Below are 57,671 nucleotides of genomic sequence, written 5' to 3'. Positions count from 1 at the left end.
CATTTTTTCGTTTGGAACATCAATGCCAAGCCATGCAATGTTCTGCTCATCAATCTTTAGATTAAACGCTTTTTGCTCACTCATTATTCAACCTCCAGAATCATCGCAGCACCCAAACCACCAGCCGCACAAGCCGTGTTCAGCGCTAAACCACCGCCACGACGTTTCAACTCACGCAACGTTTGCGTCATCATGCGTGCGCCCGTTGCCGCAAAAGGGTGACCATAAGCAATGGAACCGCCGAGCACATTAAACTTGTCCATATCAATCTCACCCATCGCTTTTGAGCGGCCAAGATTCTCTTGAGCAAATTTATCTGAAGCAAACATTTTCACGTTCGCCAGTGCCTGCGCTGCAAACGCTTCATGCATGTCAATCAGAGTGAGATCAGAAAGCGCTAGACCTGTATTTTGTAGAACTTTCGACGTGGCGTAAGAGGGCCCCATCAACATATCGCTCTCAACGCCGATCGCTGAGAAAGCATAACCTCGGATGTAACCAAGGATCTCCATACCCAATTCTTTGGCACGGCCTTCACGCATCAATAACACCGCTGCAGCACCATCGGTTAGCGGTGTACTGTTTGCCGCGGTCACACTGCCATATTGACGGTCAAACGCTGGACGAAGTTTGGCATAGCCTTCTAAGGTAGAGTCATGACGAATATTATTGTCTTCCGCTATCCACTTCTTATACGGCTCTGGGAATGCCGTCATCACCTCACCGGCGATCTTTCCGTCACGCCACGCTTGCGACGCTAACGTGTGAGAACGATGCGCCAGCGCATCTTGCTCAGCACGCGTGATGCCATGCGTTTTTGCCATTTGCTCTGCGGTTTGGCCCATAGAGAGCCCTGTAGAATACTCCGCAACAGCAGGGGGTACCGGCATGAGATCTTTCAGTCCCAAACCAGAAAGCACTTTCAGTTTTTGGCCCAACGTCTTGGTTTTGCTTAACGCCAACAAACTCGCAGCAAGCTTTTTCGAGACACCGATAGGCAAGACAGAAGAAGAATCCGCACCACCGGCAATACCAATATCAATCGCTCCAGCCATAATACTTTCTGCCACGTTCACCGCCGATTGGAAACTGGTGGCACACGCTCTGGTGACACTGTAGGCATCCGTATGAATGTTCATGCCCGTCCCCAACACGATTTCACGAGCAATGTTTGGTGCTTCCGGCATTTGAACTACTTGGCCAAACACCACTTGCTCAATCAGCTTCGGATCAATATCAGTACGCGCTAACAAATCGCTAACAACCATTTTTCCTAGGTCGACAGCTGGCACCTGACTAAATTCTGTACTTTGACGAGCGAAGGGAGTTCTTAACCCCGCGACGATAGCAACACGCTCGCCCTGACGTGTTTTCACTTCCTGCTTGCCCATTGTTTCTCCTTAATAACAAGAGGTCTGACCTGATGCATTGTAATCAGTTTGTTAAATTTATCAAACATGCGTTTAAATAAACGTGAGGTTAGTAGATCTATTATTCTAATCTCTCTGCATGCTTATTTTTATTTCAATAACTTACAGACAATTATCAACCAGAATGTCAACGGCAGGTAGTTGAGAGGCAAAAAAAACCACACAGTACTGTGTGGTTGGAATTGGTATAAAACAATTAACTTACGCCAATTGAAAATAATCAGTTTCCTGATTAGGAGAAAGTAAAGTCAGCCTTCAAAAGGAAGTGTCATCTTGCTCAACACGCTAACCCAAAGGGTTAACTAGATGACAGGGTTTACTATAGCCAGTTTGTCGCTACAGATTTTGAATTAGATCAATTTTATGGTGATTTAGCGCTAACTGGTGCGTATACAAAGCGTTATTCCTGACTTTCCCTGATCTTTATCATCTAAATTGCACTTTATTTCTATTGTTCTTAGCTTACGAATTGGGTTACGAACGAGTGCTCGCAACACTTTTCGCCAGGTTTCGTCCCATTTAGGTGTAAAATTATCGATATGCTAAATAGAACTCTTCTCCAACAATAAGGTCCAATGGGACTCCGACGTTAAAGCGGAATCAAAATCTTGTTTGTTATACAACAGATAATTGTAATATTTCTTTTATCAATATTTACGTTAGACTAGGTGTCGGGCTCGCTTGATTGATAAAACAGATAGGAATCATACGATTAAAAATGCATTCCTATTCCCACACAGAGCAGGTATGGAGGCTTCTGTGGCAATATTTGAATTATTCCGAAAGAAAACGTCTGACGCTCCGGTCAATACGGAAATGGACAGACAAAGAAAATACGAAGCACTTGTACGAGCCTATCATCGAGATTTGTACCGTTACGCTTACTGGCTTTGCAAAGATCAATCCATTGCCGAAGATCTTGTGCAAGAGACCTGCCTTAGAGCGTGGAAATCTTTAGATAGCCTACAAGATGAAAAAGCCGCAAAATCTTGGCTCATTACGATTTTGAGACGAGAGAATGCACGTCGTTTTGAAAGAAAACAGTTCGATCTCGTGGATATTGATGACTATGGCAACGATGCTAAAGTCACTGATGATGAACACCACCAGCAAGAATGGTTGCAAGCGCAAATTATGAAGTTAGACGTGGAATATCGTGAGCCACTGTTTCTCCAAGTTGTGGGGGGATTTAGCGGTGAAGAGATTGGAGATATCCTTGATCTCAATAAAAATACGGTAATGACGCGTCTGTTTCGTGCAAGAAATCAGTTGAAAGAGCTGTTAGACTCAGACCAAACTCAAAGGGGGCAAAAAAATGGATGATTTAGAATTTCGTCGCCGTATTTTGTCGGACCCGAAAAGCCGTGACGAAGAAGTTTTGCAAGCGCTCAACAGCAGCGATTCCAATGCAAAATTTGCTGAAGATGTGCTGGATTTGGATGCACAAATCAAACAAGCAATGAAAGTGGATGTGCCTGAAGAGCTTGTTGACAAAATCTTGTTTAAACAAACTTCTTACGCGAGTGATGATAAAATTGTCAGGCCGAATTTCGTCCGTAAAGCAATGGCGCTAGCCGCTTCATTTGCCTTCACGGCAGGCTTATTGGTCGGTCAAATTAACTGGGGTAACCTCATTGTGACACCTGCGCAAGCGAGCTTAGCAGATACAGCGATGAAACACGTGATCGCAGAAAGTGGCTTTGTGCGACACATCGATGAGCAAGTGACCTCCGTACAGATCAACGCTAAGTTATCGCCACTGGATTACTACTTTGATGCAAACTTCCCATACCACGTTTATTACCTGAATCACTGTGGTTTTGGTCATGCCAATGCATTGCATATGATTTTCCAAGGAGATAAAGGCAAGATCACGCTGTTTATCGCGCCAATTAAGAGCCCAGCAGAAGCGGATTTCGCCAAAGACGGGATGAATGGCATTATCGTTCCTATTGGCGATACCAGCTTGATCTTGGTGGGAGAAAATGGCGAAGACACCAAAAAATTTGCTGAAAAGCTCGCACCTATGATTAAACCTCTTGTTTAGTCAGTATTTCGCCGACAAAAGCCGCAAGTTACTGCTAACTTGCGGCTTTTTGCATTATTAATCCACACGAAACCATTCACCAAACCCATATCGCTAGAGTTAAAACTCTATTTTGTGCGCTTTAGACGCCATTTCCTGCCAGATAACCGCCAGTTTTGCAATTTTCACCCATTTTAGGTCAATGGTCGGATTTGTATCTGCTACTCTTACGACTAGGATCAGCCACCACTGAGCAATTGCTCAAAAACAACGCCCATTTAGAGGCGGCAACAAAAAGGAATAATCAAATGACTCAGAACATGCGTCTGTTTAATAAGTCTCTCCTAGCAGTGACTGTTGCATTGGCTTCAGGCCAAACAATGGCAGCAGGTTTCCAAATTAACGCGCAATCTGCAACAGGTATCGGCCGCGCATTCGCCGGCGATGCAGTCATTGCAGATAACGCCGCCGTAATGGCACGCAACCCAGCCGCTATGGCGCTTTTTGATGAAAAAGCCCTATCGCTTGGTTTTGAAAGCATTACTTCAATGATTGAAGTGAAAGATGCAAGGTATCAAGGTTTAACCGCTCCAGCAGGTAAAGAATCGAACTATGATGATGCTGGCGATACCTCTATTGCGCCAAATATTCACTTTATCATGCCAGTAAACGATAAGTTTGCTTGGGGTATTAACGCCTATTCAAACTTTGGTACTAAAACAGAGTTTGATGACAGTTTTGTTGCTCGCGAGTATGGCGGCCTGACGGATGTGAAAAGCGCCAACTTTGGCTTAGCAGGCTCATATCGCCTTAACGAGCAATGGAGCTTCGGTGCTGGTTTAGACATCATCTACGGCCAAGGCACAATGAAACGTCAACATGCTCTAATCGGCACTTTAGTCGACGTAGACAAAGCAGACGGCTGGGCTGTGGGTTTCAATGTGGGTACTGTATTTGAACTAGATGAAAACAACCGTTTTGGTTTCTCTTACCGCTACAGCCCAGAAATGGAAGCGGAAGATGACAAAGGCCAAAAGATCACTCTACCACTACCAGATATGGCGGAGTTTTCGGGTTACCACAAAATTACCGACACCAAGTTTGCGGTTCACTACTCTATCCAATACATTGGCTGGGGCACGTTTGATAAAATTGAGTTCCGTAACTTAAAAGACAACTCACCTGCAATCGGTGCAAGTTACGACAAAGCTTATGAATGGCAAGACGGTTGGCACTACGCTATTGGTGGTACTTACTACCTAAACAACGACTGGACGCTACGTGCTGGTTACATGTATGACACCAGTGCACAAGATTCACTAACATCGGTTTCAGTGCCTGATTCAGATCGTCAATGGCTATCGACAGGCTTTACTTACCACATTGATACTAAATCTAACGTGGACTTTGGCTTTACCTACCTGATGGGTGATGATGTTAAGGTTAATGAATCTATCACCGGCGTGTCATCACTAACGGCCACAACTCACGCAGACGCCATCTTGTTCGGCTTACAATATAGCCGTACTTTCTAATAGAAAATTAGAGAAAACCTCTGTGCTAAAGGGCTGGTCCACCAGCCCTTTTTCTTTATTATCCCTTCTATATCTCACTACTTCAGAGCACAACTGTTTGCTGGATTGGCCATTTCATTACACGCGTGTACGCTCAAATTTCAAAACAAGCCGATAACAAATAGCATATTCAATCACCCAATCTCTCTTTTATAGGCAATTAGTCTGAATACACTGTTTTATTGGCATTTGGTTTTTAAAGCTTTTGCTCTAGATCTACAATTCGTCCCCACATATTCACTAATATCAGCGAACAACATAATGAAAACCAACAAGACTCTCCTATCAACAGCAGTGGCTTTTGGCCTACTTTCTAGTGCAAACCTTGCAAATGCAGCAGGCTTCCAGCTAGCAGAATACTCGGCAACAGGCCTTGGCCGCGCATACGCTGGTGAAGCAGCGATGGCAGACAACGCAAGCGCACAATGGCGCAACCCGGCGATGCTGACCTACCTAGAGGGTACACAAGTCTCTGTTGGCGCGATTTATGTCAATCCGAATATTGATGTGGAAGGCGAAGTTCGTCATCCGATGCTCGGTAATACTGCGGCAAGCTCTGAAGATTTTGCCCACGACGCAATTATTCCAAACCTTTACATCTCTCATCGTTACAATGACCAACTTGCGATTGGTTTTGCACTAGGCACCAACTACGGTATGGAAACTGACCTAGGTAAAGATTTCGCTGCCTCTCACTTTGGTAACGAAGCGAGCGTAATCAGTAAAGAAGCGAACTTAAACCTAGCTTACCAACTGAATGAGCAGTTCAGCATTGGTGGTGGTGTTCGCTACATTATTGCCGAAGGTAGCTTTGGCGCAACCGCACCAAAAACGAACATCCTCAACCTACCACAAGGCACCACGTTAAAATACATGGAAGGTGATGACACCGCTTGGGGTTGGCAAGTAGGTTCGGCATGGCAGATCAACGAGAATCACCGTGTTGGCTTTACGTATAAATCTGAAGTTGAACTGAAATTAGAAGGTCACGCAGAAGGCGTTGGTTTTGGGTTTGGTACGACTATCCCTAAATCACGTGACAACGGGTACATGTACCTTACTTTGCCAGCGACAGCAGAACTCGCAAGTTTCCACCAGTTGACAGAAAAACTCGCTATGCATGCAAGTTTCAACTGGACAGACTGGAGCTCTTTCGAGAAGTTGGAAGCTCATATGGAAACCGCGGGTACTCAAATGGTTAAAGAAGAGTACTGGGAAGACAACTACCGCTTTGCTGTTGGTGCGACATACCAATTACAGCCTAAGTTGGCACTAAGAACCGGTATTGCTTATGACACCTCAGCCGTGAGCGATAAAAACCGTACCATCACCATTCCAGAAACGGATCGTACTTGGTTGAGCGTTGGTGCAACTTACGATTGGACTCAGAACTTCACACTAGACGCAGGCTTCACCTACATCATTGCGAAAGATGCGCCAATTAAGGAATCACGTGGTTACGAATCGGATGACAAAGCACAAGCTATTGGCGGTCAGTTTGTCGGCGAAACCACGGGTAACGTGTGGCTAATTGGTGTTCAAGCGAACTACCGCTTCTAATCTCGTTCATACGCAGATCCAAAAGGGCTTAGTGTTGACTAAGCCCTTTTTCATTTTCGCTATCTGCGGATTTTTTAGTCGCGCATTGGGTTTGAGAGGACTAAGAACACCATCTTTAGTCGACGACTAATACTCGTCTAAATACTCATCAAGCAACGCTTCTTCCTCTTCATCCACTTCCTCTTTTTTGATCTCCGCTTTGAATGCTTGTCGCTGGAGATACACTTCACGAGTTAACGCGTAAGGATCCGGAGAGGCCTCTAACTGCCCTTCTTGATTCACGAGTAAGGCGCGTTTTTCCATTCCTTCTAGCGCCCATTTACCCAGCCCAGCCCAAAAATTGAGGTACACCAGAGGAACATACATACCATCAACGGTATCTGTCACTTCCCTTACGGTGTAAGGACCATAGCCAGGGATCATCAAATATGGACCATTACCAACGCCATAGTGGCCGACGGCGTCGCTAAACGCTTTTTCATCATGCTTGGTGATGCCAGCTGCAGAGGCAATGTCGATCAAACCGAGCAAGCCAAAGGTCGAGTTAATCCAGAAACGGTTAAAGTGGTCCACGGCTCGCTGCCCATTTCCCATAATGATGTTATTCACCATGCTGGAAGGCTCATCGAGGTTAGAGAGGAAATTGGCGACGCCGACTCTTACTGGCCCAGGCGTGTACTCAACGTAAGCTAAAGAGACAGGACGCACGATATAAGGGTCAAGATAATCGTAGTTGATGGTCCACATTGAGCGGTTAAACGACTCAAACGGATCGCCTTCATAGTGGTGTTGTGCTGATGCCTCATCGTTCTGCTCTTGTTGCTCGTCTGGCACACTTGAACATCCAGCCAAGCCGAACAAGAGTAGTAATAGTGTCGCGAGAGACTTCCCCTTGTAATGCATTTTTATTTCCATTTCGTTGGCAACTATTTTGCCGATAGATAAAAATCAAGGCCAGTATTCACTGACCTTGATGATTCTACTTGATAGCCAACAAGATTAATATTGATTATTAATACTGACTGTCACTGGTGTTCCTAACGCAACGGGTTCGCTTTCGCCATACCAGTCACCGTCACGAGTTGCCACGTTACCATCACTATCGATACGGGCACGAACCATCAGCTCACTTAAACTAGAAAGCTTTTGTCCTTGCATCATGCTATTGCCATCATCCAATACCACGGTACGAGGGAATGTCCCCAGTGGGTAACGAGCCGCAGCAACGGGCATTGGTGAGCCATCCGCATTATGTATAGAGACGATCAGCACTGAGTTCGGATCCGCCTGCACTTGCGGGCTAAGCTCGATGGTAACGGCAACGCTCTTACCTGTGGCGACATTCTCGCCCATACGCTGCTTGGCACTTTCAATACTGCGTGCCAACATTTCGTATCGGCTGTCTTCTGGACCAATCATTTGTTGCATGATGCTCCAGTACTTAATGGCTGCAGCAAAGTCTTGACGTTCAAATGCATCAAATGCCAGCAAAGAGAATACGCGTAAGTCAACATAGTCTTCGCGAACCAACTGGCTCAAAATCGAACGTGCCGTATTTTGGTCCATTTCGTCTTGTGACAGCATCAGTGCCTGTGCGTAACCCAGTTTGATGTCAGCATCTTCTGGTTGCAGATCAAACGCTTTTTGCATCGCATCAATCGCAGTGTTGACGTCACGATTCGCCAGAGCAATACGGCCTAGTAACAACCACCCTGTCGCATCATCAGGCTGATAATGCAAGCGTGTACGCAATGCTAAAGTCAGGTCTTCCATTTCATCGTCGCTTAAAGGCTCTGCGCTGGAAGACATCAATTTTTTCGAAAGCTCAGGCAAGTTCGCATTCACTTCTTGCCATTTCACCACATCTTGATAGGCACCAAACTTGATGTATAGACCATAGCTTAGCGCGACAGTCAAAATCACCGATGGGATCAAGACCGCCATGGGCGAAATTTTGCTTTCTGCTTGTTTCTTTTCTCCCGGTACATCATCGAGCAGCGATTGTTTCAGGTCAGCAATCAAATCTTGCTGATCTTCAACCAACCCTTCTGATGTTTCTTCCTCAAGTTCAGAGAGACGATCTTTATAGAAAGCTTTATTCAGCTCGTCGCGTAATATGTCGTCATTATTGGCTTTTTGCTTTAACAACGGCATTGCAATCAATGCGCACGCCACCAAAGTAAGCGCGACAGTGGATAACCAAAAAAGAGTCATTATTGTTTGTCTCCGTTGTTCTCTTCGTCTAATAACGCTTTAAGACGAGCTTCTTTTTCAGCATCCCATGCCTCATCCTCGGCTTGGTTGGCTGTTTTGCGCTTACGGCTTCTCAAAACAATCAAAGTAAAACCAATGACAATCACTCCAATGGGCCCTAGCCACAAAATGGATGTTGCTGGTGTCAGTGGTGGGTTGTAAGTCACGAAGTTTCCGTAGCGAGCAATCATGTAATCAACGATTTCTTGCTTAGACTTGCCTTCTTTGGTCATCTCATACACTTTCTGACGCAAATCTTGAGCCAACTCGGCATTGGAGTCAGAAATGGTGTTGTTCTGACACTTCGGACAGCGCAAGGTATGCCCTAACTCTTTGAACTGTTGTTCTTGCTGAAGATTATCAAACTCATACACCTCAATCGCTGCGTGTGCCGCGAGCGAGAAGGTAATAGCAGCCAAAAAGGCTAAAAGAAGCTTTTTCATTGTTTCGCCTCCTCGACCAATTTGTTGTAGAGCGGCTCCAGCGTTTCAGCCCAGTTACGCGGGTTGACATCCCCAACATGACGGTAACGAATCACGCCATTCGCATCGATAATGAAGGTCTCCGGTGCACCGTAAACACCAAGATCGAGACCAAGCATGCCATTGCCATCAAACAAACTAATGAGGTATGGATTGCCTAAGTCATTCAACCAACCCACCGCTTTGGTGCGATCATCTTTGTAGTTCATACCGATGATCTTGACGCCTTTGCCAGCAAGTTCGTTGAGGTATTGGTGCTCGGCGTAACACGTCGGGCACCAAGTCGCCCAAACATTCAGCAGCAGCGGTTCGCCTTTGAAAACCGACTGATCGTAGAGTTTTCCTGGCTCAGCCAGATCTTCTAGCTTAAAAGTTGGGACTGGCTTGCCCACCAAAACCGATTCCAACTTGGTTGGGTCATCGCCTTGTTGGTTTTTAACCAACTGAGTGGCAAAAACCACAGCCAGCGCCATAAAGGCAAACAACGGTATAAACAGAATTTTCTTGTTCATCTTATGCCTCTTGCTCATTTAGCTTGGTTTTCGTCTCGGCTTTGTTGCTTTTACGGAAACGGTAACGCCTGTCTGACATGGCCAACAAGCCGCCAAACGACATAATCAGAGAACCTGCCCAGATCCAACGCACAAACGGTTTGTAGTAAATACGAACAGCCCAAGAACGGTTGTCTTCCAAGCGCTCACCCATTGCAATATAGAGATCTCGCGTGATGCCACGGTCAATTGCTGCCTCGGTCATCATTGACTTCGCAGTGCGATAAAAACGCTTTTCCGCATGCAATGTATTGACGTACTGGCCGTTATGAGTGATTTCAAAATCTGCGATATAGCCGTCGTAGTTCGGACCATCTTTGTCACGAAGACCTGAGAAATAGAAATCGTAACCCTGAATTTGGAAATGCTCGCCAGGCGCCAAACGCACGTCGCGTTCAATACTGTAGTTTTGCACCATCGCAATACCAATCACCGTCACTGCGAGACCAACATGGCCGAGCATCATTGCCCAGTGACTGCGTTGTAGCTTACGTACGCCAGTCAAGAATGGATGACGATGCGTTGCACGTTCATAAAGCTCGAAGCCGTGCATTGCGATGATCCAGATGGCCATCACCCAGCCGATGTATGCCATCACATCGAAGAAATCCGCGAACAGATAAACGCACAGGTAGCCCAATGCAAACGCCAGCACACCAGAAATGGCCATTGGCTTAATCAGGTGTGAAAGTTGGTCACGCTTCCAACGAATCAGAGGGCCAATACCCAATAAGAACGCAAAAGGCATCATCAGCCATGCAAATAGCATGTCGAAGAACGGTGCTCCGATAGAAACCGAGCCTAAACCAATTTGCTTGTGCACTAATGGCAAAAGCGTACCCACCAGCACAACCACTAAGGCGGCAATCAACAGTACGTTGTTTGCCAGTAACGCATTCTCTCGAGAAACCAAGTCAAAATTACCACGCACGCGCACCGCAGCACCTTTAACCGCAAACAGCAGCAAGGAACCGCCAATCACAAAGACGAGGAAACCAAGAATAAACATGCCACGAGAAGGATCGGACGCAAACGCGTGTACCGAAACCAAGATGCCTGAACGGACTAAGAAAGTACCCAACAAGCTTAATGAGAACGCAGAGATCGCCAGTAGCACTGTCCACGCTTTAAAGGTGCCGCGTTTTTCGGTAACCGCAAGTGAGTGCATTAGCGCGGTACCCGCAAGCCAAGGCATGAAAGAGGCGTTTTCTACTGGATCCCAGAACCACCAACCACCCCAGCCAAGCTCGTAGTATGCCCACCAAGAGCCAAGTGCAATACCTAATGTTAGGAAAACCCATGCAGCGGTTGTCCACGGGCGAGACCAACGAGCCCACGCAGTGTCAAGACGACCAGTCATCAGCGAGGCAATCGCAAAAGAGAATGCCACAGAGAAGCCAACGTAACCCATGTAGAGCATAGGTGGGTGAACAATCAAACCCGGGTCTTGCAACAGTGGGTTTAGATCGCGACCATCGACTGGGAAGAATGGCAACGTACGCAAGAATGGGTTTGAGGTAACGATAATAAACAGTAGGAAGCCAACTGAAATCATCCCCATCACAGCAAGTACTCGCGCCACAGATTCTTGTGGCATACCGCGACTGAACGTGGCCACGGCGACCGTCCATGCGGCTTGGATAAGTACCCATAGCAACAATGAACCTTCATGCGCACCCCACACCGCGGTAAGGCGATAATACCAAGGTAACTGACTATTTGAGTTGCTTGCGACGTATTGTAACGTGAAGTCATTGGCATAGAAGCCGTAGCTCAGCACGATGAAAGAGATAAACAGCATGATGAACATTGCCCAAGAGAGCGGACGTGCACTGTTCATTAGCATGGTGTTGTTGTTTGAGGCTCCCCACAGGGGCAGCAAGCTCAATAATACCGCCATCGCCAGTGAGACGATGAGGGCAAAGTGACCGATTTCAGCAATCATTGGCCGCTTCCTTGTTTTTGTTCTTCAGAGTATTGAAGCGGTGCATGCGTTTTTTTCATCGCTTCTGCGATTTCTGGTGGCATGTACTCTTCATCATGTTTTGCTAAAACTTCAAACGCTTCAACCGTCGTGGCATCTTTTAATACACCTTGAGCAACGATACCTTGCCCTTCACGGAACAAATCGGGCAGGATGCCTTCGTACTCGATGGTCACTTTAGGACCCACATCCGCAAGATCAAAGCGTACTTTGAGAGATTCTGGAGCGCGTCTCACAGACCCCATCACCACCATTCCACCAATACGTAGGCGCTGACCAACTTCTGGCTTAGTGCCATCATCTTTGCCATTCACCAATTCGGTTGGGGTATAGAAAAGATCCATGTTTTGGTTCAAGGCGTAGATCATCAAACCGATAGTGGCACTGACACCGATTAAAATCGCTAAAATAATCCCCAGTCTCTTTTGACGTCTTGGATTCATAGGGTGTTCTCCATATTCTTCGCGGCATCGATACGTGCCTGACGATCTATCTTCGCTTTTACTTCTTTAAGAAGCGCATCGCTACGACGTAAGCTACTGATCAATAGAATCAGCATGGACAAAAAGGTAATACCAAAAGCGCCCCATACGTAAGAAGCGTACCCACCCATAGCAAAAAATTCGCTCAGAGATTCAAAATGCATGATCTAAAACCCTCACTGAGTCTTGCCAAGCGCCAGCTGGCGCACCCAAGGACGATGACTTTCTTTACTGATAATTTCGTTACGGAAACGCACCATCGTCACCGCAGCAAAGAAAAACGCAAAGCCCAAAATATTCGTTAGCAGCGGCCATAACATAGTTGAAGCAATGGAAGGCTTAGCAAATTTGGTAATGGTGGCGCCTTGGTGCAAGGTATTCCACCACTCTACGGAGAAGTGAATAATTGGCAGGTTAATCACACCAACAATAGCCAAAATGCCCGCCGCTTTTGCCGCTGTTTTCTGGTCATCAAATGCGTGATAAAGCGCAATCACACCCAAGTAAAGAAATAGAAGAATCAGTTCAGAGGTCAGGCGAGCATCCCATACCCACCAAGTGCCCCACATCGGCTTGCCCCATACGGCACCCGTTACCAACGCGATAAAGGTGTAAACAGCACCGATTGGCGCCATCGCCAACGCCGCCATTTCAGAAAGACGGACTTGCCAAACTAGGCCGATAAATGCGGCTATGGCCATCGACATGTACACACCCATCGACCAAATCGCCGAAGGTACATGAATGTAGATGATTCTAAAACTGTCACCTTGTTGATAGTCGGAGGGTGCGAATGCAAGTCCCCACACTGTACCTACCGTCAAAAAGATCAGGGCTAAAACGGAAAACCAAGGTAACAACTTACCACTAAGCTGGTAGGCTGTTTCTGGCTTTGCATAAGGATGGAGCCATTTCCACATGTTTAGTTCTCACTCTTACTTCACTCAGGCACAAACTTAGCGTGTTACACTAGCAGTGCTTTAATAATAATTCTTTGATCCGATCTTGTATCAACATCAGTTAATCATTCTCGGTATAGTTAGTTAACGCTAACTCTCAGGGCAGCGCTAATGGCAAATGGTGTCAGTGTCATACCGCCAATCAACATCGCTCCCAATATGGCTAACTGGCCGTTATACGTCATACCTAACGCTGCTGCATCAATCGCTGATGTCGCGAAAATCAAAATTGGGATATACAAAGGCAAGATTAACAGGCTGAGTAATACACCGCCTTTTTGTAATCCTACTGTTAACGCCACACCAATTGCACCGATAAAACTCAGCGTTGGTGTTCCAACAAGAAGCGTCAGAACCACCGAAAGCCACGTATTAAAATCCAATGAGAGCAAAATCGCCAACAACGGACTGATCAGTATCAATGGCAGTCCCGTTAATAACCAATGAGCTATGACCTTTGAAATCACCACAAGTTGCAACGGGATCGGCATCAACATCATTTGTTCAAGCGCACCATCTTGAAAATCATCGCGAAACAGACGTTCTAAAGATAATAGAGCAGATAGCAATGCCGCTACCCAAACAATGCCTGCTGCAATACGTGCTAACAAATTTGGCTCAGGACCAATACTGAGGGGAAACAACGTAATGACAATGATAAAGAACCACAGTGGGTTCAAAATGTCAGCTTGGCGGCGAAAGGCAATAAGCAGCTCACGGCGAATAATGGTTGTCATTGCAGCAATCATCTCAATCACCCAATTTAATTTTTCTGAGTTTCGGGCTATCTGCAAACATATCTTGGTGTGTCGTCAAGATTACGATGCCCCCATTATCGACATGGTTGGAAAACAGTGACTCAAGCACTTTGACACCCTGTTTGTCGATAGCAGTTAGCGGTTCATCAAGAATCCAAAGAATCTGATGACTTAACCAAAGGCGAGCCAACGCCACGCGTCTCTGCTGCCCAGCAGACAGTTGTGCAACGGGCACATCTTCTCGACCTGCCAATCCAACTTGAGTCAGGGCATGAAAAATCCGTTCTGAAGAGGAATCTGAATTATGAATCGATTGATAAAAGCGTAAATTTTCAAACGCAGTGAGCTCTCTTTTTACCCCGGTTTGATGGCCTAAAAAAAGCAAGTCTTGATGGAACTGGTCGCGGCTTTTTTCGATCGCCTCTCCTTTCCATTTGATGGAGCCTTCATCTCTATCGCCAAGCCCAGTCACGATTCGAAGTAGCGTTGTTTTACCCGTACCGTTTCGACCTTCAATCTGCACCAACTCACCGGGTTTGATTTCAAACTGAAGATTTTCAAAAAGGACGCGTTCATCGCGAATAGCAGTTAAATTGGATACTTCTAGCATAAGGCTTCATAGCGACACAAATTAGAGGGGTATATTAGCACACCTAATAAGTGACAAGACAGGATAACAAAGCCTCTATGTTTGTCAGTTGGTGAGAATTTGTTAACCTGTTATCACATTTATTTAAATTTACCTCTATAGAGTGATAAGTCTCTCAATATTATTGAGTTCCTTGAACTTTCCACCTCTATTCCTTCAGATGCATGAATCATTGAGAAATAGCCATTTTTGGCCAAATACAAAAAAAGAAGCCGAAGCTTCTTTTTATCTCTCTAACTCTTGAAATCACACTATCGACGACGCGTCGGTGCTTTTTTTGCCGCCGTTTCGTCTAAGTCCGACAATTGGCTGCTTAGCGGTGGAATTTTCTCTTTACCTGCAATTTTCTTTTGCAGAGAAAGCATCAACTCGGCTTCTGCTTTTGGCAGTTCGCACTCTTTAATCAGCTCGTTGACGTCTGCGCCAAGTTGAACCATTTTGCTGGCGCGAGTATACAAACGCCCATCGGTATCCGCTTGTTCAAGCTCAACCACGCGCTCTGTTAAGTGTTGAATGATCTCTTGCTGTTCGCTGACCCGTTGGCCTAAACCGATAACAACCGATCTCACTTCCAATAGCTGCTTGTTCGCTTTTTGTAACTCTTTCTCGCTGCTACGTAGCTTCTGCCCTTGGCTATCCAAACGGGTTTGCAACGTCGCTTTTATCCGTAGCTGAAGTACAACCAACAACAGTAAGACGAAAAGTCCAGCACCAACAAGCAACGCTGGACTATTAGAAAACATCTCAACCATTATAGATGAGCCATGTCATCCCATTCTTCATCCGTCAACAACTTGTTCAGGTCTACCAAGATCAGCAACTTACCATCGCGGTTGCTCACACCTTGGATAAACTTAGCACTCTCATCCGTACCAACAGATGGGGTTGAATCGATTTCTGAAGAACGTAGGTAAACCACTTCAGCAACACTGTCGACAAGAATACCAATCACTTGATGCTCAGATTCAATCACGATGATACGGGTGTTGTCTGTCACTTCACCTTCCATCAAACCAAAACGAGAACGTGTATCGATAACCGTTACGACGTTGCCACGTAGGTTGATGATACCTAAAACGTAATCTGGCGCGCCCGGAACTGGTGCAATTTCTGTATAACGAAGCACTTCACGAACTTGCATTACGTTAATGCCGTAAGTTTCTTCTTCCAGCTGGAACGTCACCCACTGAAGTACTTCATCATTTGTGTGATCTTTTTTAACTTCTACTTCGTTAGAATGAGACATGGCTAATCCTCGTTAATGTCGTTCCCGACTTCTCAAAATTCTGAATTTAATGATTTTACATCCAGTCCGGCATTTAGCATGGAAATTAATGCGTCTACATGAATTAAAGCACACATTTTCTCTTTCACCATGCCAGCAAGCCAAGGACGCTTACCCGATTGCTCGCGCCAACGCACTTTTTCTGGATAAAGAAGCTCAGTGCCCAGCAACTTATTGCTGGCTAAACCCCACATGCTATTACCTAGCATGACAATATATTGATAGTTCGACTTGTATTCTTCATCAGCCAGTTTGTCTGGCATGACCCAACGTGCCGTATCAACCACATCCAGTTGCTGATCCCGATTGGTTTGCAAACCAAGGTACCAACCCGGTCTGCCGATTAAGTGGTTCAACTGTGTCAGTTGATGGATGCCACCCAACTCATCCAACGGAACAGCAAAAGTGACGCTGTTGACATCAAAATAGAGCACTTGGAAAGCGATATCTCGTTGAGTCGAGGTCCAATCTTTCTTTTCACTAGCAGACGTTTGCGTTTCTAACTCAACCTGAACGTCTTCGGCGATTTGCTCTACTTTAGCTTCAATGGTTTCAATTTCAGGTTCGAGCTCGACGGGCGCAATTTCTGGCTCCTCGACATCGACTTGCCAATCCTGAATCTCTTCAACCACTTCGGTTTCTACTGTCCAATCTTGGATTTCCTCTTCCAAGATGGCGACGGGTTCTTCTTCGATGACAGCGACGTCTTCGACAACCTGATTGGTTTCTTGCTGAAGCTCAGCGATGGACGCGGTGTTTTGCGCCAAAATATCGTCGATGCCCAATTCGTCAACGACATTGGTTGACTCAAGTTGACTGAGTAGGCGTTCAACATCTTCCAGATTCGGTGCTTCAAACTCTTTTAGCTCTGTTTCGGCATAGCTATAAGACTCTGGCTCTGAATACTTGATTTGCAGTTCTGGTTCGTAAGGCACCCCAGACCAATCGGCAGCGTGCTCATCCTCTTCAACAATAAGCTCCAGCTCTTGCTCTTCGTCTAAAAGTGCGCTGAAGTAATCATCTAACGCTTTTTCACTGGATAACACCGCTTCTTTGCTACTCATCAATCGCTAACCTCTCTAAGTAAATCAGCAATTGTTTGTAGGCAAATACCCCGCGGCTTCCTTCTGCAAAATGCGAAGCGGGTAAACGTTTTAAGCTCGCGTCTCTGAACTTGGTGTCAATTGGCACCGCCGATGTCCAAACTTGATTTGGGTAATCTTTCTTAAGCTGCGTTAACGTTTGTAACGACGCCTTGGTGCGTTTGTCGTACATCGTTGGCACAATGGTGACCTTAAAGGGATCTCGACGCGATTTTTGCATAATCGCGAGCGTACGAATCATTCGCTCTAAGCCTTTCATGGCTAAGAATTCCGTTTGAACTGGAATTAAGATTCGGTCACTGGCCGCCAGAGCATTGACCATCATGACACCAAGAATTGGCGGACAATCAATCAGCACATAGTCATAATCTTTGGACAACGCGATTAACGCACGCTTTAAGATTAAGCCCATTCCACTACGGTTGCCCATCACTCGGTCTAAGGTCGCCAAAGACATATGCGCGGGTATGATATCGATCCCTTCTACATCTGTTTTCAACAACAACGGTTTAACCGCTTCACGCGTAAACTCTTTAAGTTGAAAAAGATCAAATAGACTGCTGGTGACCGCATCGGGGTCGAAGCCTAAATAGGTCGTTAGTGATGCATGCGGATCGGTGTCAACCAAAAGAACACGATGGCCTTTTTTGCTCAGTAGCCCAGCTAGAGTGACGGTGGTGGTGGTTTTACCAACACCACCTTTTTGGTTTGCAACACTCCAAACTATCATATCTGTCCTTATGCTAGTCCCACTTCAACTAGCATACGTTCGGCGATACGTTCCAAAGGCAGGTCTTCAGTTGACAATCCTGCTTTGGCCACAGCCTGTGGCATGCCATAAACAACACAGCTATCTTCATCCTGAGCCCAGATAGTCGCCCCTGCCGATTTCAGCATGCGCGCACCTTCACGGCCATCCGCACCCATCCCGGTCAAAACCATAGAGAGAACTTTGTCGGCGTAAATTTTTGCTGCAGATCCAAAAGTGACGTCCACGCAAGGCTTGTAGTTCATGCGTTCACCACCATCGATAATGCGCAATCTTGCTGCACCAGGGCGGCCATCTATCATCATCTGCTTGCCACCTGGCGCCAAATAAGCGACGCCCGCTTGTAGCACGTCGCCATCTTCCGCTTCTTTCACTTGAATCTTACACAGTGAGTTTAGGCGGCTAGCAAAAGCGGCTGTAAATGTCGCCGGCATGTGCTGGATAAGTACAATGGGATGAGGGTAATTTGCTGGTAGCTTGGTCAGAATTTTCTGCAATGCGACAGGCCCGCCGGTTGAGGTACCAATCGCGGTGAGCTGATATTTTTTTCCTGAAGCTCTGAATTTAGCCGCCACAGGCGCACGAGAAACAGGGGCTTGTGCAGGCGCCTCACGGCGTAACCCTGTCGTTGGGCGATTTAACGTACTTTGTGGTCTTTCTTGAACTGACGCAGAAGAGGCCACGGGACGACGCATAAATGCACGCTTTGAAGCAATCTGAATGACACGCTGTTGCAGTAGCGAAACGGCTTCATCTCGGTTACGAGCAATATCTTCAAATTTCTTCGGTAAGAAATCCAAAGCACCGGCATCCAGTGCATCTAGCGTTGCTTTTGCACCATCATGAGTAAGCGAAGAAAACATCAAAATAGGCGTCGGTACCGACGCCATGATTTCACGAACAGCTGAAATGCCGTCCATGACAGGCATTTCAATGTCCATAGTGATGACGTCCGGCTTGAGTCGTTTGGCTTTTTCAACCGCCTCTTTACCATTTACCGCCACATCAATCACTTCTAGGCGCGATTCTGCATTGATGATCTCACTCACCCGACGTCGGAAAAAACTGGAGTCATCAACTACTAATACTTTTATCGCCATTTGAATCCTTATTGTAATACTAAGCCCTGATTACAGACGCGATGCCGCTGCGTACTGTTTTAGCAAATCAGGAACATCCAGAATCAGAGCAATATGCCCATCACTGGTGATCGTTGCACCCGCCATACCCGGTGTACCTTGCAGTAAGTTGTCTAATGGCTTGATAACCACTTCTTCTTGACCAATCAAGGTATCCACAACAAAACCGACGCGTTGACTGCCGATTTGTACGATAACGACGTGACCATGTCCTTTACGCAGTTGCGCTTTACCAGACTTAGGTGCGAGCCAGTTTTGTAGATAGAACAGCGGAATCGCTTTTTCACGTACGATGATGGTTAACTGACCATCAACAACGTTGGTACGGCTAAGATCTAAATGGAAGATTTCATTCACAGAAGCCAATGGCAACGCAAACGGATGGCCAGCCACACCAACCATAAGTGTTGGTAGAATCGCCAAGGTCAACGGAACTTTGATGGTGATCTTGGTTCCTTTGCCCAATTCTGAATCGATATCAATCGAACCATTTAGGGTATTGATCGCGGTTTTCACCACGTCCATACCTACACCACGTCCAGAAATGTCTGAAATTTTCTCTTTACTGGAGAATCCTGGTGCAAAGATCAAGTTGAAACATTCTTTGTCGGACAAACGGCCAGCAGCATCTTCATCCATCATGCCGCGTTTCACTGCGATGCCACGAAGTTTATCTGGGTCCATACCGCCGCCATCATCGATGATCGCTAGCTCAATATGGTCGCCCTCTTGAGATGCAGAGAGGATGACTTTACCCGTGCGAGACTTACCTGCTTTCGCACGGTCATCAGGCATCTCAATACCATGGTCAACCGAGTTACGCACCAAGTGGATCAAAGGATCCGCAAGCGCCTCAACAAGGTTTTTATCGAGATCCGTTTCTTCACCGCGCATTTCCAGCACGATGTCTTTTTGTAGGTTACGCGCCAAGTCACGAACAACGCGAGGGAAACGGCCAAAAACTTTCTTAATTGGCTGCATGCGCGTTTTCATTACTGCGCCTTGCAGGTCCGCAGTCACCACATCTAGGTTAGCTACCGCTTTCGCCATCTCTTCATCGTTACTGTTCAGACCGAGACTCAAAAGACGATTTCGAACCAGTACAAGCTCACCAACCATGTTCATAATGGTGTCCAGCGTCGACGTATCAACACGCACCGTCGCTTCTGCCTGTGGTTTCTTCGCTGCTTGTTGCGTCGCTGGGGCTTTCGCTTCTTGTACCGCCGGTGCTTTTACTTCTGCGCGAGCTGGTGCAGGCGCCGCCGCTGGCTTCGACGCAACTGGTGCTGCTGGTTTCGCTGGCTCTGGCGCAGGAGCCACATTTGCTGATGCAGGCTTGGTTGCGAAATCCAACTCCTCAAGGGTCGGACCTTTGCCTGAACCATGCAGCTCGTCCAATAGCTTTTCGAACTCTTCGTCGGTCATCAAGTCGCTATCACCAGCACTTGGGGCTTTTGCCGCTGGTTTAGCTGGCTCTGGCGGTGGCGCTGCTTGGAAGTCAGACGCCGATGGGCTTTTGCCTGCACCGTGTAACTCGTCTAACAGTTTTTCAAATTCGTCGTCCGTGATGTCACCGCTATCTACCGATGCGCTCACTGGTGGTGGCGTCGGTGCTGCTGGCGCAGCTGCTTGTGCACTCGGTGCAGCCCCTTTGCCATGCAGCTCATCAAGCAGTTTTTCAAACTCATCTTGAGTGATTTCATCCACTGAAGAAATCGCGGAGCTGGCTGGCGCAGGCGCTTCGGCTACAGGTTCTGGAATAATTTCAGGTTCAGGCTCTGCTACAACGACTTCTTCTGCGACTGGGGCAGCCACTTCATCTTCCGATTCAGGGCGACACAAACGATGCAGCTCGTCGAGCAATTCAGGATCCGCAGCTTCGAGAGGCTCTCGATCTTGAACCGCTTTAAACTGATGGTTTACCGTGTCTAAGGAACGCAGCATTGTATCCATTAGGCTTGGAGAAACGGAACGTTGGCCATTGCGCAATACGTCGAACACGTTTTCCGCACCATGACAAGTTTCAACCAACTCGGTGAGCGACAAAAATCCAGCGCCACCTTTAACGGTATGGAATCCACGGAAAATAGCATTGAGAAGATCCCTGTCTTCTGGGTTATTTTCCAATTCTACTAACTGCTCAGAAAGCAGTTCCAGAATTTCCCCGGCTTCTATTAGAAAGTCCTGAAGGATATCTTCGTCTAAATCGTAGCTCATACGTTACCTTTAAAATCCAAGACTGGATAACAAATCATCGACTTCATCCTGCGATGCAACTGCGTCTTCACGCAACTCGGGGTGCAAAATCGGACCCTCTGGCTCGCTGCCACTTTTTTCTTTTTCGGCAAGATTCTGTGTTTCTTGAGTTTTGTCCTTCGGCGGTTTATTTCCAGCAAACACCGTTAGGATATCGACCAATCGCCCTTCCACTTCGTTTACGAGAGTGATGACACGACGGATAATCTGCCCAGTTAAGTCTTGGAAATCTTGTGCCATCAAAATTTCTGTTAACTGGCCGCGTAATTCTGTGCTATCGCCTTCGACTTGAACTAAAAGATCTTCGATACGATGGCAAAGGGCCTTGAATTCACTCAATTCGATGCGACCGTGCATCAGTTCATTCCACTGAGGACGGACTTGTAGCAAGCATTCGTGAAGATTATCGGCTATTGGGAGACAGAGCTCGACAGCATCCATGGTCTTGTTTGCTGCGAGTTCGGTTTTTTCGATGACATATTGAAGGCGATCCCTTGCATCTGGGATTTCATCGTTTGTAATTTCTGTCATCCGTTGATCTAAGCTGAAATTCTTCAGAGAAGTGTGCAGATCTCGAGTAAGCGAACCAATCTCTTGCAGCATTGGATTGCCTTTTTCCTCATAGATCGACGCAACCAGCTCATCGGCGGCTGCCTGCTCTCCCTGTTCCAGTAATTCAACTAGAGACTTTGCTTGCTCTAATGAGATCATTCTGAATAGACCCTTTTCGTTTATGCTTCGGAAGCATGCTGCGTTTATGAGCTGCCAATATAATGGTTGGCATTGAATAAATGCTTATAGCAGCTCTGACGAAGTAATCTTCAAACGAGGTTTATAAACGTTCAAAAATTTTATCTAGTTTTTCTTTCAGGGTTGCTGCGGTGAATGGCTTAACAATGTAACCATTAACGCCTGCTTGAGCCGCTTCGATGATTTGCTCACGCTTCGCTTCTGCGGTGATCATCAGCACTGGTAGATGCTTCAGCTCAGCGTCTGCGCGAATGTTTTTCAGCAGATCGATACCCTGCATGCCAGGCATATTCCAATCCGTAACGACGAAATCGAAATCACCTTTTTTCAGCATAGGTAACGCTGTCAGACCATCATCAGCTTCTTGAGTGTTATTGAAACCCAAATCACGAAGCAGGTTCTTTACAATACGGCGCATTGTTGAGAAATCGTCAACAATAAGGATCTTCATGTTTTTATTCAAAATTGCCTCCACTGAATGTCAAAATCAGTGTTTTAATCATTTTGTGTCCAAGCACTAAGCTTAGTGCGCAAACGTTGCATTGACTGGCTCAATATCTGACTGACGCGAGACTCGCTAACACTCAGAATTTCCCCAATTTCTTTTAAGTTTAGCTCTTCATCATAATAGAGCGAAAGTACCAAAGCTTCACGTTCTGGTAATTGTTTTATTGATTCAACCAGCGCTTTTCTGAAATATTCATCAGCAACGCCCTTAAACGGAGTGTTGTTGTCTGAATCTTCCACCGATGTGATCACATCATCCGACACACCAAGATCTTCAATACCAATCAAACGAGAACAATTGATATCTGTCAAAGCACTGTGATACTGCTCTAAAGACAATCCCATGTGCTTTGCTACTTCGGCATCAGTAGGATCTCGGTTTAGCAATCCCTCAAGTTCGGCTATCGCTTGGCTGATCTCTCGATTGCTTTTGTGTACCGAGCGAGGCACCCAATCACCACGCCTGATATCATCAAGCATAGCACCACGGATACGAATGCCAGCATAAGTTTCAAAACTTGCGCCTTTTGAGGCGTCATAATTTTGTTGAGCTTCTATCAGGCCAATCATACCCGCTTGGATCAGATCCTCGACCTGAACACTAGGAGGCAATCGCCCTAACAAATGGTGAGCAATGCGTTTGACCAGCACAGAATACCTTTCTATGAACAGTTTTTGACTGTTCACATTTGCATGCTGATCATAAGTGAGCGCTTTATTCACCAAAAGGTTCCTCTATAAATGCATTTCGTGTCAGCAATCGTTCAACGAAGAACTCCAAATGACCACTTGGGCTCTTTGGAATTGGCCAGGTCAGCGCTTTATTTGCTAACGAACTGATGGCCAAGGCGGCTGGAGAACGCGGGAAAGCGTCCACAACAATTTTTTGTTTTTTAACCGCTTGTCGAACTTTATCATCTAACGGAATACATGCTACGAGTTCGAGGCTCACATTCAAGAATCGCTCTGTGACCAACGTCAATTTTGCAAACAATTCTCGACCTTCTCGGTAGCTTCTGACCATATTTGCAACAATCTTGAAGCGTTGAACCTGATGCTCTTTACTCAATAGCTTAATTAAAGCATATGCATCGGTAATTGAGGTAGGTTCATCACACACTACGACAATCACATCCTGAGCTGCACGTGAAAAACTGATTACCATATCAGAAATGCCGGCTGCTGTATCTATCAGCAACACATCCATATCGTCTTCTAGGCTACCAAAAGCACGAATCAGACCCACATGTTGTGCATGTGAAAGCTCTGTCATACTCTGTGTTCCAGAAGTGGCTGGTATTATTTTAATACCATATGGTCCTTCAACAATAGCATCTTTTAGCTCACATTCACCTGCTAATACATGTCCTAAGTTACGTTTTGAACGAATTCCGAGCATAACGTCGACATTAGCCAGACCTAGGTCAGCATCCAGTACCATTACTTTCTTCCCTTGGCGAGCCATCGCAATGGCCAAACCTAGGGTCACATTTGATTTACCCACGCCACCTTTACCGCCAGTAACTGCAATCACTTTGGTCAATGATGGTTGTGTTAAGCGACGGAGGCCGCTAGCTTGATCGTGTATCATATTCTCAGTCATAGTAGTCCGCCGCCTAGAATCCTTCGTTGTCACTGTTCCAGTAGTGAGGTTCATTCTCTGTCGACTTCTCAAGCAGTTCATTCGCTTTCGCGATCAAATATTTTGGTTGTGCTATCACGATGTCTTCGGGAACTCGTTGCCCATTGGCGATATACGCCACAGGTAGCGCGTTTTGAATCACAACACTGACAAATTCGCCCAAACTGAGTGACTCATCCAGTTTGGTCAGGATGCAACCTGAAAGTGGAATTCTTCGAAAATGATCAATGGTCTCTTGCAGCACTCGTCTTTGAGCTGTAGCGGGAAGTACTAAATAACTATGAATAACTTCACCACTCTCCTGCATCAAGGTATCGAGCTGTTCTGATAATCGGACATCTCGCTGCCCCATACCCGCTGTATCGACCAAGATCAGTTTTCTGTTTCTGAGCTGATAGATTACATCGGCTAACTCTTTAGAATCTTTAGCAACTTTTACGGGACAACCCATAATTCTTCCATAAATAGAGAGTTGCTCATGCGCACCGATTCGATATGTATCGGTCGTCACTAACGCGACATTGTTCGCGCCATACTCCATGGCTGCTCGCGCTGCAAGTTTGGCTATCGTGGTAGTCTTCCCAACTCCTGTTGGGCCCAACAACGCCACAACACCACCACGTTTAAGAATGTCCTGTTTGGTCACGCTAATTTGGTCAGAGACCAAAGCGAGCAACGCCTTCCACGCACGGGCAGGCTTGGTATCTTCTGGAATGTAACACGCCATCTGATCCGCCAGTTCAGGCGACACACCCATACGCTCGAGACGTTTGATAAGCATGGCACGCAGCGGTTCTCTTCTTTCCACTTCCTGCCACAACAAACCCGATACCTGATGCTCAAGCAAACGACGAATCGATGTCATCTCTTCGCGCATGTTCTCTAGCTCGTTAGAACCTTCTTCCTGCTCAGTTTGAGGCTTACGGCGGTCGTAACGCGTTGGGTCAAGACGAGGCTCTGGGCGTGGAATACGACGGTCTTCCGCAATCAGCTTTGCCAAAGGCGAGTTTTCGCGAATACGGACATTGCCATTTTGCTCTTCACGATGCTTATTTTGTCTTTCCAGCAATGAGTTCAGAGAGTCGGCCGATTCGTCTCGGTAGCTGCTCTCTTCGCTTGTATTGCTGTACTGCTTAAGCATATTGGCAAAGCGTTTGGTCATGGATCCGCCATCGGTCTTCTCGCTCTGCAAACTGACGCGATCGTCTTGAAGATCGCGAGTCGCTTTACGTGCGGGAGGCGCAGTGTATTGCCCTGCTGTCGACGGGGTTGCTGTCGCTTGTCGGCGACTTAAATTAGGCATGCTGCCAAAAGTGGAGGATTGATTGTCACCATCAATCGCAGCGACAATTTCAACGCCACCGGCCACTTTTTTATTCGACATGATGACAGCATCAACGCCAAGTTCTTCTTTTACTTGGAGTAATGCAGTTCGCATGTCTTTGGCAAAAAATCGTTTTATTTTCAAACCATTCGTCCATTAAACAGGGCTTAACCATCAGTTATTAATTAATAGATCAGTTACCCACAGCCTGTACAATTCGAATTTGTTTTTCGTCAGGAATTTCCTGATACGAAAGCACTCTGAGGTTAGGAATCGTGTTCTTAACAAATTTCGCCAGAGTGGACCGCAGCACGCCAGAGGTGAGCAAGACTGCTGGTTCGCCTTTGAGCTCTTGCTCCTGAGTCGCCATCATCAACGATGATTGCAATCTTTCAGCCAAACCTGGTTCGATGCCCGCAGACTCGCCACCTGACGCTTGCATGGTCTGATGCAATATTTGTTCCAGCTCTGGAATCAAGGTAATAACCGGCAGTTCTGGTTCTATTCCATTGATTTCCTGAACGATTAGTCGCTTCAATGAAATGCGTACCGCCGCCGTCAGGATGTCGGGTTCTTGACTCTTTGAAGAATATTCAGCCAAGGTTTGTACAATAGTACGAATGTCCCGAATTGGAATCGCTTCATTCAGTAGGTTTTGCAACACTTTCACCACAGAGCCCAACGCCAATTGGTCAGGAACAAAATTCTCGACCAACTTCGGTGCACTTCGGCCCAGCATTTCCAGCAAGTTCTGTACTTCTTCGTGGCCTAAGAGCTGAGAGGCATTGTTGGTTAGAAGCTGGCTCATGTGGGTAGCCAGTACGGTCGAAGAGTCCACCACGGTGTAGCCCAATGCTTGAGCATGTTCTCTTTGGTCTGGTCGAATCCAAACCGCTTCCAGTCCAAATGCAGGGTCGATAGTCGGTTCACCATCGATCATGCCATACACTTGACCTGGGTTAATGGCCAGTTCTTGATCGGGGCGAATTTCGGCTTCACCCACAGCCACACCCATCAAGGTGATTCGATAACTGTTCGGAGTGAGTTCTAAATTGTCACGAATGTGCACTGGCGGGATCAGAAAGCCAAAATCTTGCGAGAGCTTCTTACGAACCCCTTTCACGCGTTCAAGCAGTTCGCCACCTTGGTCTCTATCTACCAATGGGATCAAGCGATAACCCACTTCCAAGCCAATGATGTCGACCGGCTGTACGTCATCCCATGAGAGTTCACGTACAGAGGGGGCATTGCTGCTGTCTGCCACCACGGGCACTTTCGGTTCTTTGGCCTTTTGCTTCTGCTTCTTATCAATGAAGTAAGCGCCCGTTCCGGCGATCGCCGCTAACGACAGGAAAGCAAAATGAGGCATACCGGGTACAATCCCCATAATGCCAAGAATCGCCGCGGTGATCGTCAGTGCTTTTGGATTATCAAACATTTGGAAGAGCATCTGCTCACCCATGTCTTCATCGGTATTCTGACGAGTCACCATCATCGCCGCTGCGATAGAAAGTAACAGGGATGGGATCTGCGCTACCAGACCATCACCAATGGTTAGCAATGTATAGATTTTGATGGCGTCGGAGAAACCAAGGTCATACTGCGCCATACCAATGCTCAAGCCACCAATGATGTTGATGAACAAGATCAAAATACCAGCGATGGCGTCACCTTTAACGAACTTCGATGCACCATCCATCGAGCCGTAGAAATCGGCTTCTTTGGTCACTTCAAAACGGCGTAAACGCGCTTGTTCTTGGTCTATCAAGCCTGCGTTCAAATCAGCATCGATCGCCATCTGTTTACCAGGCAAAGCGTCCAAGGTGAAGCGAGCACTTACCTCAGAAATACGACCCGCACCCTTGGTGACAACCATAAAGTTAATGATCATTAAGATCAGGAACACCACAAGACCAACGGCGTAGTTACCGCCGATTACCACGTTACCGAACGCTTCGATAACGTTACCCGCTGCGTCTCCCCCTTCGTGACCCTTCAGAAGAACCACACGCGTTGAGGCAACGTTCAAGGCCAATCTAAGCAAGGTCGCAATCAGTAGAACGGTAGGAAAGGCAGCGAAGTCGAGTGGTCTTCGGGTATAAACCGTCACCAATAGCACCACCATGGCTAAGGCGATGTTAAAGGTAAAAAACATATCCAGTAGAAACGGAGGAATTGGCAATACCACCATGGCCAAGGTGGCCAACACCATAATCGGTGCGCCAATGGCTGGTACTGAACGTTGGGGGATTTTAGGCAACTTATCTGCAAACGGCAGAGTAAATTTCTTAGCCATTACTTCGTCTCAATGGATAGCTTTAAGTTATTGATATGGAAGACAACGACTGTCGTCATCTGTATTTATCATCCGAATTAGGTGCTAGCTAGCAATCTCTATACCAGCTCATGCGCCAAAATAATGACAAGACACTTAGGACCAAAAGAATCGCCGACTATCAATGTCTTAGATCGGGTGGAATCGGTAGATCATAGTCTTTCAATTTCGGTCGATGGCCACCCCGCTTCCGGTACTGCTTCAACTGGAACACGTAAGCCAGTATTTGCGCAACCGCGGTAAATAGACCATCAGGGATTTGCTGTTCAAGCTCGGTGGAATAATAGAGCGCACGCGCCAATGGCGGCGCTGGTACAATAGAAATATCGTGCTCGCGTGCCACTTCACGTATTTTCATCGCCATGTGGTCCGTCCCTTTCGCCACTACCACTGGCGCTCTGTCGCTGTTCTGCTTATAACGCAGTGCAACAGAAAAGTGCTCCGGGTTGGTCACTATCACATCCGCTGTCGGAACGTCCGCCATCATACGTCGCTGAGCGGCTTCGCGTTGCAACATACGGATACGGCCTTTCACCTCAGGTTTACCTTCGGTGTCTTTGTATTCGTCTTTCACTTCTTGCTTGGTCATTTTCAGTTGGTCAGCGTGTTGCCAAATCTGAAAAGGAATGTCGATCGCCACCACAATTAACAACGAGCAACTGATCAGCAAAACGAAGTTCAACAATATGTCCAAAGCGTGGAAAATATTCTGCGGATACACATCCAAACTGAGTTGGATTAAGTCTTCCTGTGAAGCTTGAATTAGGTAGATCGCTACGCCTGTGACCAAGGCGACTTTCAAAATTGATTTGATGAGCTCAACCCAACTTTGCAAGCCAAACATACGTTTGATGCCGCTCAGTGGGTTCATTTTCGATAATTTTGGCGTCGCCGCTTCCACTGAGAAACTGATGCCACCAACGCCGGCAGAACCAATCGCAGCAGCGACAAAAAGCGCAAACAAAATGAGCAGCAGAGGAAGGAGCAAAGCGCTTAATGCGCCGCTGGCAATATCAAACAGCTTACTGGGGTCAAAAATTTCTTCACGGGAAAGGCTAAACAAACGCCCCATCGCTTTGAACAACGCCCTTGCGAGGCTTTCGCCGAACCACATCAGGGAAACGGCACCAATCACCAATACAGACACAGAAGCCAGCTCTTTTGAGCGGGCAACTTGGCCTTTTTCCCGTGCTTGCTGTAACCGTCGGGGCGTGGCTTCTTCGGTACGTTCTTGACCGTCTGACTCTGCCAAACCAGCCTCCTAGCAATTCAAACGAATAAATCGGCAAACCTGCTGTTCGCCTTGCAACCAGTACAGCTCATAGTGACTGTATAAGCCAGCCAAGATGTACCAACAAATCAGTAAACCCACCAACAAGGCGAAAGCAAAACCGAGGGAGAAAATGTTCAGCTGCGGTGCAGCTCGGGTCATCACCCCGAAGGAGAGGTTGATGGTCAGCAGTGCAATGATGCCCGAGAGTGACATACTCAGCGCCGTTTTGAACATGATGCCCAGCCACAACGCCAGTTCACGAAAATCAACCGCATTCAATGAACCACTGCCTATGGGCAAGGTTTTGAAGCTAAACAGCACCAATTGCAGCATTTTCAGGTGACCATCGGTGGCGAGGAAAAACATGGTCGACAGGAACATAAACAACTGACCAAGCAACGGCGTGTTCTGACCATTGGCAGGGTCCACCATGGATGCGAAACCCAAACTCGATTGCATACCCAAAATCTGACCCAGCAGGACAAAGGTCTGGATGATAAACTGCGTCACCATCCCCATTGCCACACCGATAACAATTTGCTCAAAGGTCGTCAAAAAGCCTTGGAACGAGAGCAGCTGGAGCTCTTCTGGCACCGCCGGAATCGCTGGCATTAAGGCCAAGGTGATGGCAAGGCTAAGGTAGAGACGAATTCGAGGAGAAACAAAACGCGCACCCGTCACCGTCATCACCATCAACATGGATGAGATACGGGTGAAAGGCCAAAAATAGTTGGCTATCCAGTCCAGAATAATGGTGGTTGGATATTCCATCGCTCCTCCCGCCTAGTACAGAACTTGCGGAAAACGCTCCACGAGCGCGAAAAAGTACTCCATCAACATCTGTGTCATCCAATGGCCAAAGAGCATTAGCGCTAATAAAGTCACAATCAGACGTGGCAAAAAGCTCAGGGTTTGTTCGTTGATCGAGGTCGCCGCCTGAAAAATTGCCACAATCAAACCCACCAACAAACTGGGAATAATGATGGCACACACCATGATGAGAACCATCCACAGTGCTTCACGAAACAGCTCAACAAAAACTTCAGGTGTCATTGCGTCTCCTTACCGCTATAAGGCAAAACTGCCTGCGAGAGTGGAAAGGATCAGGTTCCAGCCATCAACTAACACGAACAACATTAGCTTAAACGGCAGCGAGACGATCATCGGTGACAACATCATCATACCCATCGCCATCAGTACCGAAGCCACAACAAGGTCAATGATAAGGAACGGCAAAAACAGCATGAATCCGATTTGGAATGCGGTTTTCAGCTCAGAGGTGATAAACGCGGGAATCAACACCGCCATAGAAACGTCTTCTGGATTGGTGGCCTGCTCTCCTGACATATTGACGAATGTCTCGAGATCTTTCACGCGTGTTTGCTTGAGCATGAACGCTTTCATTGGCCCTTGTGCGGCATCAAACGCTTCACGGGCGGTGAGCTGCTCATTAAGGTACGGTTGAACCGCTTGTTCATTCACTTCGTTAATCACGGGCGACATGATAAAAAAGGTTAAGAAGAGTGCAATGCCAATAATGACCTGGTTTGACGGCGTTTGTTGCAGACCCATTGCCTGCCGCAAAATCGACATCACCACCACAATCCGGGTGAATGATGTCATCAGAATCACCATCGCTGGCAAGAAGCCAAGCATGGTCATTAACGCTAAAATCTGCAACGTGACCGAGTAGTCTTCGCTACCGTCAGGGTTGGTGGTCATGGTGAAAGCAGGGATACCGCCTCCGCTACCCACACTCATAAATTCACTCTTACTGGTGTCACTCTGCATTTGTGAAACCGTCACGCTACCGCCCGGTGCAAGATTGGCTGGCAACGCGGTCTCTTCCGCTTGTGCCCAAGCCGAAAAGGAAAATAGGGATGCCATCAGTAAGCTGAGTGATAGCCAAAACGTGGTCAGAAGTTGCTTATTGTTCATTCTTTTTCAGTAGCTGGCTAAATTGTTGTGCAAATGCCGTTTTAGCCAACTCCTCCTGTTTTAACGGATGCTCTAATTTTGCAAGCAGTTGGATAGACTGACTGGTGATGCCCACTAAAAATTGTTCTTCCCCCGCCTGAACAACGGCGATGCGCTCTCGTGTCCCCACCGCAATTTGACTCACCACCTTTAGGCCGTGTTTCTGGCCGAATGCTGGCGTTTGGATGCGCTTCATTAGCCAAGCTAAAAAGAGAATAAAAGCGATAACGAGGAGAAGAGAAGCAAACGTGGTGGCAAGGTCAAGCTCCGGCGCTTGGGACGCGGCCCAAACACGAGGAGCACTCGTCATGGCGACCAGTGCTCCTGTAAGACCAAATAAGCGATGGCGATAACGGCTTGGTCTCATAAGCATTAACGCAGTTTTTTGATACGTTCAGTTTGGCTGATCACATCGGTGAGACGGATACCAAACTTATCGTTGACCACAACAACCTCTCCGTGGGCGATCAACGTACCGTTGACCAATACGTCGAGCGACTCACCAGCCAGACGATCCAGTTAGACTACCGAACCTTGGTTAAGCTGAAGTAAGTTACGAATGCTGATTTGTGAGCGGCCCACTTCCATCGAAATCGTCACTGGAATATCCATAATGGTATCCAGTTTGCGGCGCTCATCGGCGGTGATCGGCGCAGAGGTATCTTTCAACTCTTCTAATGGCGCTGCCAATACTTCGTCAACATCAATTTCAGGCGCTGCGGGATCTTCACCCAAAGCTGCTGCCCATTCTGCCGCTAGCCTTTCATCTTCACTTGATGCCATTTTACTATCCTGTTTTTACTTACTATTTAACTCAATACTAGACGAACATTTTGCTCTCAGTCGCGAGCATTAATCATCATCGTCGTCACTTTCTAGTTCAGACATGATGTCTTTCCCTAAGAAAGTTAAATCGGTTTTCACCACATGAGGGCGTTCAATTTCTTCGGAAATTTGCACCGCCAGTTTCTCGTTAGACTGCCCCATTTTCACGCGGTAAGTGGGTAGTTCTTCTACAAACATCACGGCGTGCTTAGGCATTTCAATCGGAATCACATCCCCAGGTCGCAGTTCCATCAAATCGCGCAGCGAGATATCTTTCTCCAGCAAATTGACACGGAAATTCACAGGGCAATCCATGATTTCTTCACGCAGAGCAGAGCTCCAACGTACGTCCGTTTCCATTTTGTCCGATTGAACACCCGCATCAAGCAACTCCCGGATCGGCTCGACCATGGAATACGGCATGACCACATGGAAGTCACCGCCGCCGCCGTCCACTTCGATATGGAACGAACTCACGACAATCACTTCCGTTGGGCTAACAATGTTCGCCATACTCGGGTTCACTTCCGAGTCGAGATACTCAAATTCAACCCCCATCACAGGCGACCAAGCTTCTTTGTAATCTTCAAATACGATTTTCAGTAGAAGCTGTATGATACGTCGCTCTGTTGGGGTAAATTCGCGACCTTCAATTTTGGCGTGGAAGCGACCATCGCCACCAAAAAAGTTCTCTACCAGAATAAACACCAAACGCGCTTCCATGGTGATCAACGCGGTGCCTTTTAATGGCCTGAAGCGAACCATGTTCAAACTGGTGGGCACGTATAGCGTATTTTGGTATTCACCAAACTTCATCATTTGCACGCCGTTGATCGAGACTTCGGCGGTTTTTCTCAACATGTTGAACAAACTGATGCGCATATGACGAGCAAAACGTTCATTGATCAGTTCTAAGGTCGGCATGCGACCACGAACAATCCTGTCTTGTGAGGAGAAATCGAAATTGACGGCGCTGCCTAGATCATCATCTATCGGCTCGTCTATCTCATCGACATCATCCACCCCATGAAGGAGCGCATCAATCTCGTCTTGGCTTAATAGATCGGTCACGCTATACCTACTGAATCACAAAGTCGGTAAACAATACTTTTTCAATCACAGGCTGACCTACCGATTTCGTCAGCGCTGCTTTAATGTCATCTGTGGCTTTGTCACGAAGCTCCGTTCGGCCCGTAGGTGAACGCAACTGTTCAACCGTTGCCGAAGCAAACGTTGATAACAATGAACTTTCAATCAATGGCGAATGGTAACGGGCAAGGTTTTCATTTTCTGTACCACGAACCATCAACTGCACTTTGATTTGTACCATGCGATTGCGATTATCGCCCGTCACATTAAAAACAAAAGGTTGTGCGATATTAACGTACGCAATGGGGTCTTCAACAGGCTTTGTATCAACTTGTGCAGCGGCTTCTTCTTCCGCGGGATCGGAACCCATCAAGAAAAACGCTGCGCCGCCACCGCCGACCAATAAAACAACAACAGCAATGATAATGATGAGGAGTTTACTTTTCCCTTTTGGTGCTTCTTCACCGTTTTGCAATTCTTCTGCCATGAGCTGCTCTACCTATCAAACTTAACAATTTGTATTTTATGCGTAAAAACTGATTCCATCACGCTTTGATGTGACATTTAAGTCAAGTTTAACGTCAGCCTCAAGGTTTTCCTCATTTGAAGAGGCAAATCTGCTGTTTTGTTGTCCATTCCCTTGCCCATCAGCACTGTATTGTCTCTGCTGCTGACCAGATGCTTGCTGTTGAACCGACGAATCGGCCAATTGCATCCCTTGTTGGGCGAGCATTTCCCGCAGTCTTGGCAGTGTTTGTTCAATGATGTCACGCGCCTGTGGGTTGGTGACAGTGAAATGCACATTAGCGATGTCGTTGTTCATCGTCATGCGGATTTGCATGCGGCCAAGCTCCGGTGGGTCCAGACGAATATCAAGTTGTTTGAGGTTCTTTGACATCATCATTTGCACTTTCTCTGCCACCTGCTCATTCGCTAACTCTCGCGTTAATGGCATTGGCGGTTGTTGCGCTGCGACATTCTCTGCTCTCGTTTGTCCTGTCACTGTCTGCGCACTGTAGAGAGAGGTCGTGGGTTGAGCGCCCTGAGTCTCAGTACTTGTTTGCTTCGATGAGCCTTTTACGCTGGCAAGGCCAGCCGCCGCTAATGCCGCCTGCATCGATTGCACTTGAGATTTAGCCACATCCGGAGACGCGGCAGGATTAAACGCGGTTGGTATCGTATTCGCCGTCATGCCTTCAGGCAGAGCCATAGCCGCTTTGTCTGCGCTCAATGGGGCGGTTGTGGCTGTATTTGGCTGAGCAAGTGCTGTATGCACTGCTTGCGCTAACGCCGCGCTGCCTGCCGTTTTGGCAGCGGCGTTATCTTGATGCTTTGGCTGAGCAGATTGAGGTGATGTCCAATCGATGGCGGCATGTCGTTCACTCACGCCTTCCGAAGGGGTAAGTTGTGCCTGAGTGGTGGCCGCGATAACAGGTAATCTTGTCGTCCATTCTGATGGGGGGAAATCCGCCACCATTTGACCTGATTTCAAACCCTCGAGAATTTTTTGCTCAGGCGCGCTTAAAGGTTGTGCCGCTGCTAATTTTTGCTCGATGACCACTAATAACTCAAGTGACAACACTTGTGGTGTTTCATTTGACGACGCTGCGCTATTTTTCACCGATTTGACGCCCATGGCGCTGCTGGCAATCAACGCTTGGGGATCCATATCAGCACTTGGCTGAGCATCCTTGCCAAGTGCCGCACTATTAGCCAGGTGACCCGCTTGAGTTTGAGGCATCACCTCACGCCAATCTTGTGGCAACTCAGTTTCAGCGACTTGTGCATTGATGATTTGAGCTTGATGGGCAGCATCAATAGGTTGCGCTTGACTCACGGCTTGCTGATCAAGATGCGCGGAATAGTGGGACAAGCTTTGCCCTTGTTGGGCCGCAATCAACGCTTGATCGTCATCGAGTGCACCACGTTGTGGCTGCACAGAAGTCGCCGCTGCCGCCAAGGTTGCGCTCTCATCCAATTCTGACGATGTATTTTGTGGCAAGCCTTTGCCACTCGTCTCTTTAAGCGCCGCATTCGACTGTTCTAATTGGCCTAGAATTTTGGAGCCTTCCTGCATCACCGTTTGCTTGACATTGTCCTCTTGTGTCGCCGTTTCTTTTGCTGCGGCAGGCGCGCTTTTCAATACGTCACTGTCTGTAGTTACGCGACTAAGCGATTGATTCGATTTGGCATCTTCGCTACCAAGTACTGCTGAAGAGTCTTGGTCTGATTTCGATTCGGCCACGCGCTGGGATGAAGAGACGTCGGCTTCTGATTCTAGCTCTAGCACCTCATCAACCGAGCTATCTGATGGGCTAACCTTTGCCTCACTTGTCTCATCTGCGTCACCAAGAGCATTGCTCCCTTTGACACCTTCCGATGGAGTGCCTTGTGATGCTTTTGCTGTGACGTTGCCGTCCGCTTCTGTTTTTCCAGAGGAGAAGACTTCAGAAAGGGTCTGCAAAAAACCTTTGGCGCCCGTCGATTCGGCAGTGGCGGTTGCAGCCAAGCTTTCGCCACTTTGACTGGTGGTCTTTGCTGTCGTGGAAACGGGTTGCAGATTCACATTCATAATTCGAGTCTCTTAGCCGCGCTAAAATGGGTTAAAATCCAACGCTTTCCAGCCTTGGTATTGAGCTAAAAAAATAGCCTGCAAAAAGCAAGCCACTTATCTCATTTAGCGCCGTGAATAGAGCAAGGTGGAGAACTCATCCATCTGTTTCTGCTCTCGCTTTGCTTCTGCTTTGAGTTTCTCTTGCTGTTTTTTCTCAATCATCCACTCGTAGGATTTTCGTTGCTTGCGCACTTCTAGCCAGTAATGCTCACAGTTTTCAACTTGTTGTTTAAATTGTGTTTCTGCTTGCTTTTGCTTAGAGAGCGTTTCATCCAGTTTACCGAGGAATCGATGCAAATGAACAAACTGACTGGCCGTTAAACCATTTTGCCCTCGCTCGACGAGCTGCTGGCAATAATCCAGGCGATACTTTTCAATTTGAGCCAATTGAGCGTAGTAACCTTCCAGCTCCGATTTCGCCTTATTCAGCGCCATCACCGCTTGGTTTTCTTTCTCTTTGGTCTGCTCAAGCAGAAAGTCCATTGCGTTTTCCATCGATTACTGCACTCCAAGCACGTTCTTCAACATGTTGACACACATGGCGTAAGGCACGGTTTCTTTCATCCGTTGTTGCAAGTATTCGTCCAACTTCGGCTTCAATGTGAAAGCACTGTCGATAGCCGGATCGGTACCCGGTTTATAAGCGCCAATCGACACCAAATCTTGGTTTTTACGACAAATAGACAACACTTGGCGCACCGCTTTCGACATCAGCACATGCTCTTCTGTGGTGATCTGTGGCATGACTCGGCTCACGGACTTCTCAACATCAATCGCCGGATAATGACCCGCATCAGCCATTTCACGCGAAAGGACAATATGACCATCCAAGATGGCGCGCGACGCGTCAGCGATAGGGTCTTGAAGGTCATCGCCTTCCGTTAAAACGGTAAAGAAAGCAGTGATCGAGCCTTGTTGCGGACCACCATTACCCGCGCGCTCCACCAGCGCAGGCAATTTGGCAAACACCGAAGGTGGATAACCTTTGGTGGCAGGCGGTTCACCGACCGACAGTGCAATTTCACGCTGCGCTTGGGCAAAGCGTGTCAATGAATCCATCAGGAGCAACACATCCAACCCTTGATCACGGAAATATTCCGCAATGGTCAGTGCCGTTTGACAACCTTTCAAGCGCATAAGCGGCGATGCATCCGCGGGCGCGGCGACAACGACGGAACGCTTGCGTCCATCTTCACCGAGAATTTCTTCGATGAACTCTTTGACTTCTCGTCCACGTTCACCAATCAATCCCACCACGACCACTTGGGCGGTGGTACCACGGGTCATCATACCTAGCGTGACCGATTTACCCACACCAGAGCCCGCAAACAGGCCGATACGTTGGCCTTTTCCCACCGTAAGTAAACCGTTAATGGCTTTCAATCCGACATCAAGCGGTTCGGTAATGGGTTTGCGCGCAAGGGGGTTAATCGGTTCCGCATTAAAAGAAGCACGATGTTCAGTGTAAATTGGGCCTAAGCCATCTAAAGGGTTGCCCACACCGTCAATCACACGACCAAGCAGTTCCATGCCCACGGGCAAACCACTCTCGCTGGTTAACGGCGTCACTTTAGCACCGGGCAGAATGCCGCCGATTTGCTCGCTCGGCATCAGAAATAGATTGTCACCCGAAAAACCGACGACTTCAGCTTCCATCTGGCCCGTCATGGTTTCAACCAAACACAAACTGCCGATGGGTGCTCGACAACCTGTCGCTTCCAGCGTTAAACCGACAACACGCACCAGTTTACCGGAGGCGACTGGACGGCTGCCCAAGCCTTGCACTCTGTAGCTTTTGAGTCTCTCTGCTAGTGCAATCATCATTCACCTCCGTGGTGACGATTCTTACCACAGAAATTCTGTATCACTTGCTTGATGCGCTCTTCCATCCGGTAGCTCACGCTGGATTCGCCCGCTTCGATTTGTACATCGCCACGGTTCAGTGCTGGTTCACTGAGTAAGGTCCAGTTGCGGAAGTTGAGATCATCCTCGCCATAAGCAGAGCGGATAATGTCGACATCTTCAGGATTGAGGCGCAGCGTAATGGGATGCCCGGCAATCGGTAGACTTTCAACAGAGGCTTTCACGGTGTCTAAGATCACTTGTGGGTTGGTTTGCACCTCGACATGCACCACTTCTTTGACCAAGCACAACACCATATCCACCAGTTGTTTTTCCACTTGGTTGTTCATCAACTCTAATGGCTGAGCAAACTGGTTAGCGAGATTAATAAAGGTATCAACCTGCTGCTTGATGTGTTCTTGCCCCGCTTCAACGCCTTCATTTTTGCCCTGCTCTAGGCCCTCTTCATGACCGGCTTGAAAACCTTCCTCTTTGCCTTTATCAAAACCTTGTTTAAAGCCCGCTTCTTGACCTTGGAACAAACCTTCTTGATAAGCGCCTTGCTTGATCAGTTCGATTTGCTCTTCGGTCAACTCAAGGACATCGTCTTCTTCCGGCTGTTCGAAATCGGGCATCCAGCCAGGATCGTAGTTAAACGCCGTTTCTTTAGCTTGCTTGTTCACCTCAGAGCCGTAATCTGGCAATCCCCAACGCTGAGGTTGTGGAACGGCATCGTCTTCACCAGGGCGGATAAAACCACGTTTTCTCTCGTTAGCCATGGATCGGTTACCTCTGAATGGTCACATGTAAAACTCAGTGATTGAGTTTTCATTGTTCTTAAGGAAACAAAGCCCCAACTCGGGGCTTGTCTGTTATTACAAGAATTCGTCTGCGCCACCGGACAGCATGATTTCTCCGCTGTCGGCTAAACGACGAGCAATGGCCAGAATTTCTTTCTGCGCCGCTTCCACATCGGCAACACGCACTGGTGGCATGGCTTCGATGTCGTCTTTCATCATCTCAGCGGCACGTTTCGACATGTTCTTGAAGATCTTCTCACGAAGACCGTCATCGGCACCTTTAAGGGCTTTCTGTAGCACGTCTTGTGGGACGTCACGCAGCAATTTCTGAATACCTTGATCGTCCACTTCGATAAGGTTCTCGAATACGAACATGAGATCTTGGATTTGTGTCGCCAGATCTTCGTCTTGGTCGCGAATCTGCTCCATCAACAAACCTTCGACGTTGTTGTCGAGGTAGTTCATGATCTCTGCAGCGGCCTTCAGGCCGCCAATTTTCGCTGCTTGTGCGCCCGCTTGGCCGGCAAACTGTTTCTCCATGATTTCGTTCAACTCAGCCAGTGCTGAAGGTTGAACTTCCTCAAGGTTGGCAATACGCATCATTAAGTCAAGGCGTACTCGCTCTGGGAATTGCGCGATGATCTCCGCAGACTGATCCGCCTCTAAGTAAGACAATACGATCGTCTGAATTTGTGGGTGTTCGTTAACAATGATGCTCGCCACTTGTCGTGGGTCCATCCATTTCAACGAATCGAGACCTTTCGAGCCCGTACCCAATAGGATTTGATCCACCAAGTTGTTGGCTTTGTCTGCACCCAGTGCCGCGATCAAGGTATTACGCATGAAGTCTTCACTGCCCATACCGATGTTGGTGTACTTCTGAATGTCTTCCAAGAAAGCACGGTGCACTGCCGAGACTTTGTCTTGGCTGAGATCTTTGGCGCGTGCCATCGCACTACCCACGCGCTGAACCTGTTTTGGCTCTAAGTGGCGGATAATGCCGGCGGCGTCTTGTTCGTTTAAACTCAGCAGCAAAATTGCTGCTTTTTCTTCACCTGATATCGAACTGATATCAACTTCTGGTGTATCCATCGAGCCGTCTTCGTTCCCGTTTACAATTTCGTTAGCCATTTACCATCCAATTCTTGACCACTTGTGCTGCCAGTTCAGGTTCATTTGCCACGAGGGCACGAACCGCTTTCAGCACGTCTTCGTCCTTGTGTAGGTTAGGGAGATCGATACTAGAGCCAAACTCAAACAGCTCACCTGCATCAATATCGCTACCGATTAAGCTGGTTTCACCATCGGCACCAATCGGTAAGCCATCTGGTCCATACATTTCGTCATCGTCGTCACCCGCTGGGTTGAGAAGTTTCTTCATCGCAGGGCGGATCAGAACTAAGATCACCACAATAATGACCAAGGCACTGGCAAACCAACGAATCCAATCGTTGAAGTTAGGATGTTCCCAAATAGGCACATCCGCCAACTGCTCCTGCTCTGGTTCGGCAAATGGCATACTTAATACGTTGAGCAAGTCACCACGATTTTCACTAAAGCCAACGGTACCGACAAGCACTTGGCGAATCGCGTTAATTTCCGCCTCGCTGCGAGGTGTATACGTCACATCACCTGTATCAGGATTGATGATGGCGCGATCTTTAATGGCGACCGCGACGGTTTGACGGTTAATCACACCCATTTGCTTACGCTCATGACTGATGGTGGTGTCCAGTTCAAAGTTACGTGTCGATTCTTTACGTACCGATCCTTGACCGAGCACCGAGCCATCTTTCATTTGTGCAACATCTTGAGGAATCGACGCATCGGCAGGAGGCTGGTTACTCAGGGCACCGGGCACCCCTGCCACCATGTTGCCATTGTTGTAATCTTCAAGCGCGTATTCGCTTCGTGTCGCGGGCGTATTCGGATCAAACTGCTTACGCGTTTGCTCGACCGCACTGAAGTCCATTTCGATATCCACTTGGGCGGTATAGTTACCGAAGCCTAAGATAGGGATCAAAACGGAGTCGATTTTTTCACGCAGCGCTTGTTCTTGATTACGCTCCAACTCTTGCTCTTTGCGGCGAGCGGCTGAAACGGGATCTTGAGAACCAGAATTGAGCAAGCGACCATGTTGATCCGTGACGGTCACACGCGAGGTTTTCATCCCTGGCACGGCACTGGCTACCATGTCGACAATCGAATCGACTTCTTGCTGCTTGAGATTGGAACCGGTATTTAGGGTCAAGAATACAGAGGCGGAGGCTTCTTGGTTGTGGCGCACAAACACACTCTGTTTTGGCAACGCGAGAAGCACTTTGGCTTTGCGCACTTGCTTCATTTCTTCGATCGCTTTACCCAGTTGGCGCTCTCGACTCAGTTTCAAACGCTCTTGTTCAAGACGCTGTGAAACCCCAAACCCCATATCTTGAAGCAAGATATCGTCACCCGCTTGGGTGCTCTGATTCAAACCAGAACGCACCATATCCAATTTGATTGAATTGAATTCACTCGTTTCAACCAAAATGGTGTTGCCATCCAATTTGTAATTGATTTTTTGCTGGTCTAAATGATCCAGTACAGGTATCAGTTCTTCGGTTTCAAACACGCCCAATGGTCGCATTTCTGGCTCTTTAACCCAGAAAAACAACATGACAATCAAAGCGACACAGATTGAAATAGAGAGGACTAACACGACCTGACGTAATAAATCTAAATCACCCACGGCCATATCAAACTTAGAAGAGCTACGCTCGTCTAAATCTGGATTCTGACTGTCCATATCCATATCAGAATGCATGGTTAACGCTTTACTGGAACCATCATCAGTCAGTGCTAGATCGGTTGATTTATTTTCTTCAGCCACAGTTTACTACCCACATTAGACTGGCATGTTCATAAGGTCTTTGTATGCCTCGACCAGTTTATTTCTAACCTGTACCGTGGCTTCAAATGCGACGCTGGATTTGTTTCTCGCAATCATGACATCAGAAAGAGAAACATCCGCGTCACCGCGATCAAAGCGGGTTTGCAAATCACTTGAGCTCTTTTGCAGTGAGTTAACGTTATTGATGGCCTGATTTAGCAAGGTGCTAAAATCGGCACTGACTTTCGCGCCCGTCGCCGGTGCGGTCGTGTTGCTTGCTTCAAGCATCATGGCGCGCATTTCGCCGTTAAATCCATCAATTCTCATCGTTACCTCTAAGCCAAAAGTTTGACTAACTATTTTGCTGTAATATTGACACAGCAATTAGCATGCCATATTGCCCGTTATGGCTGGCCAGTTTACCTGAGTCAGGCAATCTGACCAAGATTTCAAATCCTATCCCGGGATCTCGATACCAGCATCGCGCATTTTGGCTAGCTTATAGCGTAAAGTTCTGGGGCTAATCCCCAGTTTATCCGCCATTTCTTTGCGGCGACCCTGACATTCAATCAGCGTTTCCAAGATAATGGCATACTCTTGATCGCGCAGCTCACTGCCTAAGCTGTCACCCACAGACAGGCCGCGAATCATGCCTTCGGGCTCCGCTTGAGCGACTGGCTTAATGTCTGGCGCAATGTGTTCTTGCTGCTGCACCACATGTTGCAAGCTGTCGGCATCTTGCCAATCCACCCCTTCAAGCAAGATATGCTCGTGGGAGATATCGCCATTTTCACTGAGGATCAGCGCACGCTGCACTACGTTATCCAGCTCACGCACATTACCCGGCCATGGGTATTGCAACAGCTTCTCCAGCGCACTTGGTGAGAAACGCGGCACTGGGATGCCTTGCTTGGTACAATGGCGCTCTGCCAAATGCTTCGCCAGTGGCGTGATGTCTCCTTGACGGTCACACAACGCAGGCCAAGTGATTGGGAAAACGTTCAAACGATAGTACAAATCTTCACGGAAGTTGCCGGCCGAGACATACTGTTTGAGATCGCGGTTACTGGTGGCCAGGACGCGAACATCAAGCTTAATGCTCTTGCGACTGCCTAAACGTTCCACTTCACGCTCTTGCAAAACACGCAGCAGTTTGGCTTGTAGATTCAAATCCATTTCGCTGATTTCATCGAGCAAAATGGTACCGCCTTGGGCTTGTTCAAATTTCCCCGGACAAGCTTGAACCGCCCCAGTAAACGCGCCTTTCTCGTAGCCAAATAGGGTTGCTTCCAACATATTGTCTGGAATGGCAGCACAGTTAATAGCAATAAAAGGCCCATCTTTGCGCGGAGAAGCATTATGAATGTAGCGCGATAGCACTTCTTTGCCCGAGCCACTAGGCCCAAGAACCATCACGTTGGCATCGGTACGAGCGACTTTGTCCGCCAATGCCAATAAGCGTAAGCTTTTTTCGTCCGCAACAACGGCATCGCCATTGTCTTCAGATTTTACAGGCGCGTAGCGGCTGACCATATTGAGCAAGACTTCCGGCGCAAAAGGCTTAGCCATGTAGTCAATCGCTCCTTCCTTCATCGCAGACACGGCGTCTTCGATGTTGGCGTACGCCGTCATCAGCAACACGGGTAAATTTGGCCAGTTTTGTTTGATGCTGCGCAGCAGTGCCAAGCCACCCATACCTGCCATTTGTACATCAGAAACGACAATATCGACCGGATTGGCTTTCAGCTTAACCAAAGCATCTTCTGCACAATCCGCTTCTAGCCATTCATAACCTGCTAATGCCAATGTGTCGACTAGCGCTTCGCGCAGACCTTCATCGTCTTCTACGATTAACACTTTGCTTTGAGCCATCTTGATTCTCCAGTGTTGTTACGCGCTCATTCTGCATCTGCAGATTGAGTTCTTTCCAAAGGGATACACATGGTGAAGCAAGCACCATCCCCTTCTTCCGATAATAATTCTAGTCGACCCTCATGAGCACGACAGACCATTTGTACCACGGCCAAACCTAAACCCGTTCCTTGAGAACGAGTGGTAAAAAAAGGTTCCATGATTTTGTTTTGCAGCTCTTTCGGCACACCAGGGCCACTGTCTTGTACTGAAATACGCAACTCACCATTGACTGGGCGGAAAAACACATCGATCTGAGCTTCTTTCCCCGCAATTTGAATGGCGTTCATCACTAAGTTGCTCAATGCAGAAGCGATGGCGTTGGCATTACCTAAAATAACCGTTTGTTCCTCTTCCACCTCTTGACCGTAATCAATATGATTGCTTTTCAATGCTGTCTCAACCATGGGCTGAAACTCATTAACCAGTTGAGCAATGGTGAAAGGTTTAATGACTTTGTTGTCGCCACCTTTGGCAAACAACAACATGTCGTTGACCTGCTTTTCCAAATCCTGCAGGCGATCCATCAGCTTTGATTGAAAGCGCTCTCGCGTTGTATTAGGCAGGTTAGGAGCAGAAAGGTTTGAGGCGTAAAGCATCGCACTAGAGAGCGGGGTTCGAACTTGATGCGCCAAAGACGCGACCATGCGTCCTAACGAAGATAACCGCTGTAAATCACTCACACGAGATTGCAACAAGCGCGTCTCGGTCAGGTCCGTGATCAAAATAAGTTGGCCTGTCGCAGAAGCCGAAATGGCTAAGCGTACTTTTCGACCATTGCGCAGGGACACTTCATGGCCATCATCTTCGCGCGGATCGAACGCAGCTTGGATCACCGAAAACCAGCGCTCGTTCACCAAGGGCACTTCTAGAATTCGATGCGCTTCTGGATTGGCTTCTCGCACCACCCCTTGAGTATCAAGCAAAATCACTCCCGCTGGCATCACATCAAGCACTTGCTTATAACGTTCTACCTGACTTTCTACCGAGTCTAAGTGGGATTGATTGGTTAAATTATCCATGCGCTGTCGAAATCTCGCCTCAAATACTAGAATAGCCTAACACGCAAAATGCATGCCAGGCTATTTTTGTTTTTTATCAATACGTTAGGTGATTGACAATAAGTTGACGCTGAAATCGCTTTCTAACGTTGCATATTGTACTTGCGCATTTTCTCAACCAATGTGGTACGGCGCATTCCCAACATATCAGCAGCACGAGCCACGACACCGCCTTGCGCTTCTAACGCTTGGTTGATCATGTTCACTTCCAAATCCGCAAGAAGTTCTTTCAAGTTAACCCCTTCAGGCGGCAAGGATTGAGGAGCATCGAAGTGGTCATCAAAGTTATTTCTCGTAGCCAGATCGAAGCTTTCTGAGAAAATGTCTTCCAACACGTCGCGCTCTTGATCTTCAATCGAATTGAACGATGACGTCTCTGGCTGAAATTCTGGAATGTCACTGTAACGATATTTGGTTGGCAAGTGATTCACATCTACCAAGCTATTTGGATAGAGGATCACCATACGCTCAACCAAGTTCGCCAATTCACGCACGTTACCTGGCCAATCATGCTCCATTAAGGAGTTGATCGCACGAGGGGTAAAACAAATTGGTAATCCCCCTTCGGCTTGCAGACGTGTCATGAGCTCCTGCAGTAACAAAGGAATGTCTTCTTTGCGCTCTTTAAGCGCAGGCATCTCAATGGGGAACACGTTGAGACGGTAGAAAAGATCTTCGCGGAACTTTTCATCGTCGATCATGGTTTCTAAATTGCGGTGTGTTGCCGCAATAATGCGCACATTGGCTTTAATGGTGGTGTTGCCACCTACGCGTTCAAAACAACGCTCTTGCAGCACACGCAGCAACTTAACCTGCATTGCCATTGGCATATCGCCAATTTCATCCAAGAAAAGTGTGCCACCTTCGGCTAACTCAAAACGCCCTTTGCGCGTGGTTAACGCACCAGTAAAGGCCCCTTTTTCGTGACCAAACAATTCACTTTCAAGTAAATCTGGTGGAATCGCACCACAGTTGATTGGCACAAAAGGACCATTACGACGTGAGGAATGATAGTGGATATTACGCGCGACCACTTCTTTACCCGTTCCCGATTCACCCAAGATCAAAACATTCGCTTCGGTCGCTGCCACTTGTTCGATTAGATGACGAACTTCTTGAATACCTAAGCTTTGACCGACAAGACTGCGGAAGAGGGTGTTCTTACGTGCCGAGGCAACAACATTTACGCCTTTACGACCCAAAAACTCTTTACAGTGTCTTAGCGCTTCGCTGAGCTGAGGATAGTTGAGTGGGAATTCCAACTCACCAATCAGGTTCGGCAGGTGTTCTACAGGATGAGAAAAATCCCCCAACACGAGTAAAGGGATATGGTGGGCGGAGTTCAGTTTTGCCATCACAGTCGTGATGGACTTATTGTCGACGAAACCAACGATAACCCCTGACCAGATCTTTGACCAATCTGCATTTTCTATCTGATCAGAACGTAGGGCTTCGCAACTCTCTCCAACGAATTCCAGTATATTGCGTAAGTTAAGACGATTCGCTTCATCGTCTTCTATTACAAGCAGCTTTGCCAAACCTTGCATAAGTACCGATTATTGCCTTTGTTTTATGATGTGTTGCGGCCAAACCTTGATATGCGAAATCAAAATGATCAATTTGTTTAAAGATCACTCAATTAACGATAGACAAAACAGGAAAATCAGCAACAAAAAAAGCCATCAGGGCTACTAATGGCTTCTATTTTATTTGAATAAAAAAATAAGGCAACCAAGCAATTAGGAGGTGTGAGCTCGGTAGAAAGAATGGATATCGAATTACATTCCAATATCCGCAGCCGTGAGATTGTGGTACTCGTTTGGAATTTGGTCCCAAGCCGATTTGATCTCACGGATGATGTCGATCACATCGTCGATCATTTGTGGGTCATTTTTGTGATTCGCCCCTGAGATCTGCGTGATCATGAATTCGTAAAGCTGATCGAGGTTACGTGCAATATCACCACCATCATCCATTGAGAGACAGCTACGCAGTGCAATGATGATGTCCAATGCTTTGCCAAGACGCTCACCTTTCACTGGAATGTTACCCGCTTGCATCGCTGCTTTGCCTTGAATCAGACGCTCGATCGCCCCTGCCATCAGCATTTGAATGACTTTATGCGGCGACGCAGCACTGAGTTGGCTATCCACTGACACTTTTTTATAAGCCTGTAATGAACCGCGCATAGTATTCCTCTTTTACGTAAACTTCTTATATTGTTGGAGCGAACGCTGACCATGCCTCAATTTTTGTAGTTGAAGGCCAACTAAACTGGTCTGAGATTGCATTCGTTCAAATAATGCTTTTGTCCGAGTGAGCATCAATTGCCACTCTTCCTCATGCTTTAACTGTGGGTTATCCACCAGCATTTGCAGAAGGTTTTGCAATAACTGTTCCCTGTTATCGACCAAACGCACCAATTCTTCAGCATTTATTTCGTTTTTTTCTAATTCCTGAGAAATTAGCTGATCGAGATCACGCAATTCAGAAAGTTGAGTCATGCGTTATTATCCCAGAGCGTTCATCAATGCGCCTAATTGCCCCTGCATTTTACTGGTCGCGTCTTGCATTGCAGTAAATTTCGAGTGAGTGCGCTGTTCTAAACTGCCCATGCGGCGATCCAATGCCGCTTGCTCATCAACCAATCGGTAAGTTTGCTCCGATAAACTTTTCTCACGAGTACGAATAGAACCGGTCACGCCGGTGATACCGTGAATGGCATCTTCGACACGTTTAGCGAACCCTGTGTTTCCGCCAAAGAACTCTTCCAAACGATTGAAATTGTTATTCAACTGACGATCAAGCATGTCGTAGTTGATTTCCAATGTACCTTGACGAGTGGTGGTGATTCCAAATTCTGTTAGCGACTTGAGGTTTTCTGGCGCTTTCTCTATTCGAGTCGAGAAAACACTCTTTAAACGAGAGTCGGCATTTCTTACCGTGCTGTCCCCAGCTAGCGGTCCTTTTTGACCGGTCGTAGGATCGACACCCGACAACGCTTTCGACGTCTGATAAAACTGATTATAGGCCGCGACAAACGTCTCGATGTCATCACGGACACTCTGTCTATCATACTCCACCCCAATTTCTGCTGGGGCTTTGTTTTTAGGTGTCACCCCTTTGAGAGCGAGATCGACCCCTTCAATGGCGTCTTCAATAATGTTGTTGTTACTCGATAGCTGAGCAACACCATCCAACACCACCATCGCATCTTGCCCTTGCTGCACTTCCGTCATGCCGCTGTAGGTATCAAACGATTCCTGGGCTTGTTTCAGTTGCTCATTCGCTTGATCAATGCGCTCTAAGCGCTCACGCTCCTGCGGTTCCAACTTCGCGCGCTGAATTTGCTTCGCTTGCTCTTCGGTCAACTCACCTTTAGCTACTTTTTCATCCAACGCGGCTTTTTCTTGTGCCAGTTCTTCTTCTATCTTGGCTTTTTCTTGCGCGAGTTCTTGCTCAATTCGCGCTTGCTCGGCTTCAAATTTGGCTTGCGCTTCTTTGACGGTTTCATAGGAATCAGTCAAGGTACCGGACGCTGTATTCGTCCATCCTGGTACGTCTGGTGCTTTTTCAATGGCCGCTTCATCAAGTTCAAGCTCAGGGCGGTGATAAGAATCCAGCAAAGTACCTGACGCGGTTTCCGTCCATCCACCAATGCTGTCTTGCGGCATTAAACCAGCTGCTTGGCTCGCTTCGTCTAATGCTTGCTGAGCGGCTTGCGCGGCGGCCGTACCAAAACTGTTGATTGATTCTTCTTCTGCAACAGGAGAGCCATCTTCCGCCAAAGAGGTATCGCTGGCTAATTGAGGCTCGTCACCCTCACTTTGAGGTGCCGCTTCAATAGGATTGCCCTGTTCGTCGACCTGCGGTTCTGCCTCTTCAGACATCGTGTCACCGTCAGCGACGGCAGTTTCTTCCGGTTTGCTTTCGCTGATCACTTCTTCTGCAGCAAGGCGTGCTTGCTCCAGTGCTTTAACGCGGTCTTCGAGGGTTTTGTATTCGAGTTTTTTGAGCGGATTACCTCGTTCGGCATCCACATGAATTCGGATTTGATTTTCTTTGCCTGAAACCGTCGAGGCGACGATAAGGCGGGGACCTTCGACATCATTGATGATGGAGGCACGTACTCCGAGGTTTTTGCTTGCCCCGTTTATGCCTCTCACGACGTCAACCAGTTTTGAATCTGCGCTGACGTTGACATCGAACGATTTGTCGCCAAGCGAAATCTGCAGCTTGCCCGGGCCAAACTTGTCATCTTCGGCTAATACATCCGAAGCAACCTTATGGCTCTGTGCAAGCTGCAACACATCGATGGCATACTTACCTGCAATGGCATCGGTAGTTGCAGTGGCTGAGACGACACTATCGTCAGTCGTATCGACTTTTCGCACCGCGAAAGCCTTCTCCTGACGAAAGTTCGCCATCAGATTTTTCATCGTATCCAGAGATTCTCTGAGCCGACCATAGGCGCTGATGCTGCTATCAATCCTGGCCCGCTCATTGTCTATGCGTTGCTGCTTTGGTACGCGCTCCGCATCGACAACTTTGCTGACCATGGAGTTGATATCCATGCCACCAGACATCCCCAAAGGGCCTAAACTCATCAAATCACCTCAATAACGACTTACACTTTGTCTACCAGCAAACCAGAGCTGGTAGCTTGCGCGGCTAAGCGTCTAAATACGTCCAGCATATCTTCATCTGGGATTTGACGTATGATGTCGCCTGTTTTGGCTTCATAAATCGTCACTACGTCTCTCCCAGACTCTTCATCTACTCTAAAAGATAACCCTTTATTGATGGAAGAGATAAATTCATTCATCTTTTCCACCATTCTCAGTTTCTCTTCTCGGTTGAGCTCTTGACGAGCTTGCGCCATTTTTACTGCCGCTTCAACCGTTAGATTCACGTCGTTCTTTTTCACCGTTTCCGATGAAGGGTTGCCTTTTTCGACCGATACACTAGGCACGCCACCGCTTTTTTCGTAAGCAACTTTTGTGCCACTTTGCAAGCCGTAAGGCTGGATGTTCGATGTGTAGGATGGTATTTCCATAACAATCTCCCTTCCACCTCTATGAGCTATGAGTAGTAAACTACCGTACAGCTAAGCTCACGCCGCTGTATTAGCCCAACAAGCTAAGAGCTGCAGATGGTGACTGCTTCGCCTGCGCCAGGATAGAAGTACTCGCCTGTTGCAGAATTTGCGTCTTAGTCATCTGAGTCGTTTCTTTCGCGTAGTCGGTATCTTTGATACGGCTGCTCGAAGCGTTTACGTTCTCATTGATGTTGCTTAGGTTGCTGATTGCATGGTTGAAACGGTTTTGGAATGCACCTAGAGAGGCACGCTCACTGTCTACTGATTTCAATGCGCCATCAATGATCGATACTGCTTCTTGAGAGCCCGCAACCGTCGTGACGTCAATGTTGCTCACGTTGGTTTTGGTGCCATCACCAATGTTCAACTCAGACGCTAGACCACCACCGAATTCCACTTCACCTTCTACACGTTGGTTAGAAGCGAATAGCTGCAGTTTGCCGCCTTCACCGACCGACGCTTTCACATCATCGTTTTGACCATTGATGTAAGTCGCCAGTTCTTCAAGATCGTCACCCGCTTTGGCGTTGACTGTGATCTCTTTTTCTTCACCTTGCTTATTCACATAAGACATAGTGAAGTCAGTGTTGTCGCTTACGCGCCAATCTGCGCCTACGCCTTCTTCAGATTTGTAGCTCAAGCCGCCCATCGCGTCTGTATCTGAACGAAGGTTACCCATAGAAAGCATCACAGCTTCACCAGAGTCAGCACCGATTTGGAAAGACTGAGAACCGTAGGTACCGTTAAGCAGTTTGTTACCACCAAAAGAGGTAGTCTCTGCGATACGGTTAAGTTCTTGGTTCAACGCTGACACTTCTTCTTGAATCGCTACGCGCTCAGAACGAGAGTTCGAACCGTTAGACGATTGCAAGGCAAGGTCCCGCATACGTTGTAGGATGTTGGTGGTCTCTGTCATTGCACCTTCAGCAGTCTGGGCAATAGAGATACCATCGTTGGCATTTTTAACCGCCATGTCGAGACCACGGCTTTGCGAGTTCAAACGGTTAGAAATTTGTAGACCTGCAGCATCATCTTTCGCGCTATTGATTTTATAGCCCGAAGACAAACGCTCCATTGATTTTTGTTGACCTTCAGCGGCCTGGTTTAGGTAACGCTGTGCGGTCATTGCTGACACGTTAGTGTTTACATTGATAGCCATAAATGATCTCCTTAGGCTTTTGCTGATGCACCATCGTGTCTCTCACCTCACTTTGGTACATCTCATTTCTCTCAGTCCTTTAACGGCCACCAAAAGAATACCTTTAGGAGAATTTTTCGTTTTTTTGAATATTTCTTTGGTTGGGTTAAAAAGTGTGACTTCTCCCTAAATAATAGCGCATAAAAAAAGCCTGACCGAAGTCAGGCTTTACTCGCTCATCTCTCACCACGAGCCAATGAGGTTTCTGTCTAGTTAAGGCGATTAGCCTAGTAGGCTTAGCGCTGAGTTTGGCGCCTGTTTCGCTTGCGCAAGAATTGAACTTGACGCTTGCGATAGAATTTGTGTCTTGGTCAACTGAGTCGTTTCTTTCGCGAAGTCGGTATCCTTGATTCGGCTCTTCGACGCGTTCACGTTCTCGTTGATGTTGTCCAAGTTGCTGATTGCATGGTTGAAACGGTTCTGGAATGCACCCAGCTCTGCACGGTGGCTGTCTACGTATTTCAGTGCCGCATCCACAATCGCTACCGACTCTTGCGCACCTTGTACGGTTGTTACGTCAATCGTATCTACCGTGACGTTTTTGCCTTCGCCTAGGCCAAGTTCACCTGCAAGGCTACCTGAGAAACCAATTTCACCTTGAACTTTGTTGTTACCAGCAAAGATCTGTAGCTTGCCGCCTTCACCCACTGACGCTTTTACAAGGTCTGTTTGACCGTTGATGTACGTCGCTAGCTCTTCGATGTCATCACCCGCTTTCGCGTTGATTTCGATCTCTTGCTCGTTACCAAAGCTGTCTGTCAGTGCAATCGTCAAGTCGTTGTCGCCTGCGGCCACATTCCAGTTCTTGTCTTTGCCTTCTTCAGCTTGGTAGCTCACGCCGCCCATCATCACGTTGTCAGAGCGCATGTCTTTCAGTGACAGCATGACCGCTTCACCGTTATCCGCACCAATTTGCATTGCTTTCGTGCCGTAAGTACCGTTTAGCAGCTTGTTACCACCAAAAGACGTGGTTTCTGCAATACGGTTTAGCTCGTCGTTCAATGCTGTCACTTCTTCTTGAATCGCCACGCGCTCTGATTTTGAGTTTGAGCCGTTTGCTGATTGTAGAGATAGGTCACGCATACGTTGTAGGATGTTGGTGGTCTCGTTCATCGCACCTTCWGCGGTTTGTGCGATTGAGATACCGTCGTTGGCGTTACGTACCGCAACGTCTAGACCGCGACTTTGTACGTTCAAGCGGTTAGAGATTTGCAGACCTGCTGCRTCATCTTTTGCACTGTTGATTTTGAAACCTGAAGACAGACGCTCCATCGAAGTTTGTTGTGCGCTGTTTGCGTTATTCAGGTAACGCTGTGCTGTCATTGCTGCTACGTTTGTATTTACATTCACTGCCATGATGAATTCTCCAATTGATTTTCCGATATTACGGTTTCCGACGTCTCGGAAAACCAAGTAGTTCTCTCAAAGTTACTTCTATTAACGGCTCAGCTTGAAAATCCTTTAGAGGAAAAAGACGATTTTTTTGAGAAAAGTTCGTTTGGTGAAAAATTCGTGACCAAAGCAGTAAAACGAGGAAAAAAGAGAAAATAACGCTAAAGTTTTGCGCGTCTTTGCCATGGGACCAGAAGGCAAAAACCATCTCATCCCGATGAGGGGCAAGAGGCATGAGATTGCCACAATGGAAAAAACTCATCGACAAAGCGATTAAAAAGAGAGATGGAATCTTGGTAGGCGCACATCGGTATAAAAACGCGTTTGTGCAGAAAAAGAAAAAGCCCCTATTCCTTTGAGAGAACCGGGGCTAGGTTGGTAGCCAGAGCCAATGTGGAGATCAAGAGAAATGAACACATTTCCGGCACCGAGCAACTTTACACGAATAATGTCAGGCAGGTGAGAGATGAGAGAGCCCTTCATTCACGGCAAAGCTGCTTGCCAAGTCATCCTGCGTCTATAAGCTCACGTCTGAACCACAGCAGACACAGGATTACTATTAGCCCTGCAATAGTGACATTGCAGAGTTTGGCAATTGTTTTGCTTGAGCAAGAATCGAAGTACCTGCCTGTTGCAAAATCTGTGCTTTCGTCATTTGCGTCGTTTCCTTCGCAAAATCGGTATCTTTAATACGGCTGTTCGATGCATCAACGTTTTCTTGAACGTTCGCCAAGTTATTAATACTGTGGCTTAAACGGTTCTGTTTTGCACCTAAGTCCGCACGTTGTGAATCAACGTACTTCAATGCCGCGTCAATAACGCTAATTGCGTTCTGAGAACCTTGCACGGTACGCAGATCCAAATCTTGTACTGTTGTCGCAATCGGTTCGTCACTCAAACCCAGTTCAGAGGCAAGGCTACCCGAAATCGAGATATCGCCTTTCACGTTTGGTTGAGCAACAAAGATTTGCAGCTTGCCATCTTCACTTACCGATGCGTTGATGTAGTCCGATTGACCATTGATGTACGTTGCCAATTCTTCAATATCATCACCGCTTTTCGCCATGATGTTGATTTCCAAATCGATAACATTGCCATCTTCATCTTCACCCATCTCTGGCAATACGATGTTCAGCTCTGCGTTATCCGCGCTCACTTCCCAATCTTTGTTTTTGCCATTTTCAGACTGGAAGGTGGTGCCACCCATGCGGAAATCATCGGCACGGATACTGGTTAAGCCCATAATCATCGCTTCACCAGAGTTAGAACCAATCTGGAATGCTGCATCACCGAAGGTGCCGTTCAGTAGACGTCGTCCACCAAACGATGTGGTTTCAGCAATACGGTTAATCTCGTCTTGTAGAGCACTCGCTTCTTCATGAATCGCTTGGCGCTCAGACGTTGAGTTGGTACCGTTTGCGGATTGAATCGACAAGTCACGCATACGCTGCAAGACTGCCGTCGCTTCATTCATCGCCCCTTCGGCGGTTTGAGCGATAGAGATACCATCGTTGGCATTACGCATCGCCACATCTAGGCCACGAGACTGAGCGGTTAAGCGGTTAGAAATTTGCAAACCGGCCGCATCATCTTTGGCGCTATTAATTTTATGACCAGATGACAAACGTTCCATTGAGGTGTTTAACTCATCTGTCGCTTTGTTTAGATAACGTTGCGCAGTCATCGCGGATACGTTAGTGCTTACTGTTACAGCCATTTTGCTCTCCTTTCGAGTTCGCAAGCTTGTGCGAAGCGGCCAGCTTTACTCTCTTATGGAAAAGCACTGACCGTAATTACTTGCTAAAACCGCCGGTGGCAGTTTTTAGAACCGGTAAATCATTTCTGATTTAGTAGATTCAATTTGTGTGCCAACTTTTTAAAACAAGACTGTTATCTGCCTTATTTCTAAGAAAACATACACTTACAAAGTGATGTTTTTCCTTCAACTTCTTCAACCTCTTTGTTTTGCTCTCTATCTACTGGCATTGCCACTTTGCCGCTTTGCCGCTTTTAGAGACGTCTGCCGGGAGGTGGCAAGGTTTTTCTGGTTATCCGCACTTAAGGCATGGCTCATAAGGCATCAATGTTGAAAAACCAACAAGAGGTTTCCTAAAGTCTGTTGTTCACACTCACGATACCGTCATCTCATTCAGAGGCGGTTCGTTCTTGCTCACTACAAGTAATTAAATAATGTGAGATCTTTCGTTTTACCAAACGCGAGCTGCGAAGCTTGCAACGCGCGTGAGTTCTCATTGAATTCAATAATTGCCTTGGAGTAATCCAAGTCTTCAAAATTACTCTTTGCTTTCGCTAAAGAGAGATTGAAATCTTCATGTTGCTGCTCTTGGATATCCAGTGTACTTAGGCGAGCACCAATGTCGGTGCGCGCTTTGTTGAGATGGATAAAGGCAGCATGAAATTCTTCCGTTACTTGGTGCAACTTCGCCGTGGCATTGGCATCAGACACCGATGCTTCAGAGTATTTCTCTGCATTTTTGAAGCTATCGAAAATAGAAAATGTTTCTCTTGGCTTTAGCTCAATCACGTCACCTTTCTGGATCTGGCCTTTGAGCTGAATCGTAAGATCTTCATACTGGATGCCTGTTGATGGGTTGAACTCATCAGCGGCAACCACACTGCCATCTTTTTCTAATTGGTATCCCCAGCGACCATTACTCATATCAACCATGGTGACGCGATAAGTCGCTTTATCGAAATAATCTTCGTTCACTGCTTTTTCGAGCAACAACTCAGAAGCATTTTGCAACTGATATTCTGGTTCGTAATCGCCAAAGGGATTCGGAATATCCATAAACAGCTTACTGCCAGGATCATTCATCGCCATTTCAAGATTAGCCGACACTCGCATTTTGCGTTGGTAGTCATCCCCTGCATAAGTCACCGTGCCATCATAGTCACGGAAAAACGGCTGCGATTTTGGCTTGGTGCCAGCGAAGGTATAGTTGCCGGATTCATCTTGTGCATTGGCAAGGTAGAGGAAATTGGTGGCCAGTTCCTCAATTTCACGTCGTTTCGCGCGACGATCTTCCGGTGATAATGCACCGTTAATCATTTCCATCACGGTACGTTTCGCCTCGTCTGTAAACTGCTCTTGGTTAGCCACATTCACTTCATGCTGCTCAAGGCGGTTGCGTACTAGGACGATCGCATCAAGATACTGTTTTAACTGCTCAGACTGCTGGCCAATATTTTGAATATAGTGTGTCGCAAGCGGGTCATCACTCGGTGATAACAACTTCTTGCCAGACGCCAACTGCGCTTGGTTGTGATGGATTTTGTTTTCCATGCGGCGCAAATCGTTTTGCACCGACTGATAGTTATGGAAACTGGCGATACGGCTAATCATTTACCTGCTCCCCTATCTTAATTGCAAAATGGTGTTAAAGGTGTCATTGGCCGCCTGCATAATGCGTGACGAAGCCATATACGCTTGCTGAAAACGCATCATGTTTGCCGCCTCTTCATCGAGGTTAACACCAGAAATTGAGGCCATTCGTTCTTGTGCGGCTTGGTTTTCATGCTGCGCTATATTGGCTAACCGTGTTGCAGTAGAGTTGCGTAAGCCAACGTTCGTATTGAGATTGTGGTAGACATCGATGATGGTCGACTGATTACCATCCATCTTTTTATCCAATTGAATTTGCTGCATTTTACGCAAATTCCCGTTATCACCTTCAGACGGAACAAGGTTGGCGGTAAACTTGTCATTTGCCCACGCTCCAGCCGTCAATTCAAAGACGGTCTCTTTGCCCTCTTTATAACTGGGATGCGATGATGGCAAGGTCACTGAAACCGGCCCTTTGGGTGGATAAGGCTCCGGGCTTCGTACCACGTTGCCTTTAGTGTCAATCACCGCAAACTGATCGCCTTGAGGTGACACAATCACTTCAAACTCGCGCAAATCACCCGCTGCCAAAATGTTAAATTGAGCGGTTCCTTGAGCAAAACTGGTGGAGGCTTCATAGCTTTGTGCGGCAATCATACTCGCATCATTCGTTGCGACTTGCATTTGCGCTGCCGAGTTACGTGTTGGGCGCAATAAGATTTTTTCGCCCGCTTTGGGCTCGTTTCTTACTTCAACACGCATACCATCCATATAAAATGCAGACTTAGCTGAATCTAAAGAGACGGAAACCGTTTCGCCTGATGGTTTGGTCACCGTATAGTTACTGCCGTCATAACGAAGCGCGTACTCACCGCCTTTGAGCGACGCCAAATCGTTAATAAAAACGGCCACTTCGGCTTGAGAATCTGGTGCCGTCACTACTCTTGATTTGGCGATCACTTCGGCGTTTACATCAGTAAAAATCAATCCACCAATATTGCCACGTAAATCTAGCCCTTGTTTTTGCAGCTTGTTCACTTCATCAGAAAATCCAGCGGCCATGCGGCCAAGTTCATCCATCACATGGGGAATTTGGTTATCACGCATGTCAAGCATGGCGCCGAGTTTGCCGTCTAGACCAACGCTTTTAATCGGTTTTAATGACTTTCCTTCGTAGATTGCAAGGCGACGTTGATGAACATCTGGGTAGCCATCAATCATCTTCAGTTGGCTTGCTTCCGTGCCTGAGACGAGCGTATGGCCATTACCGATATGCACGTTAAAACCTTCCGCGTTTTTCCGCGGAGTCACGGTTACTTTAGTGTATTCAGAAAGCTCTTTGACCAACTTTTCGTGTTGGTCCATCAAGTCATTGTGAGGGCCAGGTGTGCGCATCATCAAGCGGTGAATATCACGAATTTCAACCGCAATCTGGTTGATACGCTCGATACCCATATCGAGTTTTTTATTGGTAACATCGTATTGCTGACGAATGGTTTCGTGAAAGCCATTAACGGTTTCACTGATGATTCGCGCTTTTTCCAGTAGAACTTTTCGCGCGCCAATATCGTTTGGGCTGTCCGCCAAGGTTTTTAGCGCATCGAACCATTCATTAAGATTTTCAGGAATTTTTTTCGACGCCACTGAAGAAAGCATGCTTGAAAGCATTTCTAAGTTCGCTTCGACATCCCCTTTGTTGGCAAAGTTGGTGGTGGAAAGATTAAGCTCATTAACGGCAAATTGGTCCCATGAGCGGCGAACATTTTCCACATGCACGCCCATGCCGTAGGTAGAACCACCAAACTGACGGGGATCATTGGTCGCTTGAATGACCGACTGACGGCTATAACCTTCTGTATTTACGTTAGAAATGTTATGACCGGTAGTGTTTAATTGTCTCTGAGCTGTCAGTACGCTCTGAGTACCTACATTCAGAAGATCCGACGCCATAATGCCCCCAAAAACTCAATCAAATCAGTGAAAACTGATCACCTAACGGTAAAAATGCAAAAGATATGCCAATAAAAAGAAACAACCGATATAGAAAGGATTTTAGGGTCAAGAAAGGGTGAAAAAACGGCCTACTTTTAAGTAGGCCGCTCAGATTGATGACGAACCCCGCTTTTTAAGTGGGGTTCTTTTTTGGAAGCGACCGTAGGTCGCGATCGTGATTTTTTTTTGTTATATCGTGCGCAGAAGTTTCCATTCATTACACGGGTATACAGAAGCAAGTATCTGCCTTATTTCTGCCATATTTAAGCCCATTTTTCGTAGATAGTTCACCACCAACGCTATCTTCTTGATGTTTTGGGCTGCCGCTGCCAACCAACATTGCATTTGCACATTGGCTAGACCTCGGAAGCGAGCATAACGATGACCATGATGTTGCTTGGCATCTGCAAAGCTCCGTTCTACTGTTTCACTTCGACGTCGATAAGTCTTCTTGCCATAGGAAGAGAGCCGCATTTGATTTGCTCTCTCTACGGCATCGCTATAGATATGCCGAGTAATCACTTTCTTCATGTTTTTGCYTTGAGTGCAGTCATCCCTCATTGGAC

Annotated in this window: 56 protein-coding genes and 1 pseudogene (1 of these 57 running past the window's edge); 4 read left to right on the top strand and 53 right to left on the bottom strand. The window is 47.2% G+C overall.

Features of this window, described 5'->3' with window-relative positions:
- A protein-coding gene (fadJ, locus tag CIK04_RS17410) for a fatty acid oxidation complex subunit alpha FadJ (protein ID WP_097352798.1) crosses the window boundary here: on the bottom strand, positions 1–84 show its 5' end (the start). The gene continues 2,034 nt to the left of window position 1, outside the view; 84 of the gene's 2,118 nt are visible here — the first part of the coding sequence; it begins with the start codon at positions 82–84; its stop codon lies beyond the left edge, outside the window.
- Complete coding sequence (fadI, locus tag CIK04_RS17405; RefSeq protein ID WP_013571314.1) at positions 84–1,391, bottom strand: acetyl-CoA C-acyltransferase FadI; 1,308 nt, start codon at positions 1,389–1,391, stop codon at positions 84–86. The genes fadJ and fadI overlap by 1 nt, the downstream gene beginning before the upstream one ends.
- 786 nt (positions 1,392–2,177) lie before the next feature.
- Here fadI and CIK04_RS17400 point away from each other — a divergent pair.
- The 4 genes from CIK04_RS17400 to CIK04_RS17385 all read left to right on the top strand — a co-directional run bounded on the left by CIK04_RS17400 (position 2,178) and on the right by CIK04_RS17385 (position 6,590).
- Complete coding sequence (locus CIK04_RS17400; RefSeq protein WP_017420573.1) at positions 2,178–2,753, top strand: sigma-70 family RNA polymerase sigma factor; 576 nt, start codon at positions 2,178–2,180, stop codon at positions 2,751–2,753.
- Positions 2,746–3,477, top strand: a complete 732-nt coding sequence (locus CIK04_RS17395; RefSeq protein ID WP_097352797.1) for a DUF3379 domain-containing protein — start codon at positions 2,746–2,748, stop codon at positions 3,475–3,477. The genes CIK04_RS17400 and CIK04_RS17395 overlap by 8 nt, the downstream gene beginning before the upstream one ends.
- Positions 3,478–3,764: 287 nt before the next feature.
- Positions 3,765–4,991: an outer membrane protein transport protein gene (locus CIK04_RS17390; protein ID WP_097352796.1), complete on the top strand. Its 1,227-nt coding sequence runs from the start codon at positions 3,765–3,767 to the stop codon at positions 4,989–4,991.
- 300 nt (positions 4,992–5,291) lie between these two features.
- On the top strand, positions 5,292–6,590 hold the full coding sequence (locus CIK04_RS17385) for an outer membrane protein transport protein (RefSeq protein ID WP_097352795.1): 1,299 nt from the start codon (positions 5,292–5,294) through the stop codon (positions 6,588–6,590).
- A 126-nt stretch (positions 6,591–6,716) separates the two neighbouring features.
- Here the strand turns inward: CIK04_RS17385 and CIK04_RS17380 are convergent, their stop codons facing one another.
- From CIK04_RS17380 to CIK04_RS17135, 51 genes and pseudogenes are all read right to left on the bottom strand, one after another.
- Complete coding sequence (locus tag CIK04_RS17380) at positions 6,717–7,505, bottom strand: VacJ family lipoprotein (protein ID WP_038941252.1); 789 nt, start codon at positions 7,503–7,505, stop codon at positions 6,717–6,719.
- Between the two features lie 84 nt (positions 7,506–7,589).
- The gene (gene ccmI / locus CIK04_RS17375) at positions 7,590–8,804 is read right to left on the bottom strand and encodes a c-type cytochrome biogenesis protein CcmI (protein ID WP_011079868.1); all 1,215 of its coding nucleotides are present in this window, start codon (positions 8,802–8,804) and stop codon (positions 7,590–7,592) included.
- The gene (locus tag CIK04_RS17370) at positions 8,804–9,286 is read right to left on the bottom strand and encodes a cytochrome c-type biogenesis protein (protein ID WP_011150901.1); all 483 of its coding nucleotides are present in this window, start codon (positions 9,284–9,286) and stop codon (positions 8,804–8,806) included. Before CIK04_RS17370 ends, ccmI begins: the two co-directional genes overlap by 1 nt.
- The gene (locus CIK04_RS17365) at positions 9,283–9,837 is read right to left on the bottom strand and encodes a DsbE family thiol:disulfide interchange protein (protein ID WP_011079866.1); all 555 of its coding nucleotides are present in this window, start codon (positions 9,835–9,837) and stop codon (positions 9,283–9,285) included. The genes CIK04_RS17370 and CIK04_RS17365 overlap by 4 nt, the downstream gene beginning before the upstream one ends.
- A 1-nt stretch (position 9,838) precedes the next feature.
- Entirely contained in the window at positions 9,839–11,821 is a 1,983-nt protein-coding gene (locus tag CIK04_RS17360) for a heme lyase CcmF/NrfE family subunit (RefSeq protein WP_011079865.1), read from the bottom strand.
- A complete protein-coding gene (gene ccmE / locus CIK04_RS17355) occupies positions 11,818–12,303 on the bottom strand; it encodes a cytochrome c maturation protein CcmE (RefSeq protein ID WP_097352794.1) in 486 nt (161 codons plus the stop codon). Before ccmE ends, CIK04_RS17360 begins: the two co-directional genes overlap by 4 nt.
- Positions 12,300–12,506, bottom strand: coding sequence for a heme exporter protein CcmD (ccmD, locus tag CIK04_RS17350; protein WP_017420581.1), 207 nt, complete (start codon positions 12,504–12,506; stop codon positions 12,300–12,302). The genes ccmE and ccmD overlap by 4 nt, the downstream gene beginning before the upstream one ends.
- Positions 12,507–12,518: 12 nt before the next feature.
- Positions 12,519–13,262 (bottom strand): heme ABC transporter permease, encoded by a 744-nt coding sequence (locus CIK04_RS17345; RefSeq protein WP_011079862.1) that lies wholly within the window; start codon positions 13,260–13,262, stop codon positions 12,519–12,521.
- A gap of 119 nt (positions 13,263–13,381) precedes the next feature.
- Positions 13,382–14,050: a heme exporter protein CcmB gene (gene ccmB, locus CIK04_RS17340; protein WP_039469854.1), complete on the bottom strand. Its 669-nt coding sequence runs from the start codon at positions 14,048–14,050 to the stop codon at positions 13,382–13,384.
- 1 nt (position 14,051) lies between these two features.
- The gene (gene ccmA / locus CIK04_RS17335) at positions 14,052–14,669 is read right to left on the bottom strand and encodes a cytochrome c biogenesis heme-transporting ATPase CcmA (protein ID WP_011150903.1); all 618 of its coding nucleotides are present in this window, start codon (positions 14,667–14,669) and stop codon (positions 14,052–14,054) included.
- A gap of 290 nt (positions 14,670–14,959) precedes the next feature.
- A complete protein-coding gene (locus CIK04_RS17330) occupies positions 14,960–15,460 on the bottom strand; it encodes a DUF2802 domain-containing protein (RefSeq protein WP_017420582.1) in 501 nt (166 codons plus the stop codon).
- Positions 15,460–15,954: a chemotaxis protein CheW gene (locus CIK04_RS17325; protein WP_017420583.1), complete on the bottom strand. Its 495-nt coding sequence runs from the start codon at positions 15,952–15,954 to the stop codon at positions 15,460–15,462. The genes CIK04_RS17330 and CIK04_RS17325 overlap by 1 nt, the downstream gene beginning before the upstream one ends.
- A 32-nt stretch (positions 15,955–15,986) precedes the next feature.
- Positions 15,987–17,057: a chemotaxis protein CheW gene (locus CIK04_RS17320; RefSeq protein WP_172665241.1), complete on the bottom strand. Its 1,071-nt coding sequence runs from the start codon at positions 17,055–17,057 to the stop codon at positions 15,987–15,989.
- The gene (locus CIK04_RS17315; RefSeq protein ID WP_011079856.1) at positions 17,050–17,826 is read right to left on the bottom strand and encodes a ParA family protein; all 777 of its coding nucleotides are present in this window, start codon (positions 17,824–17,826) and stop codon (positions 17,050–17,052) included. Before CIK04_RS17315 ends, CIK04_RS17320 begins: the two co-directional genes overlap by 8 nt.
- Positions 17,827–17,834: 8 nt before the next feature.
- Positions 17,835–18,965 (bottom strand): chemotaxis response regulator protein-glutamate methylesterase, encoded by a 1,131-nt coding sequence (locus tag CIK04_RS17310; RefSeq protein WP_017420585.1) that lies wholly within the window; start codon positions 18,963–18,965, stop codon positions 17,835–17,837.
- 30 nt (positions 18,966–18,995) lie between these two features.
- Complete coding sequence (locus CIK04_RS17305) at positions 18,996–21,221, bottom strand: chemotaxis protein CheA (protein ID WP_017420586.1); 2,226 nt, start codon at positions 21,219–21,221, stop codon at positions 18,996–18,998.
- A gap of 9 nt (positions 21,222–21,230) precedes the next feature.
- Complete coding sequence (locus CIK04_RS17300) at positions 21,231–21,971, bottom strand: protein phosphatase CheZ (protein WP_011079853.1); 741 nt, start codon at positions 21,969–21,971, stop codon at positions 21,231–21,233.
- A 121-nt stretch (positions 21,972–22,092) separates the two neighbouring features.
- On the bottom strand, positions 22,093–22,461 hold the full coding sequence (gene cheY / locus CIK04_RS17295; RefSeq protein WP_017052487.1) for a chemotaxis response regulator CheY: 369 nt from the start codon (positions 22,459–22,461) through the stop codon (positions 22,093–22,095).
- Positions 22,462–22,505: 44 nt separating this feature from the next.
- The gene (locus tag CIK04_RS17290) at positions 22,506–23,240 is read right to left on the bottom strand and encodes an RNA polymerase sigma factor FliA (RefSeq protein ID WP_026050306.1); all 735 of its coding nucleotides are present in this window, start codon (positions 23,238–23,240) and stop codon (positions 22,506–22,508) included.
- Positions 23,233–24,120, bottom strand: coding sequence for a MinD/ParA family protein (locus CIK04_RS17285; protein WP_011079850.1), 888 nt, complete (start codon positions 24,118–24,120; stop codon positions 23,233–23,235). The genes CIK04_RS17290 and CIK04_RS17285 overlap by 8 nt, the downstream gene beginning before the upstream one ends.
- 13 nt (positions 24,121–24,133) lie before the next feature.
- Positions 24,134–25,627, bottom strand: a complete 1,494-nt coding sequence (gene flhF / locus CIK04_RS17280; RefSeq protein ID WP_097352793.1) for a flagellar biosynthesis protein FlhF — start codon at positions 25,625–25,627, stop codon at positions 24,134–24,136.
- Positions 25,628–25,676: 49 nt separating this feature from the next.
- Complete coding sequence (gene flhA / locus CIK04_RS17275) at positions 25,677–27,779, bottom strand: flagellar biosynthesis protein FlhA (RefSeq protein WP_097352792.1); 2,103 nt, start codon at positions 27,777–27,779, stop codon at positions 25,677–25,679.
- A gap of 160 nt (positions 27,780–27,939) precedes the next feature.
- A complete protein-coding gene (gene flhB / locus CIK04_RS17270; protein ID WP_017420590.1) occupies positions 27,940–29,070 on the bottom strand; it encodes a flagellar biosynthesis protein FlhB in 1,131 nt (376 codons plus the stop codon).
- Between the two features lie 9 nt (positions 29,071–29,079).
- Entirely contained in the window at positions 29,080–29,862 is a 783-nt protein-coding gene (fliR, locus tag CIK04_RS17265; protein WP_011079846.1) for a flagellar biosynthetic protein FliR, read from the bottom strand.
- A 12-nt stretch (positions 29,863–29,874) separates the two neighbouring features.
- On the bottom strand, positions 29,875–30,144 hold the full coding sequence (fliQ, locus tag CIK04_RS17260) for a flagellar biosynthesis protein FliQ (RefSeq protein WP_011079845.1): 270 nt from the start codon (positions 30,142–30,144) through the stop codon (positions 29,875–29,877).
- A 15-nt stretch (positions 30,145–30,159) separates the two neighbouring features.
- Positions 30,160–31,029, bottom strand: coding sequence for a flagellar type III secretion system pore protein FliP (gene fliP / locus CIK04_RS17255; protein WP_011079844.1), 870 nt, complete (start codon positions 31,027–31,029; stop codon positions 30,160–30,162).
- A complete protein-coding gene (gene fliO, locus CIK04_RS17250; RefSeq protein ID WP_097352791.1) occupies positions 31,019–31,441 on the bottom strand; it encodes a flagellar biosynthetic protein FliO in 423 nt (140 codons plus the stop codon). The genes fliP and fliO overlap by 11 nt, the downstream gene beginning before the upstream one ends.
- Positions 31,441–31,851 (bottom strand): annotated as a pseudogene (gene fliN, locus CIK04_RS17245) (flagellar motor switch protein FliN). The gene fliO and the pseudogene fliN overlap by 1 nt, the downstream one beginning before the upstream one ends.
- A gap of 69 nt (positions 31,852–31,920) precedes the next feature.
- Positions 31,921–32,964 (bottom strand): flagellar motor switch protein FliM, encoded by a 1,044-nt coding sequence (gene fliM, locus CIK04_RS17240; protein ID WP_038968393.1) that lies wholly within the window; start codon positions 32,962–32,964, stop codon positions 31,921–31,923.
- A gap of 7 nt (positions 32,965–32,971) precedes the next feature.
- Positions 32,972–33,469 (bottom strand): flagellar basal body-associated protein FliL, encoded by a 498-nt coding sequence (fliL, locus tag CIK04_RS17235; protein WP_017420592.1) that lies wholly within the window; start codon positions 33,467–33,469, stop codon positions 32,972–32,974.
- A gap of 36 nt (positions 33,470–33,505) precedes the next feature.
- Positions 33,506–35,554, bottom strand: coding sequence for a flagellar hook-length control protein FliK (locus CIK04_RS17230; protein WP_097352790.1), 2,049 nt, complete (start codon positions 35,552–35,554; stop codon positions 33,506–33,508).
- A gap of 105 nt (positions 35,555–35,659) precedes the next feature.
- A complete protein-coding gene (fliJ, locus tag CIK04_RS17225) occupies positions 35,660–36,091 on the bottom strand; it encodes a flagellar export protein FliJ (protein WP_013571300.1) in 432 nt (143 codons plus the stop codon).
- Between the two features lie 3 nt (positions 36,092–36,094).
- The gene (gene fliI, locus CIK04_RS17220) at positions 36,095–37,417 is read right to left on the bottom strand and encodes a flagellar protein export ATPase FliI (RefSeq protein WP_026130674.1); all 1,323 of its coding nucleotides are present in this window, start codon (positions 37,415–37,417) and stop codon (positions 36,095–36,097) included.
- Entirely contained in the window at positions 37,417–38,217 is an 801-nt protein-coding gene (gene fliH / locus CIK04_RS17215; protein WP_097352789.1) for a flagellar assembly protein FliH, read from the bottom strand. The genes fliI and fliH overlap by 1 nt, the downstream gene beginning before the upstream one ends.
- Positions 38,218–38,313: 96 nt before the next feature.
- Positions 38,314–39,369 (bottom strand): flagellar motor switch protein FliG, encoded by a 1,056-nt coding sequence (gene fliG, locus CIK04_RS17210; RefSeq protein WP_011079835.1) that lies wholly within the window; start codon positions 39,367–39,369, stop codon positions 38,314–38,316.
- The gene (gene fliF, locus CIK04_RS17205) at positions 39,362–41,107 is read right to left on the bottom strand and encodes a flagellar basal-body MS-ring/collar protein FliF (protein ID WP_038941259.1); all 1,746 of its coding nucleotides are present in this window, start codon (positions 41,105–41,107) and stop codon (positions 39,362–39,364) included. Before fliF ends, fliG begins: the two co-directional genes overlap by 8 nt.
- Positions 41,108–41,122: 15 nt before the next feature.
- Positions 41,123–41,434, bottom strand: coding sequence for a flagellar hook-basal body complex protein FliE (gene fliE, locus CIK04_RS17200; protein WP_011079833.1), 312 nt, complete (start codon positions 41,432–41,434; stop codon positions 41,123–41,125).
- 129 nt (positions 41,435–41,563) lie between these two features.
- Positions 41,564–42,979, bottom strand: coding sequence for a sigma-54 dependent transcriptional regulator (locus CIK04_RS17195; protein WP_017420597.1), 1,416 nt, complete (start codon positions 42,977–42,979; stop codon positions 41,564–41,566).
- Between the two features lie 26 nt (positions 42,980–43,005).
- Complete coding sequence (locus CIK04_RS17190; RefSeq protein WP_017420598.1) at positions 43,006–44,040, bottom strand: PAS domain-containing sensor histidine kinase; 1,035 nt, start codon at positions 44,038–44,040, stop codon at positions 43,006–43,008.
- A 122-nt stretch (positions 44,041–44,162) separates the two neighbouring features.
- The gene (locus CIK04_RS17185) at positions 44,163–45,626 is read right to left on the bottom strand and encodes a sigma-54 dependent transcriptional regulator (RefSeq protein ID WP_017420599.1); all 1,464 of its coding nucleotides are present in this window, start codon (positions 45,624–45,626) and stop codon (positions 44,163–44,165) included.
- 231 nt (positions 45,627–45,857) lie between these two features.
- Complete coding sequence (gene fliS, locus CIK04_RS17180; protein ID WP_011079829.1) at positions 45,858–46,268, bottom strand: flagellar export chaperone FliS; 411 nt, start codon at positions 46,266–46,268, stop codon at positions 45,858–45,860.
- 12 nt (positions 46,269–46,280) lie between these two features.
- Complete coding sequence (locus CIK04_RS17175; protein ID WP_017790084.1) at positions 46,281–46,583, bottom strand: flagellar protein FliT; 303 nt, start codon at positions 46,581–46,583, stop codon at positions 46,281–46,283.
- Between the two features lie 6 nt (positions 46,584–46,589).
- Entirely contained in the window at positions 46,590–48,686 is a 2,097-nt protein-coding gene (gene fliD / locus CIK04_RS17170; RefSeq protein ID WP_039451086.1) for a flagellar filament capping protein FliD, read from the bottom strand.
- 20 nt (positions 48,687–48,706) lie between these two features.
- A complete protein-coding gene (gene flaG / locus CIK04_RS17165) occupies positions 48,707–49,135 on the bottom strand; it encodes a flagellar protein FlaG (protein WP_011079826.1) in 429 nt (142 codons plus the stop codon).
- Positions 49,136–49,205: 70 nt separating this feature from the next.
- Positions 49,206–50,336 (bottom strand): flagellin, encoded by a 1,131-nt coding sequence (locus CIK04_RS17160; RefSeq protein ID WP_038941261.1) that lies wholly within the window; start codon positions 50,334–50,336, stop codon positions 49,206–49,208.
- Between the two features lie 261 nt (positions 50,337–50,597).
- Entirely contained in the window at positions 50,598–51,731 is a 1,134-nt protein-coding gene (locus tag CIK04_RS17155; protein ID WP_038939396.1) for a flagellin, read from the bottom strand.
- A gap of 309 nt (positions 51,732–52,040) precedes the next feature.
- Positions 52,041–52,250, bottom strand: coding sequence for a hypothetical protein (locus CIK04_RS32760; RefSeq protein WP_161782020.1), 210 nt, complete (start codon positions 52,248–52,250; stop codon positions 52,041–52,043).
- A 76-nt stretch (positions 52,251–52,326) separates the two neighbouring features.
- The gene (locus tag CIK04_RS17150) at positions 52,327–53,484 is read right to left on the bottom strand and encodes a flagellin (protein WP_011078330.1); all 1,158 of its coding nucleotides are present in this window, start codon (positions 53,482–53,484) and stop codon (positions 52,327–52,329) included.
- Between the two features lie 456 nt (positions 53,485–53,940).
- The gene (gene flgL / locus CIK04_RS17145; protein WP_039548909.1) at positions 53,941–55,134 is read right to left on the bottom strand and encodes a flagellar hook-associated protein FlgL; all 1,194 of its coding nucleotides are present in this window, start codon (positions 55,132–55,134) and stop codon (positions 53,941–53,943) included.
- A gap of 12 nt (positions 55,135–55,146) precedes the next feature.
- The gene (gene flgK / locus CIK04_RS17140; protein WP_097353690.1) at positions 55,147–57,063 is read right to left on the bottom strand and encodes a flagellar hook-associated protein FlgK; all 1,917 of its coding nucleotides are present in this window, start codon (positions 57,061–57,063) and stop codon (positions 55,147–55,149) included.
- A gap of 231 nt (positions 57,064–57,294) precedes the next feature.
- On the bottom strand, positions 57,295–57,671 hold a 377-nt coding region (locus tag CIK04_RS17135; RefSeq protein ID WP_176463364.1), incomplete at its 5' end, for a transposase.

Source organism: Vibrio sp. 03_296 (assembly GCF_002265885.1).
This window is presented reverse-complemented; position numbering and strand designations above follow the sequence as displayed.

Coding starts and splice junctions, on each gene's coding strand:
- CIK04_RS17230 (WP_097352790.1), bottom strand. CDS start 35,554: ATGAATGTGAATCTGCAACCCGTTTCCACGACAGCAAAGACCACCAGT.
- ccmA (WP_011150903.1), bottom strand. CDS start 14,669: ATGCTAGAAGTATCCAATTTAACTGCTATTCGCGATGAACGCGTCCTT.
- fliO (WP_097352791.1), bottom strand. CDS start 31,441: ATGCTTATGAGACCAAGCCGTTATCGCCATCGCTTATTTGGTCTTACA.
- fliE (WP_011079833.1), bottom strand. CDS start 41,434: ATGAGAATTGATGGATTTAACGGCGAAATGCGCGCCATGATGCTTGAA.
- CIK04_RS17365 (WP_011079866.1), bottom strand. CDS start 9,837: ATGAACAAGAAAATTCTGTTTATACCGTTGTTTGCCTTTATGGCGCTG.
- fliP (WP_011079844.1), bottom strand. CDS start 31,029: ATGAACAATAAGCAACTTCTGACCACGTTTTGGCTATCACTCAGCTTA.
- CIK04_RS17360 (WP_011079865.1), bottom strand. CDS start 11,821: ATGATTGCTGAAATCGGTCACTTTGCCCTCATCGTCTCACTGGCGATG.
- CIK04_RS17300 (WP_011079853.1), bottom strand. CDS start 21,971: ATGATCTCATTAGAGCAAGCAAAGTCTCTAGTTGAATTACTGGAACAG.
- CIK04_RS17160 (WP_038941261.1), bottom strand. CDS start 50,336: ATGGCTATCAATGTAAACACTAACGTGTCAGCAATGACCGCACAGCGT.
- CIK04_RS17385 (WP_097352795.1), top strand. CDS start 5,292: ATGAAAACCAACAAGACTCTCCTATCAACAGCAGTGGCTTTTGGCCTA.
- CIK04_RS17330 (WP_017420582.1), bottom strand. CDS start 15,460: ATGGTTGAGATGTTTTCTAATAGTCCAGCGTTGCTTGTTGGTGCTGGA.
- ccmE (WP_097352794.1), bottom strand. CDS start 12,303: ATGAATCCAAGACGTCAAAAGAGACTGGGGATTATTTTAGCGATTTTA.
- CIK04_RS17185 (WP_017420599.1), bottom strand. CDS start 45,626: ATGCAAGGTTTGGCAAAGCTGCTTGTAATAGAAGACGATGAAGCGAAT.
- ccmB (WP_039469854.1), bottom strand. CDS start 14,050: ATGATTGCTGCAATGACAACCATTATTCGCCGTGAGCTGCTTATTGCC.
- fliH (WP_097352789.1), bottom strand. CDS start 38,217: ATGGCTAACGAGAGAAAACGTGGTTTTATCCGCCCTGGTGAAGACGAT.
- ccmD (WP_017420581.1), bottom strand. CDS start 12,506: ATGCATTTTGAATCTCTGAGCGAATTTTTTGCTATGGGTGGGTACGCT.
- CIK04_RS17305 (WP_017420586.1), bottom strand. CDS start 21,221: ATGAGCTACGATTTAGACGAAGATATCCTTCAGGACTTTCTAATAGAA.
- fliS (WP_011079829.1), bottom strand. CDS start 46,268: ATGCGCGGTTCATTACAGGCTTATAAAAAAGTGTCAGTGGATAGCCAA.
- CIK04_RS17190 (WP_017420598.1), bottom strand. CDS start 44,040: ATGGATAATTTAACCAATCAATCCCACTTAGACTCGGTAGAAAGTCAG.
- fadI (WP_013571314.1), bottom strand. CDS start 1,391: ATGGGCAAGCAGGAAGTGAAAACACGTCAGGGCGAGCGTGTTGCTATC.
- CIK04_RS17320 (WP_172665241.1), bottom strand. CDS start 17,057: ATGAGTAGCAAAGAAGCGGTGTTATCCAGTGAAAAAGCGTTAGATGAT.
- CIK04_RS17370 (WP_011150901.1), bottom strand. CDS start 9,286: ATGAAAAAGCTTCTTTTAGCCTTTTTGGCTGCTATTACCTTCTCGCTC.
- flhA (WP_097352792.1), bottom strand. CDS start 27,779: ATGGCTAAGAAATTTACTCTGCCGTTTGCAGATAAGTTGCCTAAAATC.
- fliR (WP_011079846.1), bottom strand. CDS start 29,862: ATGGAATATCCAACCACCATTATTCTGGACTGGATAGCCAACTATTTT.
- CIK04_RS17345 (WP_011079862.1), bottom strand. CDS start 13,262: ATGTGGAAATGGCTCCATCCTTATGCAAAGCCAGAAACAGCCTACCAG.
- fliJ (WP_013571300.1), bottom strand. CDS start 36,091: ATGGAAAACGCAATGGACTTTCTGCTTGAGCAGACCAAAGAGAAAGAA.
- CIK04_RS17380 (WP_038941252.1), bottom strand. CDS start 7,505: ATGGAAATAAAAATGCATTACAAGGGGAAGTCTCTCGCGACACTATTA.
- fliD (WP_039451086.1), bottom strand. CDS start 48,686: ATGAGTTTAGGCCCTTTGGGGATGTCTGGTGGCATGGATATCAACTCC.
- fliL (WP_017420592.1), bottom strand. CDS start 33,469: ATGGCAGAAGAATTGCAAAACGGTGAAGAAGCACCAAAAGGGAAAAGT.
- fliI (WP_026130674.1), bottom strand. CDS start 37,417: ATGATTGCACTAGCAGAGAGACTCAAAAGCTACAGAGTGCAAGGCTTG.
- CIK04_RS17390 (WP_097352796.1), top strand. CDS start 3,765: ATGACTCAGAACATGCGTCTGTTTAATAAGTCTCTCCTAGCAGTGACT.
- CIK04_RS17310 (WP_017420585.1), bottom strand. CDS start 18,965: ATGGCGATAAAAGTATTAGTAGTTGATGACTCCAGTTTTTTCCGACGT.
- CIK04_RS17400 (WP_017420573.1), top strand. CDS start 2,178: ATGGAGGCTTCTGTGGCAATATTTGAATTATTCCGAAAGAAAACGTCT.
- CIK04_RS17285 (WP_011079850.1), bottom strand. CDS start 24,120: ATGACTGAGAATATGATACACGATCAAGCTAGCGGCCTCCGTCGCTTA.
- flgK (WP_097353690.1), bottom strand. CDS start 57,063: ATGGCGTCGGATCTTCTGAATGTAGGTACTCAGAGCGTACTGACAGCT.
- cheY (WP_017052487.1), bottom strand. CDS start 22,461: ATGAAGATCCTTATTGTTGACGATTTCTCAACAATGCGCCGTATTGTA.
- ccmI (WP_011079868.1), bottom strand. CDS start 8,804: ATGACTCTTTTTTGGTTATCCACTGTCGCGCTTACTTTGGTGGCGTGC.
- CIK04_RS17150 (WP_011078330.1), bottom strand. CDS start 53,484: ATGGCTGTAACAGTAAGCACTAACGTATCCGCGATGACTGCGCAACGT.
- fliQ (WP_011079845.1), bottom strand. CDS start 30,144: ATGACACCTGAAGTTTTTGTTGAGCTGTTTCGTGAAGCACTGTGGATG.
- CIK04_RS17395 (WP_097352797.1), top strand. CDS start 2,746: ATGGATGATTTAGAATTTCGTCGCCGTATTTTGTCGGACCCGAAAAGC.
- CIK04_RS32760 (WP_161782020.1), bottom strand. CDS start 52,250: ATGAAGGGCTCTCTCATCTCTCACCTGCCTGACATTATTCGTGTAAAG.
- CIK04_RS17325 (WP_017420583.1), bottom strand. CDS start 15,954: ATGTCTCATTCTAACGAAGTAGAAGTTAAAAAAGATCACACAAATGAT.
- CIK04_RS17175 (WP_017790084.1), bottom strand. CDS start 46,583: ATGACTCAACTTTCTGAATTGCGTGATCTCGATCAGCTAATTTCTCAG.
- CIK04_RS17195 (WP_017420597.1), bottom strand. CDS start 42,979: ATGGCTCAAAGCAAAGTGTTAATCGTAGAAGACGATGAAGGTCTGCGC.
- flaG (WP_011079826.1), bottom strand. CDS start 49,135: ATGGAAATACCATCCTACACATCGAACATCCAGCCTTACGGCTTGCAA.
- flgL (WP_039548909.1), bottom strand. CDS start 55,134: ATGATTAGCCGTATCGCCAGTTTCCATAACTATCAGTCGGTGCAAAAC.
- CIK04_RS17315 (WP_011079856.1), bottom strand. CDS start 17,826: ATGATAGTTTGGAGTGTTGCAAACCAAAAAGGTGGTGTTGGTAAAACC.
- fliG (WP_011079835.1), bottom strand. CDS start 39,369: ATGGCTAACGAAATTGTAAACGGGAACGAAGACGGCTCGATGGATACA.